The sequence below is a fragment of the Myxococcus sp. CA023 genome (genome assembly GCF_010998615.1).
Classification (GTDB): domain Bacteria; phylum Myxococcota; class Myxococcia; order Myxococcales; family Myxococcaceae; genus Myxococcus.
In genome coordinates this window covers 56,439-113,639 of the sequence record NZ_JAAEAH010000002.1, presented here as the reverse complement: position 1 = coordinate 113,639, position 57,201 = coordinate 56,439, and the positions used below count along the sequence as shown (strand labels likewise).

Here is a 57,201-nt window from a genome sequence, read left to right as displayed (position 1 = left end):
AGAAGGTCTTCCGTCCGCAGGAACTTCGGACGATGGGCGACGTGCTGGAGATGTCGCGGAAGGCGGCGCCCACGCGGCCGCACCCGATGGCGCCGGACACGCCGCCCGGCAACCTGGTCGCGGGCGCGGTGTCGGCGGTGATGGACATGGGCCGGGATGCGCTGAGGGCCGCGCGGCGCAAGGCCACCACGAAGGTGCGCTCGGTGGCGAGTCGGGGCCCCAGTCAGGTGGTGCGTGAGATGGCCGGCGCCGAAGCCGCCAGTCCGTGACATTCCGCCGGGACAAGATTCCGGCCAGTCCGGCGCTCCTTCTTCCAGGAGGGAGAAGGAGCGCCCCGGGCACGGGCACGAGGAATATGAATGTCACCCGTTGACGGCCGTTCCAAGGGGTAAGGACGTTGCAGTACGACCCGCAGCGGCCCATTCCTGAGGAGGCACCATGTTCGCTCGACCTGTTCGACCCCTGTTGCTGACAGCGATGTTGCTCACTGGCCTGACGGCCTTCGCGCAGCCCCAGCCCATCTCCGCGCCGCGTGCGCAGGCCCCGACGGGCGTGCGGACGATTCGCGTGGAAGGCACCGGTGAGGTGAAGGCGCAGCCCGACGAGGCCTTCGTCGACGTGGCGGTGGAGACGCTGGCGCCGAACGCGAAGGCGGCGGGCGAGCAGAACGCGAAGCGGATGGAGAAGGTGATTGCGGCGCTGACGTCCGCGGGCATCGCACGGCGGGACATCCAGACGCGTAACTACTCGGTGTACCCGGAGTACGCGCCGCCGCTGCCGAACCAGACGGAGCCGAAGCTGAAGGGCTACCGGGTGAGCAACCTGGTGAGCGTCCACGTGAAGGACCTGTCGCGGGTGGGGAACCTGCTGGACCAGGCCCTGGCGGCGGGCGCGAACCGGGTGGACTCGGTGCGCTTCGGGCTGAGCCGCCAGGAGGCGGTGCAGGGCGAGGCCCTGCGGCAGGCAGTGGCGCGGGCGCGCAAGTCGGCGGAGGTGCTGGCCGCGTCGCTGAACGTGAAGCTGGGCGCGGTGCTCGACGCGAGCACGGTGACGGAGCCGCCGCAGCTCTACCCGGCGCGCTTCGCGATGGCCGAGGCAGCGGATGCCCGCGGGATGTCGACGCCCATCCAGCCCGAGGAGCAGACGGTGCAGGGGAAGGTGACGCTCATCTTCGCCATCGAATAGTTCGGAGGACCGTCGGGGGCTGACCGGTGCCCCCGATGGGAGTGCGCGCGTCGAGGGGCTCCGCTCAACGAGTGGGCCCCGACTGTTCCCGGCTCACCGCCGCCCGCCGTGGCAGCGTGACGGTGAAGGTGGTCCCTTCTCCTGGCGCGGAGCTCACGTCGATGTGCCCCTGGTGCGCGTCGACGACCGCCTTCACGATGAAGAGGCCCAGCCCTACGCTGCGGCTCGCGACGTCCACGTCATCGATGCCCCGCTGGAGCGGCTGGAAGATGTTCGGAAGGCGCTCGGGCGGGATGGGGGAACCTTCGTTGTGGACGCGCAGTGTCACCTGGTCGCGGTCGCCCTCGAGCGTCACCTCGATGGGGGCCTCGGGCTGGCCGTACTTCACGGCGTTCGTCACCAGGTTCTGAATCACCTGGGAGAGCCGGACCGCGTCCCACGCGCCCTGCCCATCGCCGCTCGTCACCACCTCCACGTGGGCGGAAGGGTGGGCTTCTTCCACTTCCTGCACGGCGGTCCGGACGAGCGCATGGAGGTCGATGGGGTTGCGCTCGAGCCGGATGCCGCCGCCCAGCCGGGCCTGGGTGAAGTCGAGGAGCTCCTTCACCATCCGCACGGCACGGGAGGCCGACGCGTGGATGCGGTCCACGGTCTTGAGGGCGTTTGGGTCCAGTTCCTCTGAGCGCTTCAGCCGCTCCGTTCCCAGGAGGATGGCGCCCAGGGGATTGCGCAGGTCGTGGCTCACGATGCCGATGAGCTGCTGTTCGAACTCCGCCTGCTCCTGGAGCCTTCGCGCGTGCAGCTCCCGCTCCTGCTCCAGTTTCCGTTGCGCCGTGATGTCCTGGAGGAGCGCCACGTAGCCGGCCCCGGGTTGTCCCGGCTCACGGTGCGGGATGAAGGACACCTGCACGTCCCGTTTGCCTCCGAACCGATAGGGTACGTCATGCTGCTCGAAAGAGATGCTCTCTCCCGCCAACCCCCGCTTCACGAAGGGGCTCAGCACGGCGTAGGCCGCCTCTCCGATGATGTCTCGAATCTTCTGGTTCCGGAGTTGCTCCTGCGAATGCCCGAACCAGTCCTCATACGCTTTGTTGACGCGGCCGTAACGCTCGTCCGCGCTGACGAACGAGACCAGGACGGGGATTGCGTCGAGCAGCATGGCCTGCTCCGCCTCACTGGCGCGCAGCCGCTCCGTGAGGGCTTCGTTGCGCTGACGCACCTGGGTCTGTTCGGTGACGTCGCGGAAGATGAGCACGGCGCCCGAAAATTCATGTGGCCCCGTGCGAATCGGCGCGGCGCTGCCCTCGATGGGGACTTCTGTCCCGTCCTGACGGATGAGCAGCGTCGGCCCCGCGTGCCCCTTCTCCGCATCCAGAACGGGCGCCAGCTCAAGGGGCTTCCGGCTGGCTGCGTCGATGATGCGAAAGACCTCTGCCACCGGCCGCTGCCGGGCATCCGTGGTGCGCCAGCCGGTGATGCGCTCGGCCGCGGGATTGAGGAGGACGACACGTCCGGCGCGGTCCGTGGTGATGACGGCGTCACCAATGCTGGAGAGCGTCGTGGACAGGTATGCTTCGCGTTCTTTCAGCCGCTCGCCCTGAGCATGGATGCGCAGGAGGCTGGCGACTCGGGCGAGCAGCTCCGCGTCGTGCAAGGGCTTGGCGATGTAGTCGTTGGCTCCCGCCCGCAACCCTTCCGTGAAGTCGTCGTGAGTTCCCCAGATGGAGAGCATCAGGATGGGGAGGGTGACATCATCGTAGTGCTCGCGGACATAGCGGCACGCGTCCAGTCCCGAGATGCCCGGCAACTGCCAGTCCAAGAGGAGCACCTCGGGAGGCTGCCCTAGGGAGAGCCGCTCCAGCATCTGCTCGGCGTTGCTGAAGGTCTCAATCGCGTAGTGCTTCGACAGCAGTTCGCGGGCTTGCGCCAGTTGCGTGGGACTGTCATCGACCAGCCACACGCATGATGAAGGCGCGGGATGTGCCGGGCCCGCCTTCAAGGCTGGGAGGGAGGCTGCTGTCTTGCTCACGAGTACGAGGACCGTGGTGCTCGAGGGGTGCTGCCAGACGAGAAATTAGGCAGGGCCCGGCAGGTACGTCGAGTCCTTGAGCCAGGGGGTGTCTGCTCTCCATCTCGCTCTTCCTGGGAGCGCGAAAGGAAGAACGGATGGTCCCCATGGCGGGAGGCTCTTCACTGGCGGGCTTGATGAGGAGTTCCGCGGCGCCTGGGGCGAGCTGGGGACAACGAGGGTCCTCCATGTCATGAGGACTCAGGTCACCGGTTCGGGACGGCCGGTGGCTGCGTTCGAGGTCGGGGCATCCACGCAGGCAGAGGGGCCGTGCGACGGAGCGTTCTACCCTCTTCCTGGTCGCCATCAAGGCGCGCCTTGGGAAGCACTGGGGTCTCGGCCGCCAGGGCCATCCGCATGTTGAGGAAGAGACAGGAGCGGGCCGGGGCGGGCCGGCCGTCGCGATGAACTTCCACACGCGGGGGGCACGAGCGAATGAGGGCAACGCGCGGTTGGAGGATGATGGCATTCGGGCTGTTCGCCGTGTGGCTCGGTTGCGGCCAGCGGAGCGAGAACCGAGGGCCTCCATCCGCGAGCGAGCGAGAAGGCCGCTCGGATGTCCTTCGCGGCCTCATGGCCTCACGCGAGCGGCCCCCAGAATCCGGGGCGCCTGGCTCCGGCTCGCTTCCCGTGGGCACACAGGGAGCGGGGCAGGGCGGTTCGGGACGGCCAGCGCCCACGGACCAGCTCCATGGCCGCGTGGAGTGGGTGGGCGACAACGAGCTGCTCATCCGCGGCAATGACGGCGTGGAGTACGACGTCGGAGTGGATGAGCAGACCCGCCTCTTCATGAAGGGCGAGCCCGTCACGGGCCTGCGGGAGTATCACGAGGGAGACGAGGTTCGTGTCACCTACGGCGATGGACCCGGAGGTCTGGTGGCGCACCGCGTGGATGGGATGCCGGGGCCCGGTGCCGAACCACCGCGTCCGCAAGAGTCAGCCCCACGCGAGGACACCGCGGGCCCAGGCTCGCCGCTCGATTCACTTCGCTGAAACCGAGGCCGGAGGCGTCCTTCGCGGGAGCGGGTCAGAACGCCCGGCCATCCACGCGGAGGCCCGGGGATGAGCTGAGCCCCGGAGTAATCAGATGGTGGTAGTCGAACGCCGCGTCGGGCGTGGCATCGGGCGACCGGTTGAAGGAGATGTTGTCGAAGGTGCCTCCGTAGGACATCTCATTGACGTTGCTCCCATCGGGCGAGAGGAGCCTGACGACGTCGCCATCGTTGTTGAGGCCCAGGCCGCCCGAGGATGCGGCCACGGTAGCGGGCGTACCGGCCGGGAAGCCTCGAGCGCCACCAAAGACGACGAAGACCCGGCCGGGAGCGAGCGTGGTGCCAGGGGCGAAGACATGCCGCACGGATGCGGAGTCCGACAGGCTCCAGCCGGACAGGTCCGCGGTGGAGGTCCCCGCGTTGTACACCTCGATGAATTCGTAATGGGTGTCCGACACGGTCTGCCCGGGCGGGATGGGCTCGTTGGGCAGGACCTCGTTGATGATGAGGTTGGACAAGGGCTCTGGGTCCGTGCCGCCGCTGGAGTCTCCCAGGTCGTAGCTGCTGATGACGGGATAGTGGTCGCTGACGATGTCGCCGTAGTTGGGAATCCACGCGTCCGGGCGCAGGATTTCGACGGAGCCGGGCAGGTAGTTCGTGGCCATCTCGTTGGAGGCGAGCGTGTGGTCGATGGCGTCGCGATAGTCGACGGTGGTGCGCAAGCCGCGCAGGGACAGTGGCTCGGTGATGAAGGTGTAGCGCTGCGTGTCGGCCACGAATGGAGCGAAGGGGCTGGGCAGAGGGTTGCCGTCGCTGCCTTGGGTGATGGACTGGTCGACATCGTCATTCCAGTCGCCAATGACGAGCACTCGCTCGGTGGGCAGGGATGTGTCGAGGTACGACTTGAGCGCCGCGCTGGAGCGCTGCCGCTGTCCGTAGGCGGTCTCGTTGTCGAACGCCTTCATGTGAACGACGATGACGACCAGGTGGGTGCTCACGCCCTGGACGGTCGTGGTGAAGTCCACGCGCAGAGGGGGGCGACCACCGAAGTCCGCGTCGTTCGCGGTGAGGATGAGCTGCGCCCCCTGCAGCGTGAGGGTGCTGTCGTAGAGGATGCCGGGCTTCTGCTCGCCGTTGCTGTAGTAGGCCGTTCCGTTGGGGACGAAGGACGTGTCATTGGCGAGGAAGCCATTGAATCCGGGGAGCTGCTCCTTGAGGGTGGCGAAGTCCGCGGCGTCCACCATCTCCACGAGGCCCCACACATTGGCGCCCGAGTCGCGAATGATGTCGCGCGCATGGGCAATCTGAAGGTCGTCCGTCGTTCCGCCCTCCGAGGTGGAGTCCGGCGGGCCCTGGTTGGGGGCACCGAACCACTCGAGGTTCCAATGCGCCACTGTGAGGGGCGCGCTGGCGGTGCGCACGTGGAGGACCATCGCGTGCCAACCCTGCTGGCCCGTGGCATCCGTCACTGTGACTGTGAACGCTGAGTACCCGAGCTCCGAGAGGGTGCCGCTGAGGGTTCCTGATGTTGAGAGCGTGAGCCCCGAAGGCGGCATCCCCGACACGATGTGCCAGGAGAGCGGCGCCTTGCCGCCGGATGCTTGCAGTTGGGTGGAGTAGGGCAGGTCCTTGCGCGCATCGGGCAGCGACGTGGTGACGACGGTGGGGAGTTCGTAGACCGTGAGGGTGAAGTCCCGTGTGCCCGTCCGTCCGTTCGCGTCGGTGACGACGGCCTGTCCGCTGATGGTACCGGGAGCGGGGGGCGTGCCTGAAAGCTGCCCGGAGGCGGAGAGCTGCAGCCAGGAGGGAAGGGGGCTGGCTGGAGCGAACGAATACGGCGCCTTTCCGTAGGTGACGGAGTACGTCGCGCTGAAGGACCGCGAGACATACCCGTCGAGCTGAAGCGCCGGTCCGGCTACGGACGGAGGCCGGTACACGACAAGGTTGAGCGCTCGGGTGGCGACGCGTGCGTCGGCGTCGGTGACTTGGACGGAGAAGGAGAAGGTACCCGTCGTGGACGAGGTGCCTTCGAGCAGGCCGGTGCTGGTGAGCCGGATGCCGGCGGGAAGCGAACCCGCGCTGAGCGCCCAGGCATAAGGCGCGCGTCCACCCATCACCAACAGGCCTTGTCGATACGCGGCATCGGTATAGGCATCCGGCAGGGTGCTGGGGGTGATGGTGATGCCGCCCTGGACGGTGAGGTTGAATGTGGCGGACGCCGAACGGCCATTGGCGTCCTGGACCTCGACGGTGAAGGCGTCGGCTCCTGGTTCGCTGGGCGTCCCTCGGACAAGGCTGGCATCCAGTTGGAGGCCCGAGGGCAAGGCACCCGAGGTGATGCGGAACGTAAGCGGTGGTCGCCCGCCAACGGCGTGAAGCTCCGTGGAGTAGGCCGCTCCGAGCGAGGCGGAGGGGAGCGTGCCGCCCGCGAGATAGGGCGCGGTGAAGGCGGAGAGCGCGAGGCCACGCTGGCTCGAAAGCCCGGTGGCGTCCTGCACGTGGACGGTGACGGAGAAGGTGCCGGAGCTGGCGGGAACGCCGGAGATGTGCCCCTGTGCGTCGAGGCGCACGCCCGACGGGAGGGTGCCCTCCGCGAGCGTCCAGGTGTACGGCGCCGTGCCGCCCGAAGCGTCGAGTTGCGCGGCGTAGTTGTCGCCGACGTATGCATCGGGGAGCGTGGATGACGCGACCTGGAGGCCGGCGTTGAGCACCTCGAGCTCGAACGTGGCGCGAACAGTCCGTCCGCGGGAATCACGGACCTCCGCGTCGAAGGAAGCGGTGCCTGTCGATTGGGGCGTCCCGGTGACTTCGCCCAGGGTGGAGAGACTGAGTCCGGTGGGCAGTGCGCCCTGCGCGACGCGCCACGAATAGGCAGGTGTGCCACCCGAAGCGGTGAGGGAGCTGCGATAGGCCTGCGCGACGGATGCGGCGGGGAGCGCCTCCGTGGTGATGGCCAGTCCCGGTCCGGTGTCGTCAGTGCGGGGAGGCGCGGAGTCAGAACATGCGGTCAGCAGCAGCGCGAGGATGGGGAGCAGGGCGTGATGGGCGCGCATGAAGACTCCGGCCCGCGAAGGAGTCGGGCCCACGGATGAAGTGTCGGCACTGTAGAGGCAGCCGTGACGACGGCGCACAGGGTCCCACCGAACCCAGGGCAAAGAAAAGGGCCGCGGCTCACAAGGAGCCGCGGCCCGAAGGCTTCATGTGGAAGCCGTCAGACTAGAAGTTGGGCAGGCCCCACGAAGGAGCGCCCACCGCCCAGTCTTCCTTCATGTTGGTGTCCGTCGCGCTGATGCGGCGGACGCTGTTGCTCGTGGGCCCCGCGTTGTTCGGAATGCCCGCCCAGGATGCGGACACGTCACCAGCGGAAGGCGTGGACGTGTTGGTGCAGGGAGCACCTTCGCAGTTCACCGGCAGCCACTTGCCGGCCGCCTGGATGGCCTGCAGGTGGCCCGGGAACGCACCAGGCGGGGTGCCTGTCGACCGGAAGGGCACCGCGTCCTGAATGGCTCCGGCCGCGTCCTGCACGAGAATGACCCGGCTGGAGTAGGTGATGGAGTTGGCGCCATTGCCCTTGAAGTCCCAGGCAGTATCGAAGTGCGTCGAATTGGCACTCTGCGGGTGCTCATTCTTGGCCTGCGTTTCGACAGGGAAGTCCGCGGCTGCATTGAGATGCACCACGATGATGTCGCCGACCGCGACGTCCACGTCGGGGAAGCTGGCGAGCGTACCGGGGGTGGCGGTGACGCTGTCCTGGACCAAGATGAGGCCTGACGTGGTTCCCGCAGTGAGGACCTGAAGTTCGACCAGGTCCTTGGGGGCGGTGCCCGTGCCCCCGTTCGGCTGCACCTCGGTCAGTTGGAGAACGGCCGGCGCGCGATAGCCGCGGAACGTCTGCGTGCTGGCCTCCGAAGCCACAGAGCCTCCCGCCACGTCCGTCACGGTGTTCGCGACGGTGACGGAGTAGGTGGTGCCCGGGGTCTGCTCGCTCGTGGTCAGGACGACCCGCTTACCCTCGACGCGGAAATCGGAGATCGTCAGCCCCTCGGTGAGCGTGAACTGCTCCGGCGCGTTGGTGATGCTCGCCGCTGAGATGCTGCGGCTGAAGCTGAGCACGAGTTCCGTCAGTGACGTCGCCGAAGCCGACGCGAACGTCGGCGCGGCGCAGCCCGACAGGGTGAGCTCGGAAGCCGTGAACGCTGACGGCTGGGCGTTGGCATCGAACCGCCAGATGGGGCCCGCGTTCAGCGTGAACGTGCAGCCCTGGATGATGTCGAGATCCGTGGCGAGCGCCGCGGGCACGCGGAGCCGGAAGTTGGCGGCGCCAGCGGTGACACCCGCGGTGGTGATCTGGAATCCAGTGAAGCCGGCGCCAATGCCACTGCCGGCCGCGGCAATCGTGCCCGTCAGGTAAGTGAGCTCGGACTCCACGGAGTCCAGACCGGTCACCAGCGTGTCCGCCGTGTCCGCGGAGCGGTTCACGGCGAGGCCGGCCGGGGTGGCCGTCGACTGGGTCTGAACCGGGTGGCCCTGGCTGATGACCGTGGTCCCAGTGACGGTGGCCGCGGAGCGCAGGCTGCCGGTGGTCGCCTTCGACGACACGGAGAAGCTGACCCGGTCACCCACGGCGACCGCGGCCAGCGCCGTCGCGTCGGACACGAACAGGGCGGGGCCCTGGGCCTCGGCCTGGACGAAGAAGCCGGGGACCTCGTTGCTGCCAGTGACGGCAGGCTTGATGAACGTGACGAACGCACCCTCGATGGCCAGCGCGGGGTCGAGCGCGCCATCCGCCGCATCCCGGACCGCCTGGATCTGCGTGCTGGTCGTCGCCACCGGCGTGACAAAGCCCGAGTCTTCGCACTCGCTCGTCGTGGTGTTGCAGGTCTCGGTCAGGCCGCAGGTCGCGTTGCTGGTGCAGCCCTCCGTGCCGGCGTCCGGGTCGGTGCCCGCGTCACCTTCGCCGGCATCCGGCTCGGTGCCCGCATCTTCCTCGGTGCCCGCATCCGGGCCCTGGGTGATGTCGCGCTGCTCGCACGTGCCAGAGTTACAGGTCCACTGCTTGCCGGCGGCCGGCGGGCCCTTGTCAGTGCGGCAGTCATACAGGTCAACGCACTCGTCGCCACATCCCGTGCCCATCGTGACCATCACGGCCGTGACGACCGCCGGGAGCCAAAATCGTCTCTGCATGAGTTCCCCTCCATGGGAAGCAGGTTGCGTCCCCCTTACACCTGAACCGGAGGGCAATCCAATGTCCGCTCCTGGTGACATGGGCATTTCACACAAGAGGTGCCCGGATTTTCAGGCGTTCAGGGATTGGCCTGAGGAGACCTGGCCGGAGGGCCGGAATACAGGTCGATGACTTCGGAGATGGCGCTCTGACACACCGCGCAGAATGGGACGCGATCCCGAGTGAACATCACGCAGTCGACCTGTGGCCGGTAGTAGCCCTTCGACTCGTACATGGCCCCCTCGAAGGCCCCGACCCGGCCTGAATACTTCTGAGAGGAAAGGAACTTTTCCTCCCAGTCCCGCTGGGCCAGGAAGAGCTTGTCCATGTCTGACTCGGGCTTTCGCTGCGCCCGAATCTGGCCGCGCTGCTTCTGCACGGCGGTGGCATGCTTTTCGTATCCCTCCTTGTTCCAGGGGGTAGGCAGGGGTGTTCCTGGTGACACCAGGTGCTTCCACTTCAGGTCTTCCGGGGAGTGGAGCGCGGTGACGTTCTTCTCCCAGGGCTCCAGGCGGTCCGCGGCGGGCGCATAGACGGATTCAGAGGTGTAGTACTCGTCGGCCAGCCCGGCGAAGTGGTGGCCGAACTCGTGCACGAAGACGTAGGGCGCCCACAGGCTGTCCGAGGCGACGGTGCCGTAGAGCCCGAAGATGCCGCCGCCGCCGTAGGTGTTGCCGTTGACCAGGATCTCCACGAACTCGTAGGGCGCGAAGGCCGCTGCCTCGCGGAAGGCCTTGTTGTCGAAGGTGAGCACATAGCGCTCACTGCCAAAGGCATCGTAGGTGGCGCCGATGGGAGAGCGCCGGTGGACTCCCGTCGAAGGGCGAGAGATGCCGGACTGGGCCGCGGCGGGGACGAGCCCCCACACGTTGAAGTCCGATTTGCGCTCCTTGAAGGGAGAGAAGGTGAAGAGGATGTCCACCATGTGCCGGGCATCCTTCTCGAACTTGGCGTGCTCGGCCTTCGTGTAGCCGTCCCCCAGGATGAGCAGGTCGACCTTCTGCGCTGACGGCCCGTTCTCCAGCAGTTTCAGCAGCGGCCCGGGCGCGGGAGGAGACGACGAGTCGATGAACATGTCCTTCGGGTCGACAACCAGTGACCACACTTCGCGGAAGGCATTCTGGGCATCCCGCTTCTTGAGGAGGACCTGTACGGGGCGCTCAGGCGCGGGGAAGCGGAGCGACTCATGGAAGGTGCGGTTGCTGCTGCGCGCCTCGTTCGTGACCTCCCACTCTCCGTAGATGGACGCGAAGCCTCGCGAGAACAGGAGCCGGTTGTTCTCCCGGTCTCGGACCTCGAAGAGGTACTTGCCGAGGTTCGTCTCATCGATGGCGCGTTCCAAGTGGCCGGGCCAGGGCAGCGGCTCGACGACGACCTTGTCGAGGCTGAACCGTTCCTCGGTGGCGTTCCCGGTGTGGAAGTAGTCGACCCGGAGGGTTCGGGGGGAGGCCGCGGAGGCGCTCGTGGCCAGCAGCAGGATGAAGAGGGCTCGCATCATGGGCGGCACTCTATGCGCCGTGGTGGCTTGGCGGTGTGTGTTGACGCGTCTCTCCTATCCAGCGCTCGACGTGTCTGCTTGCCTGCTCAGGAGGTGGACTGACTCGGATGGTCCACCTCTCGCGGAATGCGTGTCCTTGGATTCATGAATAGTGCGTCAGAACGAACCAGACAGTGAGGCCGCCGCGCCGTGGCTGTCCGCGGAGAGCCCTACCGAGACGGGCGGTGCCGAGCTCGAATCTGGAGACAGGAGGTAGAGCACCGCGCCCGTGACAACCGCCGCGCCTCCGCCGATGAGCAACCCATTGAGGACATGGCTCTTCTGGACCAGCGAGTCACGAATCCCCATCGCCTCCCTGTCACTGGACAGAATCCGGCCGTTGTCGAGCCGCTTCTCCAGCGCGTTCACGTCTTTCTGGGCCAGGAGGCGGACGACGCCCGCGCCACCGAATGCGGCTACACCCGTTCCCAGCGCGACATACGAGGCCGTGCGAAGCCCGGAGGTGGAACGTGCCCCGGACGCGTCGCCCTCTGGCATGAGGTTGGGGGCCGTCAGGTCCATGCCGCCTGCTGACGCGCTCCCATTCCTGCCCACGCTTCCAGGAGAGTCCCACGGGGCCTTTCCATTGGCGTTCATCACCACGAGGTTGGAGGGCGAGCGGCCGGTGGTAACGAAGTCGACCAGCGCTGCGAGTGCCTCATCCGGAGCGTCCGCGTCCTGGGTCTTGAAGCCGCCTTCGCGGAGCTTCTGTCCTCCTTCGACATTGAGGACGGTCGCCGCGAACCACTTGGGCCCGCTGCTCGGGCGCTCGAGTCGGACGACGATGACTTCCTCCACGCCGAGCGTTCCACCCAGCCGGACCGCATGGCTCAGCGTGCGCTCGTCATTGCCGTCCGAGGTGGCGAGGCAGGGGAAGGGGCTCGCGGAGACAGAGCCCTCATAAGCCACGTCGACGAGCAGCGGCGTCTCCGTGCCCTGTACCTGGACGTGCCGTGGGAAGCTCGTGGTGGCGCCTTTGACGAGCGTGAGGTGATAGGTGCCCGGGACCGCATCGAGCGACAGCGGCGTCTGGCCCACCTTGAGCCCATCCAGGTACACGTCCGCGGCGGGCAGCGTGGACTTCACGGACAGCTTCACCTTGCGCGTCTGCGCGAGTTCTTTCCGGAGCTTGTCGAAGTTCTGCCGGACGGACGGGGCGAAGTAGTCCGGGTTGAGCTGGTACTCGGGCTGGAGCCGCAGCACGTTGCGGAACGCGAAGTCGCTCTCCTTTGGCTTACCCATGGCTCGGTAGTTGAGGCCGTGGAGGAGTTGTGCTTCGACGTAGAGCTTCCAGCGGGCGTCTCCCACGGGGAGCCGGGTGATCTGCTGCAGGGCTTCGTCGACGGCCTGGAGCGTCCTGGCGTTGCGGCCTTCGTAGAACTGGTCCTGGGCGGCTTCGAGCTGCCGCTGGAGGTCCTCGTAGCTCTTGGTGGGCTGCGGGAAGAGCCGGTCGCTGAACTGGTTGGCGGTGAGTGTGTCCTGCTCGGGGCGCGAGGCAAGGGCTCCCAGGAATGCCTTGGCCTGCCCGCTCAGCTCCGCGTCCTTGCAGTCCCCGCTGGCCACCACCGTGCGGCGGGGGGCCGCGAAGGCCTGAGTCGACAGGAAAAAGGCCACGATTGCTGGTGTGATCCTCATCTTTTAATCTCTTTGATGTAGATGGCCGACGGGGTGAGCTTGGCTACCGGTTGCGGCGATAGATGACGACGTCTCTGGTTCCGTTGGTTCCGGAGTTCACCCATGCCACAACGATGTTCTCAGTGGAGTCTACGGCCAGGCTGGGATTGCCGGATGGATACATGCCTGTTCTTCTTTCGAAGTGCTTGCTCCAGATATTCTCCCAGTGTCCCCCAGAATGGCGGTCGATACTTATCAAGACTTTCTCGGCGTCGTATTCGGTCGACAATGCGAGAAGTCCTTCCAGTGGAGTGAATTTAGTCTCTTGGATGTATCTTTCGCTTGATGCCAGTTGCCTGGGGGGCGCGCCCAGCGAATCCCAGTGGGTCTGAGACCATTCGCTAGAATGGAAGTTCCTGCGCGATGTGCCTGTTTCGGTACCGGTCCAGGAGACAATGGGACGGTTTGCTGCTGTGAGCGCTAGTTTGACACCATGGGGAGAGCGCAGGCTGGTGTTTACCTGGGTGGGGTCGCCCTGTTGCTCCCAGTCGGTTCCTGACCAACGCCAAGCGAGAGCACGGCTCTGGCTGTTGTTTGCCGCGAATGCCACGAAGGGGTTGTCGTTCGCATCCAGTACCAATGCTGGTGTGTGGGCTATGTACGGAGGCTCGTTTTGAAGTGCGGAGCCAATGCGCTGCCACTTTTCGCCAGTCCATTGATGGATATGCACAGCCCCTCCCTCGGCGTCCTCCGGATCCATTGAGAATGCGACGACTGGATGTCCTTGGGAGGTGAGCTGAAGAGCGACACCAACGGCATGAGGGCGTTCAGGGATGATGCCTTGTTCGCCGCTGTAGCGGACCCAAGCTTCCCCGTTCCATCGAGCCACGTGGATGTAATTGTTGAACTCCGCACCGAGGTCCTCTTGCCATGCGACGACAGGGGTTCCATCTGGGAGGAGTTGAATGTTGGGTGAGTTGATTGTGAATTCGATTGGACTTGTCTTCAGTCCAGGGCCAATTTGTTCCCATTGGCTGCCCGTCCAGCGATTCACAAACAGATTCACGGGGGTGCGCTCGTTCGCCGTTTCGAAGCGCTGGGTCAATACTGTGGGATGCCCATTTGTATCTAGCTGGATGTATGGCTTGATGATGTCATGAGGCCCTGTCGGGCCCGGTGGATGAGGCGGATACGGCACGAACTCAGGAACAGCCCAGCTCCACGCCTCCCCCAGGTTCACAGCGGCATTCCCAGCCAGGTCCGTCACTGTCCCAGAGAAGGCCAGCGCCACGGTGCTCGGCGCGGTCATCTGTGTCACGGGCACCACCGTCACCGTCTTCCCATCCTCCGACAGCGACACCGTGTGGGCCACGGCTACGTCGCCCACCGTCAGGTGCATGGACTCCGTCGTCACGGCGCTTCGCTTCACGGGCTCGGAGAACTCGGCGCGGATGGGGCTCTGCACCCAGACCTCCTGGGCGCCCGGTTCCGGCACGCGTGACACCACCTGCGGAGGCGTCCGGTCCACCACGACCTCGCGGCTCGCGCTCACATACGCGAGGTCTCCCAGGGCCGCGCGCGCCTCCAGCCGGTACGTCCCTTCCGCTTCTCCCGCTGTGTCCCAGGTGTACGTGTATGGCGGCGCCAGCTCCGCCATCACTTCGCCGTCCTTGAGCAGCTCCACTCGGTCCGGCGTATGGCCCGTCACATCGAGTCGGACCTCGACCACACCATTCGTGTAGGCCGTTCCCGCCGGCGCGGTGATTCGCACCTCTGCCTGTGCGGGCTCGACGGCTGGCACGTTGATGCACGCGGACGCACACAGGAGGACGACGGCCGCCGTCCAGGGCGGCGGAAGGAAGCGTTCGGAGATGTTCATGGCTCGCGGGCCGAGTGCAGGTTGCGTTCCGTTTCCTGCCCGACAGTCGCTCGCACATACCAAGCCCGCTCCGCTTCCTCCAACCTACCCGTGCTCCGCGAAAAGCCGAGCCATCTCCACCCCTTGCCCGCGTGGAACCCCGCCTCCACGTCCCGTGCGGACGCACCGCTTCGCGCCCAGCCCCCCGTCCCGGCAGTGGACTCCCATCCCCGGCGGCGGCCTGCGACGTGGACTCTCGCGCCGCTCCGCCGCCTGTCCTCCAGCCAGGTGTTCGATGACCCGGTGCGTCGCTGTGTGCAATTGCCATCTTCGCGAGGGGAACTCAGGCCATGCGCTGGGGCTCGGCCCCGTAAGGAGAACGCGGACATGAAGCGAGCCTGGAAGAACCAAGTCGTCGTCGTCACCGGCGCATCCAGTGGCATCGGTCGCGCTACCGCGCTGGCCCTGGCGAACAAGGGGGCCCACGTCGTCCTGGCCGCCCGGCGCGAGGAGCCGCTGGAGGACCTAGCTCGCGAGTGCCGGGGGCTCGGCGTCCAGGCCCACGTCGTGCCCACGGACGTGTCCGACGTGGCCGCCGTGCAGCACCTGGCGGACGAGGCGCGCAGGGTCTTCGGCCACTTCGATGCGTGGATCAACAACGCGGGCGTCTACCTCATGGGCCGTCTCGAAGAGACACCGGATGACGCCTTCCGACAGGTGATGGAGACGAACTTCTTCGGCACCGTCAGCGGCGCCCGCACCGCCGTGGCCCAGTTCCGTCGGCAGGGCTACGGCACACTGGTCAACGTCTCTTCGACCTTTGGGACGGTCGCCGCTCCGTATGTCAGCGCCTATGTGGCCTCGAAGCACGCCGTGCGCGGCTTCTCGGCGTCTGTCCGCCAGGAGTTGCTCGGCACCGGCATCGACGTGTGTACCGTGCTCCCCGCGGCCATCGACACGCCGCTGTGGCAACACACCGCCAACTACACCGGCTGGCGCATCCGTCCCGTGGAGCCCGTCTACACTCCGGAGCGCGTCGCGCGCGCCATCCTCCGGGTCCTCCGCAGCCCCAAGCACGAGGTCTTCGTCGGCCCCGCCGCTCGGACCTTCGCCGCCATGCACGGCCTGCTGCCCCGCACCTTCGAGCGCACCATGAACGGCGTCACCGAGGCCCATCACTTCGAGAAGGAGCGCCAGGGCCACACCTCTGGGACGCTCTTCCGTCCGATGGCGGAGGGAGCGGGGACCTCGGGGGGCCACCACGCGGCGGGCAAGCAATGGCTGCCCCGCCTGCTGGTCGCCGGGGGCGTGGCCGTAGCGGCGTTCTCCCTCGGAAAGAAGCGGGAGGCACGGGGGCTGAAGGCCCGTTTCGCCCATGCACTGGGAGTATGAGGGTTGTTTTTGCGTCACGACGCGTCACCGGTTGCTGCGCCGTGACCGGGCCATGACAAAGCGTGGAGAGAGTCCCGCTCGCCATGAATGACATCGCCGTCCTCGTCAACCTCCGTGCACGCCGGGGCTCCGAAGGCATGGGAGGGCTTGTCCAGCGCTTCCTGCCCCGAGCGCGCGTGGCGCTCACCCGTTCGCTCGACGAGGCCCGTGCCTGGATTTCGGACACGCTCCGGCCCAATCCGCCCTCCCTCCTCCTGGCGGGCGGTGGTGACGGGACGATTACGGGGTTGCTCAACGAGCTGCGCACCGCGGGGGTGGCCCTGCCGGCCATTGGCGTCCTCCCCATGGGTACCGGCAACGCCTGGGCCCGCGTCACCGGCGCGCCCCGGCCCGCGGAGGCCTTGAAGCAGATTGCCGCCGTGGGCGAGCGCCTTCCTCCCCTGCGCCCCTTCGCCCTGGTCCGCGTGGAGGGCAAGGTGGCCCCCTTCGCCGGCACCGGCTGGGACGCGGAGATGATTCAGGACTTCAAGAACCAGCTCGCCGCCTCCGGTCCGCTGCGCAGTACCCAGGCCGGCCTGCGTGGCTACCTGGGCGCCATGTTCACCCGGACGGTGCCTCGCCACGTCTTCGGCGAGGGCAACCCCATGGTGTCCGTCTACAACCTGGGCGACCCCGCCCTCACGGTGGACGCGCGGGGCTCCGTGCAGCCCGTGCCGCATGGGGACAAGGGCGCGCTCCTGTACCGGGGGCCCGCGGGCGTCGCCGGCGCGGCCACCACGCCCGAGTGGGGCTTCGGCTTCAAGGCCTTCCCCTTCGCGCAGGCGGTGCCCCACCGGCTGTCTGTGCGCGTCTATGGCGCCGGCGTGATGGAGGCCACCCGGAACATGTTCCGCCTCTGGCGCGGCGAGCATCCGATGCCCCACATGCATGACTGGTTCGTCCAGCGCCTGCGCATGGACTTCGACCGGGAAGTGCCCTTCCAGATGGGCGGCGACGTCATCGGCATGCGGCGCTCGCTGGAGTTCGACCTGGCCGAGGAGAGCGTTCAGCTCGTCGACTGGCGCCAGCTGTCGCGCATGGTCCGGACCTAGGCCGCGCGGGCCCGGCGGCCACTCTGTCCGCGACTTGACCCGGGTGTGTTCCGGACACTATGCCGGGACCGGTGAGCTACACCTATGAGTACCCGAGGCCGGCGCTGACGGTGGACTGTGTCGTCTTCGGTCTGGATGACGAGGACCTGAAGGTGCTGCTCATTCGCCGCGGGGTGGAGCCCTTCGCCGGGCGGTGGGCACTGCCGGGGGGCTTCGTGCGGATGGAGGAGTCGCTCGACGACGCCGCGCGCCGGGAGCTGGATGAGGAGGCGGGCATCCGGCCGAACCACTTGGAGCAGCTCTACACGTTCGGCACCCCGGGGAGAGATCCACGCGGGCGCGTCGTCACGGTGGCGTACTTCGCGCTGGTGAAGCTCAGTGACCATGTGCCGCATGCGGCGACGGACGCGCGGGACGCGGCGTGGTTCTCCGTCTGGGATACGCCGAAGCTGGCCTTCGACCACGTGGACGTGCTCGGCACGGCGCTGCAGCGGCTCAAGGGCAAGGTCCGCTATCAACCCATCGGTTTCGAGCTGCTGCCTCCCAAGTTCACGCTGACGCAGCTCCAGCGGCTGTACGAGGTCATCCTGGAGCGGGAGCTCGACAAGCGGAACTTCCGCAAGAAGATCCTCGCCATGGACCTGCTCGAGGAACTGGACGAGGTGGAGCAGGACGTCTCCCACCGGGCAGCGCGCCTCTACCGGTTCGATCACAAGAAGTACAAGCAGTTGGAGAAGGCGGGCTTCAACTTCGAACTCTGACCCGCTGCGGGCTCGAGGGAGGCCCCGGCAGCTCGTGACATTGACATCGTGTAATTTGGACACTATGTTCGTGTCATTGAGACACGAACATGGGCGCAACCCAGGTTCGTGAGAGGCCGCTGCCCGTGGGGTGTCCACTGGCTGAAGCGCGCCGCCGTATCGCCGCCTGTCTCGCCGCACGTGCCCTTTCAGGGCCACGGGAGAGCCATGTCCGCGCTGCCCTTCGACATCGCCGCTGCCTCGGTGCTGGGCCGGGAGCACGCCCGAGCGGGTCGCAACAACCAGGATGCGCTGTGCATCCGCGCCAGTGAGCATGGCCTGGTGGCCGTGGTGACGGATGGCTGTGGCAGCCAGCCCTGCAGTGAGCTGGGCGCACAGTTGGGCGCGCGCAGGTTGGCGCGGGCCGCGCTGGTGCGGCTCGCGGAGGGGGAACGCGTGGATGAGCCCACCTTCCTCCCAGGCCTTCGTGAGGACGTGTTGTGTCTGCTCAGTGAGCTCCGGGCGGACCTGGGGCGGGAGGTGATGGGGGACTTCCTCTTCACCGTGGTGGGAGCGGTTGTGACGCCCTCGCTGACGCTCGTCTTCTCCGCGGGGGACGGCGTGTGGGCGCTCAATGGCGAGGTGCATCCACTCGGGCCGTTTCCGGGGAACGCGCCTCCCTATCTCGCCTATGCGTTGATGCACGGAGAGGACGTTTCGCTGACCACGCGGGCCCTGGTGCCCACGGAGGACGTCCACGCGCTGCTGCTGGGCACCGACGGTGTGGCGGACCTGGAGCGGCTGGCCACCACGCGCATTCCGGCAGGGGACGAACTCGTCGGGCCGCTGTCACGGCTCTGGACGGAGGATCGGTACTTCGCCAACCCGGATGCCCTGCGCCGCCGGTTGGCCTTGCTCAACCGAGAAGCCGTGCGCGCGGACTTCGCCTCCCAGCAACTGTCGCGAACTCCGGGCCTGCTGCCGGATGACACCACGCTGGTGGTGCTGCGCCGCCGCATGGGGAGGGCGTGAGGCCATGGACGTCTGGCTCGAAGGCAAGAAGGTGCGGCTGAACCCCGCGCGAGCGCTGGGCAAGGGCGGCGAGGCGGACGTGTTCGACCTGGGGGATGGCCGCGCTCTCAAGGTGTTCAAGCCACCCGAGCATCCCGACTACACGGGCCTGCCCGCGGAACAGGCCGCGGCGCGCGTCCGGTTGGACGAGCACCAACGCAAGCTACGCGTCTTCCCGGCAGGATTGCCCGGCCGGGTGGTGGTGCCCCAGGCCTTGGCGACGGACAAGAAGGCGCGCGAGGTCCTGGGCTACGCCATGCGCAAGCTGGACGGCGTGGAGCCCTTGCGGCGCTTCGGAGAGCCGTCGTTCCGCAGGGCAGGCGCGGCGTCCGGGCGGGTGGTGGACCTGCTGCGCGAGCTGCATCGGACGCTCGACGCGGTGCATGCGTCGGGCGTGGTGGTGGGGGACTTCAACGACCTCAACGTGCTCGTGGCGGGGACGTCGGAGGCGTACCTCATCGACGCGGACAGCTTCCAGTTCGGTGGGTTCCTCTGTCCGGTGTTCACGGAGCGCTTCCTCGACCCGCTGCGGCTCGGGAGCACGGGCACGCAAGGGTTGGTACCCAGCCGCCCCGCTTCCATCGAGAGTGATTGGTATGCCTATGCCGTCGCGGTGATGCAGTCGCTGCTGTGCGTGGGGCCGCACGGAGGCATCTACAAGCCCAGGAGCGCGGCCGCTCGGACGACGTCCGCGGGCCGGGTGCTCCAACGCATCACCGTGTTCCATCCGGAAGTGCAGTATCCAAAGCCCGCGCTGCCGCTGACGACCTTGCCGGACGACGTGCTGCACCACCTGCACCGCGTCTTCGTGGAGGACCTTCGCGGCGTCTTTCCGTATCCGCTGCTGGAGGGGCTGCGCTTCACCCCCTGCGCGTCGTGCGGCGTGGAGCATGCGCGAGCGGCCTGCCCGACGTGTCAGCCCCACGCCACCGCGACCGCGACGCCGGTGACGTCGGTCCGAGGTCAGGTGACGGCGACGCGGTTGTTCTCCACGCGAGGCGTGCTGGTGCACGCGAGCAACGAGGCGGGCATCCTTCGCTGGCTCTACCACGCGGAAGGCGCGTACCGGCGCGAGGACGGACGCGTGGTGCTTCGCGGGGCGCTGGACCCGTCGCTGCGCTGGGCATTGCAAGGGGACGTGACGCTGGTGGGCCGGGGCGGTGAGGTGGCGGTGCTGGCGCCCGGTCGGCCCCCGGACCGCATGGGCGTGGATGCGCCGGAGGGCCAGTCCGCCTTCGCCACCAACGCGCGGCACCGGTACTGGGCCGTGGGCGGCGGGCTGTGGCGGGACGGCGCATATGGGCCGGAGCGCGTGGGCGCGGTGCTCGAAGGACAGACGCGGCTCTTCGTGGGGCCACGCTTCGGGTTGGGCTTCCATCGCGCGGGCGGCCTGCGCGGCGCCTTCGTCTTCGATGCGGAGCGCCTGGGCTTGAAGGATGGACTGTCGCTCCCCTGGCCCACGGGAAAGCTCGTGGACGTGGACTGTGTCTTCGATGGGTCCTCCGCCTGGCTGTTCCTGGTGGATGAAGCCGGTGGGCGCACGCTGCATCACTGCGTGGTGGTGGGCCACGACGGGGCCGTGCGCGCGAGCGCGGTGGCGGAGGCCGGTGACGGCTCATGGCTGGGCAGCGCGCCACGTGGACGGTGCGCGGCGGGCGACGCGTTGTTCTGCGCCACCGATACGGGGCTCACCCGTGTGGAGCTTCGGCAGGGCCGCCTGGAGGCGGTGCGCGAGTTCCCGGATGCCGAGCCCTTCGTGGACGCGGGCTGCTCGCTCTTCCTCGTGCGGCAGGGGTTGGCGGTGGTGGGGCGGCAGGACGTCACCGTGCTGCGAATGAACTGAAGGGACGTTTCTCAACCGCGTGGAGCGGGTGCCTCCACGCCTCACAGGAGGTAGGTCGATGAAGACGCAAGTGAAGGCGCTTCCGCTTCCGAGGTTCTACGACGCGGCCCATGCCGGGCAGTTCGGATACAGCCCTGACGCGGGAAAGCTCCAGGTGGAGGCCCAGCGCTGGCGCGCGGCGAACGACGTCTCCATGTCGGCGACGGACGCGTTCAACCTGCACCTGTTGCTCATCGACGTGCAGAAGGACTTCTGCTTCCCGGAGGGCTCGCTCTACGTGGCGGGACGCAGCGGGCGCGGCGCCGTGGATGACAGCCGTCGCATCGCGGAGTTCATCTACAGCAACCTCGGCGCGCTGACGAACGTGACGGCGACGCTCGACACCCACTTCGCGTACCAGATTTTCTTCCCGTCCTTCTGGGTGGACCAGGACGACCAGCCGCTGACGCCGTACCGCGAGGTGACGCGCGAGCAGATTGAGCGTGGGCAGGCGCGGCCCAACCCCGCCATGGCGAAGTGGCTGTGCGGCGGCAACTACCCCTGGCTGCTCAAGCAGGTGAAGTACTACTGCGAGGAATTGGAGCGGGCGGGCAAGTACACGCTGTACCTGTGGCCGCCGCACTGCCTGCTGGGCAGCGACGGGCACGCGCTGGCGGGTGTGGTGCAGGAGGCGCGGCTGTTCCACTCCTTCGCGCGTGGCATGCAGTCGTGGGCGGAGGTGAAGGGGGGCAATCCGCTGACGGAGAACTACTCGGTGCTGCGCCCGGAGGTGCTGGGGCGGCATGACGGCCAGCCGCTGGCGCAGCGCAATACCCAGTTCATCAAGACGCTGCTGACCGCGGACGCGGTGGTGATTGCAGGGCAGGCGGCGAGCCACTGCGTGAAGAGCTCCATCGACGACCTGCTCGGGGAGATTGTCACGCAGGACGCGGCGCTGGCTCGCAAGGTGTACCTGCTGACGGACTGCATGTCGTCGGTGACGGTGCCGGACGGCAAGGGGGGCTTCGCGGCGGACTTCACCCCGCAGGCGGAGGCATCGCTGAAGCGCTTCGCGGACGCGGGGATGCACCTGGTGAAGTCCACGGACCCGCTGGCGAGCTGGCCGGACCTGCGCATCGCCTGAGCCTCGCGGCGCGAGGCGTGACGACACACCGCAATCGCTTCGTCTGCGCTCGCGGGCGCGGGACAGGCGGAGCCCTGCCCTCGGGAGAGGGAGAAGGAGCACGGGACATGAGCAGCAAGGCGAATGGCAGTGGCATCCGGAAGCTCTTCGATGACGCACACGCGGAGGGCGTGCTGAGTCCGGCGGGATTGCAGGCGCTGACGGTGGTGGACCTGGGCGCGCAGATTCAGGCGGGGCTCGGCGTCTGCGTGGAGGACGTGCAGTCCAGCGAGGTGGTGCTGGTGACGGTGATGCCGGATGACTCGGGGAGCATCGACTACTCCGGGCATTCGAAGACGGTGTGTGACGGGCACAACCTGGTGCTGGACGCGCTGCTGGCGAGCAAGCAGAAGGACGGCGTCCTCTTCCACACGCGCTACCTCAACGGGTTCGTGTTGAACCCGTATCGGCCGGTGGAGGACGTGGTGCGGATGCATGCCAGGAACTACCGGGCTGACCATGGCACTCCGCTGTACGACCAGTCGGTGGTGCTGCTGGGCACGGTGCTGGCGAAGGCGCAGGAGTTCAGCGCCAACGGCGTGCCGGTGCGGACAGTGACACTGTTGATTACGGATGGCTCGGACCAGCACTCGACGTCGGCGAAGGCAAAGGACGTGGCGGCGCTGGTGAATGACCTGAAGCGCGCGGAGAATCACATCGTCGCGGCGATGGGCATCAACGACGGGAGCACGGACTTCCGGCGCGTGTTCCGCGAGATGGGCATCGATGACAAGTGGATTCTCACGCCAGGGCAGAGCGCACAGGAGATTCGCGCGGCGTTCCAGGTGTTCAGCCAGTCCGCCGCGCGGGTGAGTCAGGGGGCCGCGAGCTTCAGCCGTACGGCGCTAGGGGGCTTCGGGCAGTGAGGGGGCACGCCCAGGGGGAGGTGGCCGTGCTCCTGGGCGTCTCACGCAAGACACCGGCTCCTGGCCCAGGTTGCCGGTGGCGATGGCGCGTGATGGAGGTAGCGTTGCGCGGCCATGTCCGACAGCCCGCGCGTCCTCCTCATCGCTGAACGCTTTCCTCCCGACATCGGCGGCCTGGCCCGCAGTGGCGCGCGCACCGCGGGCTCGCTGGTGAAGCTGGGCGCCCGGGTGGACGTGCTGGCCTGGACGCGCACGGCGGCGCCAGGCGCGCTCCAGACGGTGGAGGACGCCGGGGACGTCTCACCCTTCGCGCGTGGTGTGACGCTCCACCGGCTGGGGTTGTTCGGCAGCACGGACCTGTCCATGCAGCACACGCTCGACGTGCTCGGCTACCTGCACGCGAAGCAACGCTATGACCTGGTGTGGGGGCACTACCTGTCTCCGCCCGGGTTCCTCGCCGTCGCCTTCGCCGAGTCCGTGGGCATTGCCTCCACCGTCAGCGCCCGGGGCAACGACGTGGACCAGCTCATGTTCCCCCCGGGCGACTTCGCGCGCCTGCTGTGGACGCTGCAACGTGCCCGCGTCCTCACCGCGGCCTCCGCGGACCTGGGCCGGAAGATGTGCATGCTCCTGGGACGGGACGAAACCGTGGAGGTCATCCCCAACGCCGTCGACACCAGCATCTTCTCCCCCGGTCCCGCGGACCCGGCGCTCCGGGAGCGGTTGGGCATCGCGCCAGACGAAGCCGTGCTCGGCTTCTCCGGTGAGCTCCGGCACAAGAAGGGGCTGCCCTTCCTGCTCTCCGCCCTCACCGAGGTGCGCCGCGTCCGGCCCGCGTGTCTGCTCGTCATCGGCGAGGTGCGGCCGCGCGACGCCGAGCATCTGGTCGCCTTCCGCGCCGAGCATCCCGAGGACGCCGCGCGCATCCTCATCTCCGGGCCGCTGGACACACCGCAGGCCATCGCCGCGCACCTGCGCCTGTGTGACGTCTACCTCCAGCCGTCGCTGTGGGAAGGCATGCCCAATGCCTTGCTGGAGGCCATGGCCTGTGCCCGGCCCGTCATCGCCAGCGACGCTGGGGGCATCCCCGAGGCCGTGGACGCCGGACGCAACGGCTTCATCGTCTCCAAGGCCCTGCTCAATCACTTGGGGCAGGCGTGCCTGGATGTACTCTCCCTGCCGCTCGAACAGCGCGCCGCGATGGGTGCCGCCGCCCGTCAGCGCATCGAGGAGCGCTTTCAGGCGCACGCGGAGGCAGAGGTGCTCCGTCGCGTGCTGGCTCGCGCCATCCCGAGCCGCTCTTCGTAGGCGCTCACCAGGGCTTCACCCGCGCGGCTCCATGGGAAGTCGCGCTCCACTCGCGCCCGTGCCTTCGCGCTCATCGCTGGGCCCAGGGTGGGGTCCGCCCGCAGGGCCTTCACCGCTTCAGCAATCGCCTTCGCCGAGCCCGGCCGTATCAGCATCACCTCGTCCGGCGCGGCCAGGGTGCTCACCACGGGGAGGTTGCTGGCCACCACGGGCGTCCCGGTGGCCATGGCCTCCAGCAGCTTCAGTGGGCAGCAGCCCTGCACGCAGTTGCGGTCGTTGACGGGCAGGGGCACCAGCACCACGTCGCAGGCATGGTGCAGCGCTGCCAGCTCCGCCTGGGGCAGGGGCTCCAGCAACTCCACGGTGCCCTCCAGCAGCAGGTCACCGCACCGGTCCATCAGCGCCCGCCGTGTGTGCCGGCGCAGCGGTCCCACCAGCGTCAGCACGGTGGGCATGTCCCGCCGCAGCAACCGGCAGGCCTCGATGGCATGGTGCACGCCCTGCCAGGACGTCATCGTCCCGCTGTACAGCAGCCGCACGGGACGCCCGGGCTCCAGAGGGCGCGGCGGCGCGTACCGGAACACCTCCAGGTCGGCGCCGTTCGGAATCACCCGCACCCGCGAGGCGTCCACGCCCCGTGTCGTCACGAGGTACTCCGCCGTCACCGTGCTCGGGGTCACCACCAGGTCCGCGCGCGAGAGACAGACGTCCTCCTGCGCCACCAGCTTGCGCAAGAGCTCCGCGTCATCCGCCACGTCCGGGTAGTGATACTTCAGCTCGATGGAAGGCAGGCCGTTCACCTCGAAGACGAGCGCATCCGTCAGCGCTTCCTTCCGGCAGGCGACGGGGTAGCCCTCGAAGATGGAGCGCACGTGCACGACGGAGGCTCGCGGTCTTTCGCGCCACCATGCCGCCAGGTGCGAGCGGAACGACAGGGCCTGGGCCATCAGGTCCTTCCCGCGTGATTCCAGCGGGTGGTACGTCACGCCCTCCACCAGCGCGAGCGGCCCGGTGGGCGCAGTGGGGTTGTCCCGGAGCGCGACCAGGTCGACTCGGCCAAAGGCCGCGCCCAGTGACTCCACGAAGGCCCGGATGTGCACCGCGGCGCCCTTGGGCGAAGGGAAGCGGTCGAACGACGCGTAGACGATGCCGGTGCCGGGATGGGGAGACACACTCGCGTTGCTAGCGCGGCTCGGCCGGGCCGGCAAACAGGAGGGTTTGACCCCTACTGCACGGGCCTTTACGCTTCCCCTTTCTTTCGTTCCGCCGAGGGGGCGCGACTCACCGTGGCATTCAACATCGACCGCTTCCGCGAGGAACGCGTCTACAGATGCACCGGCCCCATCCGGGAGTTGCGGGAAGACCTCGAGCGGCTGCGCCTCCTGGACATGGGTGTGGAGCAGTCGCGGCGGAAGTGGCGGAAGTCGGCCTGGGTGTGTCTGGCCGCCACCGTCGTCGTCTTCATCTACCGGATGACGCTGGATGAGGGGCTCGAGGACGCGCTCGCGCTGCGGCTCACCCTGTGGCCGGGCCTCGTGATGCTCGCGGGGACCGTGGGGTGCTTCGTCGTGTACCTTCGCTTCCGGCGCCTGGACCTGGAGAACCGGAGGTACACGCTGGCCTCTCAGGTCATCCATCGGCTGCGCCGTGACATCGGCCCTGATGCGTCGGTGAGGCTGGAGCTCGACTTCACGCCCGCGGACAGCTCGGAGAAGCTGCTCGGCAAGCACACCACGCCCAGCGGCTGGAAAGCGGAGAACTTCAGCGACCCGTGGTTCACCCTCCAGACGCGGCTGCTGGACGGCACGCACCTGCGCATCGCCATGGTGCAGCGGCTCATGAAGCGGTCGCGCACCCGGCGCAGCGCCAGCGGCAAGTACAAGACGAAGCACCGGCAGGACAGCTGGGCGTTGCTCCAGGTCCAATTGCGCGTGAAGGCGGCGCGTCACCAGGACCTGGCGCTGCTCGAGCCGGAGGCCCGTCAGGCGATGCGCCTGCCGGAGGACGTCGCCGTGGACAAGCTCCAGTTGGGCGAGGACCGGATGTTCCTGCGCACCCTCGTGGAGAAGGACTGGGATGCCGGGCCCAACGTCCAGGGGGACGCGGTGGATGCGCCGAAGACGGTGGTGATGATGCTGCTGAGCCTCTACCAGGTCCTCAACTCCTCCAGACAACTGCGTCAGCAGGCGAAGGCTTCGTGATGATGGGCATGGGCCGGTTCCTTCTCTGTTGTTCCCTGGTCGCGCTCACGGGCGCCGCCGGGTGCTCCAAGCCCGGTGACGTCGAGGCGCCGCAAGCCGTTCGCGCGCAGGAGGCCGCCGGCGCCCCCGTCGCCGCCGCGGACGTGAAGGGCCTCGAGGGCAAGCTCAAGTTCAAGGACGATGCCGACCGCGAGCGCTTCTCCCTCAAGCCGAAGGATGACGGCGCCAAGCTGGTGGATGGCGAGGAGCGCGAGCTGGCGCGTTACAAGTGGAAGGGCGCGTCGCTGAAGGTCTCCGGCCCGGATGACGTGGCGCTGGGATATGTCGTCGGCTCCGCGGGCGGGGCGCTCACCGTGCGGGACGGTGAGCAGCGGCAGGTGCTGTTCACGCTCGCGCGGCAGGGGCCGGGCTGGCGCCTCAACGACATGAAGGGCACGCTCCTGTACTCCGTGTGGCCGGAGGACGACGGTGCTCGCATCCAGGACGGCGCTGGCGCGGACGTGGCTCGTGTGAAGGTGCGCGAGGGAAAGGTCTCCCTGCGTGATGCGCAGGGGCGCACGTTGCTCGCCACCAAGTCGCTGCTGGCGGCGGAGGCCGCCGCGTGTCTCACTTTCGAGGCGCTGGAGCTGCCGCTGCGCATGGCGCTGCTCTTCCGCCTCCAGGCGCCGCCGTCCCAGGAGCTGGCCCAGCCATGAGTGGATTGGTCTGCCAGGAGAACGTGGGCTTCCTGTTCTCCCATGGCTGTGGGAGCCCCGCTGCCATGACGTGCATGCGGTGCGCGATGCCGCTGTGTGAGCAGCACGTGACGTCCGTGGGCGCGGAGATGCTCTGCGCGACGTGCGCGCGGCAACACGACGACTACACGGGGGACCGGAACGGCGTGGACGAGGACCACCCGAGCTACTACTACGACAACTACGGGTACTACGGCGCCGCCGCCTCGTCAGGGAGCGGCAGGGCCCACGACGCCAACGATTTCACCGAGGCTGACGGCGCGAGCCTCCGCCACGAGGACGACGCCTCCTTCGAGGAGGACATGGGCGGGAGCTGACATGGCTGGCCGCTGGCTCGTCTATGCGCTGGGAGGCGGCATGGGGCACCTGACCCGTGCCTCCGCGTTGGCTCGTGCGGCCTCGCGCCGAGGGCACGCCGTCGTCCTGCTCACCAACAGCCCGTTCGCGAGCGGGCTCCCACTGGAGGACGTGCTGGGCACCGGTGTCGAGGTGTTCCGGCTCAACCCCGCGCTGGGGCGCGAGGCCGTGGGCGAAGTGGTGGAGCAGTGCCTGGCGGACGTGCGCCCGGACCTGTTCGTCGTGGACACCTTTCCCCGGGGGCTCGGAGGCGAGCTGGTGCCGCTGCTGCCTTCCGTGCGCGCGCGCAAGGTGCTGATTCACCGCGACGTGAATCCCACGTACGTGAAGCAGTACGGCCTGGCGCGGGCGGTGGACGCGTTCGACCTGCTGCTCGTCCCAGGTGAGGCCGCGCCCTTTGCGAACCATCCTCGCGCCGTGAGGACCGCGCCCTGGCTGCTCCTGCGCGCCAGCGAGCTGCTGCCCCGTGACAAGGCCCGCGCGCGGCTGGGCGTGCCCGCGGAGGACACGCGCGCCCTGGTGGCGGTGATGGGCTGTGGCACCCCCGAGGAAGTGGGGGAGGCGGGGCACATCGCCGCCCGGCTGGACGCGATGCTGGGGCCAGAGGCCGTGGTCCGGTGGCTGGTGCCACCCGGAGTGGCGATGGATGTGCCCGCGCCGCGCGCGAAGCAGGGCAGGCGGGCTGGGGCTTCCCTGGAGGAGGGCCTGGCCCTGCGCATGTCCACGTGGCCCGCGCTGGCGGTGCTCCCCGGCGTGGACGTGCTCGTCGGCGCGGGCGGGTACAACACCGTGCAGGAGGCCCGTGTCACCGGAACGCCCTTCGTGGCGCTCGCGCGGCCCCGGCTCTACGACAGGCAGGCCCTGCGGCTGCGCCCCGAGGAGCGGGCGGGAACCGTGGAGGCGCTGGTGACGCGCGCCGCCGGGCTCGCTCGTGCCCGACCGGCTCGGAGCACGAGGCCCTACGTCAACGGGACGGACGACGCGGTGACGCTCATCGAGCGCACCGTCCTCAGTGCTTGAGGTCCTTGTGCCCCGGCGCCGGGTCGATGCCGTGCGCCATGATGAAGTGGTAGAGCGCCTGCGGGTCTTCCTTGGGCCCGCCCATGAGCTCCACCAGGAAGTGGCCCTGGGCGCCCGTGTCCGGGTCGGGGGCGACGTTCACCTCCGTCACCTCACGGCCGGGGATGACCAGCTCGCCCACCAGCACCTTTCCCTTGAGGACCTGCACGATGTGCTGGCGCTCCTCTTCCAGGAGGGCCCAGTGGAAGTCGTCGTGGTCATAGAGCATGGCGTCCACGGAGCCGCACCGCAGGATGCAGTGCGTGTGCTCCTGGAGCCAGCGCCAGAAGCCATCGAATTTCAAGGTGCGTACCGGCTGGGAGATGATGTCCATGGAGACCTCTCGCTCGTCGGCCAGGGCGCTTGCCGGCCACGTTTCGCCCCTCCCTAGCACGGCTGGCGCCATCCGGTGATGCCCCCTTTCGGGGAACGGGTCAGGCGTGCCCTCTTGCTGTCCGGTCCGCGAATCCCGTGGGCATTGGCTGTGTTGCTCCTCTCAGCAATGGGGGTGGCCCTCGTGTCTGGGAACCCCGTGAGGAGCGTGCGTGAAGGTCTCGTCGGGGCTGCCCCGTGTTCCAGATGGCCCTGGTTCCGCCCGGGGCGGCTCCATGAGTCTGCGCGCCTGGCTCGCCGCCACCATGGGGGTGCTGACGTTGATGACGTTGGCGGCCGCCGCCCTGCTCATCGCCCTGACGAGCGTGCTCGACCGCTCGGCCGCGACCTTGGGCGTCGCCGTCGAGGGCATCTGGGTGTCCGAGGAGCTGGAGGTGGGCCTGCTGGCGTACGACCGGATGGTCCGGGAAGGCCCCGTCAGGGTGCCCCGCGGCCCGGGCGGGTTGTCGCGGTTCGAGCTGGAGGCCTCGCTGTACCGGCAGATTGGGGTGCTGAGGCGCATCGCCTCGACGGATGCGGAGCGCGAGCGGCTCGACAATGTCCGCGAGGACGTGGACGTCTACTTCTCCGCTCAGCGGGACCTGGTGCGCGCGGAGCGGGAGGCGGGCCCGGCGCTGGTCGCCGCGTTGAATGGCCTGGAGGAGGTCATCTCCATCAACGTGAAGCGCGCGCGCGTGGCCCGCTTGGAAGCGGAGCGGTGGAACAACATGGCGGACTCCGTGGGCATGGTGCTCTGTGGCTTGCTGCTGTTGGGCGTGCTCGTCGTGAGCGTGCTGCTGCGGCGCGTGGCGCTCCAGCCGCTGCGGGACATCAGCCAGTCCATGCGCCGCTTCGGCGCGGGCTGCAGGCGTACCCGGGCCCCGGAGGCCGGGCCCACCGAGTTGCGGGACATGGCTCGCACGTTCAACGAGCTGGCCAACAGCCTGGCCCACCAGCAGGAGCAGCAGCTCGCGTTCCTCGCGGGCGTGGCGCACGAGCTGCGCAATCCGCTGTCCGCCCTCAAGTTGTCCACAGCCCTGTCGGACCGCAGCCGCGCCCAGCTCACGCCCGAGCGCATGGACCGCACCCTGTCCCTGGTAGGGCGGCAGGTGGAGCGGTTGGACCGCATGGTGGGCGACCTGCTCGACGCCACCCGCATCGAAGCCGGCAGGTTGGAGCTGCGCCCGGAGGTGCGGGACGCGCGTGAGCTGGCCCGCGAGGTGGTGGAGCTCTACCGCTCCGGCGACACCGGCCATGGCCTCCGTCTCAGCCTGCCGGGCGTGTCCGTGCCGGTTCTCGCGGACCCGGCCCGGCTGGAGCAGGTGCTCCACAACCTCGTCAGCAACGCGCTGAAGTACTCGCCGGCGGGCAGCACCGTGGAGGTGTCCGTGCGCCGCGAACAGGACACGGCTGTCCTGTGCGTGACGGACCAGGGCATCGGTATCTCCGAGGATGAGATGCGCCTGCTCTTCGCGCCCTTCCAGCGCGCCGGCAGCGCCCGTCAGCGCGCTCCGGGCGTGGGCCTGGGCCTGTCGGTGGCCCGGCGCATCGTCGAGGGGCATGGGGGCAGCATCGACGTGACGAGCCAGCCCGGCCATGGCTCCGTCTTCTGCGTGCGGCTGGCCGTGGCCACCGAGGCCGCCCGGCATGTCGAAGAAGACGCGGGGCTGACGTTCCCCCAGGCCCCGCCGCACTGAGGGGGCTGCCCCCAGGTTGGCGCGAAGCGTCGCATGGCGCGCGTCCGCGTGTAGACGGCGGATGCGTTCACGCAAGGCCCGACGTACCTTCGGGGTCCAACCTTCAGGAGTCGCCTGCCCTTATGAAGACCCCGCGCCGCGCCGCGCCGCTCGTCGCCCTCCTGGCCCTGGGAGGGCTGGGGGCGTGTGCCTCCCGCCAGCAGGCACCGACCGCCGCAGCGAAGCCCGAAGCCCCGCGGGCCGCCGAGCCTGTCATCCAGTCCATGGAAGGGGGCTTCTCCGTCGCGATTCCCGGGCCGGTGAGCGAGGAGCGCCGTTCGCAGGAGACGGATGTCGGCGCGGTGACACTCCACACCTTCATCGCCGTGCGGCCGGAGGCGGATACCGCCTACTACGTCTCCTATACGGACTTCCCCGCCGCCGCGGTGTCCCAGGCGGCCCCGCGTGACGTGGTGGCCCGGGCCAGTCACGGCGCGCTGGAGGCACTGGGCGCCACCGGGCTGTCCGCGAAGCCGCTGGTGCTGAGCGGCTTCCCGGGCTGGGAGGTGGAGGGCGTGTCCGGCCCCCGTCACCTGCGCGGCCGCTTCTTCCTGGTGGGGCCCCGGCTCTACCAGCAGCTCTTGCTGCACCCGGAAGGAAAGCCGCCCCAGGACGCGGACCGCTTCTTCGAGTCCTTCCAACTGGACCCGCAGGTGGCCGCGATGTTGACGGGTGAGCGGCGCTCCTGAGCGGGGCGCTGTGTCAGTGGCGGTGTTCGCCCACCGTGCTCAGCAGCACGTCCATGTCGAAGGGCTTCTTGAGGACGGTCCGCACGCCGGGCACCTGGCCGCGGCCGCTCGCCGTGACGAGGATGATGGGCAGCTCGGTCAAGCGCTGCTCCTGCTGGATTCGGCCGACGAACTCCTCGCCGTCCATGACGGGCATCATCAAGTCCAACAGGATGAGGCAGGGCCGCAGTGCGTTCGGTCCGGTCAGCAGCGCCAGGGCCTCCTGGCCGTTGGCGGCCTGGGCCACGGCGTAGCCTTCAAAGGACAGGATGTCCTGCACGGCCTCGCGGATGTCGGCGTCGTCATCCACGACCAGGACGATGTTGGTCGCGGTGCTCACGGCTTCGCGCTGCTCTTCCCCTTGCGCAGCTTTCCGAAGAGCTGGGTCATGGTGTCTTGCCGGCATGAGAGGGTGTGTTCCAGGGGGCTGTAGCCCCGGCGCGTGAGCTTCACCGTAACCGGCGCGTCTGTCACGCAGTCCAGTGAGACGGACAGCGGTGTGGTGCCTTCGGCCCGGCCATTCACGGACACGGACGCCCCGGAAGGTTCGGAATCGACCATGAGCAGGCTGGCGCCTTCCATGAACGCGCGCTGCTCACGGACCTCTCCCGGTTGGACGTCCGACGGCGGGTCGAAGTTCGGGGCCAGCGTCGTCTCGGGGCGGGTGGTGACCAGCTCCTCCTTCGTGAGGGGCGGCTGACCGGCGTCCCTCAGCGCGGGGAGCACGAGGATGCTGGCGGCGAGCAGGCCCGCGGCCGCGCCGCAGAGCCGGAGGACGGCGGCCAGCGGACTGGGCGGAGGCGGCGGTGGTGGTGGGGCGGGCACGTGCCGTCTGCGGGGCGTCTCCGCCACGTCGAGTCGGGGCTGGGCCCGGGGCGCCTCGTGAGGGTCGGCATCCCGAGGCGTCTGCGCCTGGAGGTGGGCCAGCTCCTCGGTGCGTCCCATCAGGGACTGGGACCAGGCATCGGGCTCCGTGGACGCATCTGGGAGCGTGCCGCGGGGATGGGGAGGGGTGTTCACGTGGGTCGCTTCCTTGGGAAGAGCGCTCAGCCGCCAACGACGCGGAACACTTCACGCAGGGACGTGTCGCCCGCCCGCGCGCGTTCGACGCCCGCGGCCAGCAGGGGCACCATGCCCTCCTGGACGGCAATCTCCTGGATGCGGGTGCTGGGCACCTTGGCGTTGACGGCGTCGCGGATGGCCTGGGAGATGACGAGCATCTCGTAGAGCGCGGTGCGCCCCAGGTAGCCGCTGCCCTCGCAGTGCTCGCACCCCACGGGGCCGAAGAAGTTCCCGCGCGCAATCCCGGCCGCGTCCAGCCGCACCGCCTCCTCGGGCGTCAGCGGCTGCGGCGCGCGGCAGTGCGGACAGAGGCCGCGCACCAGGCGCTGGGAGAGGGTGGCTGCCGTCGCGGAGGCGAGGAGGAAGGGCTCCACGCCCATGTCGATGAGGCGGTTGAACGCGCCCGCGGCGGAGTTGGCGTGGATGGTGCTGAGCAGCAGGTGGCCGCTGAGCCCCGCCTGGATGGCGGTGCGCGCCGTCTCCGAGTCGCGAATCTCGCCCACCATGATGACGTTGGGGTCCTGCCGCAGCACCGCGCGCAGGCCGTGCGCGAAGTTGAAGCCCTGCGCGGCGTTGACCTGCGTCTGCGCGAAGAGCGGGACGTCGAACTCGATGGGGTCCTCGATGGTGGCGATGCGCGTGAGCTCGCCGCGCGACTGCTGGATGTGGCCCAGCGAGGCATACAGCGACGTCGTCTTGCCGCTGCCAGTGGCGCCCGCCACCAGGATGAGGCCCTGTGGCAGCGCGAGCAGCTCCTGGTACTTCGTGAGCAGCGCTTCGGGGAAGCCGAGCGCCGGAAGCTGGGGCAGCCGCACGCCGGTGCGGGCGATGCGCAGCGCCACCGCGGGGCCGTGGTTGGTGGGCAGGATGGAGACGCGGATGTCCGCGGGCCCGTCCTGCGTGGTCCAGGGGAAGTGCCCGTCCTGGGGCTTGTCCAGGTCGTACAGCGGCAGCTTCGCGAGCACCTTCACGCGGTTGATGAGGCGCGAGTGGTGCTCGCGTGGGAAGGAGAGGACCTCCTCCAGCACGCCGTGCATGCGGAAGGCGATGCGCGTTCCCGCCTCCAGGGGGTGGATGTGGATGTCGCTGGCGCCCAGGCGGATGGCGCCATCCATCAACAGGTTCTTGAAGCCGATGATGTCCGGGTCTGGCTTCGCGGCGATGCGGCGCAGCCGCTGCCCCAGGTCCACGAGCAGCGTCCTGACGGCGGTGGCCGTGTCGGGGGTGAGGACCTCCAGCGGGGAGAGGCTGGGGCCCGCCGGCGGTGGCTTCGACGGCGCCGGGCGGTGCCGCGCGCGGCGGGCCACCACGCCGGAGGCGTAGCTCAGCCCGAAGGCCAGGGCCACGCTCCCGGCGAGCAGCGGCGACATCGCGGCTTGAAGGTAGCGCCCGCCTTCCTGGAGCAGCGTGGCGGCCTCCAGTGAGGAGTGCCGGTAGGCCCACACGCCCGCACCGCCGAGCACCGCGATGACGGCGAGGGTCCACAGCAGGCTCGCGACTCGATTCATCAGCGGAGTCATCAGGCGCCGCACGCTACCACTGGGGTTGGCGCACCCTCAAAACGACCTGTGAGGATGATGTCGGACCGCGGAGGTCAGGACGGGTGGGAACGTCCTGACCCCCTGGAAACCCCGTGAAGGGCTCAGCTCTCGGCTTCTTCCGAGGCCTTGTCCGTCTGCTGCTGGCCGCACGCGGGCGCGGCCTTGTCGGACGCCTTCTTGTCGCTCGCGGAGGCCTGCGGGTCGTTCTTCGCGCAGTCACCGAGGCACGGAGCGCCCGCGAGCCCACACCGGGAGGGCTGGCCGTTATCCGTGCAGACCCTGTTGCAGGGCACGTTGCAGCCGCAGGCCTCGTAGCATTCCTGCGCCTGCGCGCCAGGGGCAAAGGTGAGCGAGAACAGGAAGGCGGTGCCCGCGAGGAACTTCGTCAGCGTGTTCATGATTGCTCCTGTGGAAGACAGCCACGTCGCGGCTCTCCATGAGCCGCGAATCCAGGTGTACCGACACAGGGTGATGGGAGCGTGACAGGCCCGCGCGGGCCTCAGCGGTCCTCGAACATCGCCTGGATGACGCGCCAGGCCAGCTCGACCTCACGGCCCGAGCGCAGGGAGAGGAAGTCGCATGGGGTATCTCGGTCGCAAGTGAAGGGAGGATGTTCGGGGCTTGACCTTGCATTTGCGCCGGGCTGTTTCTCCCGCAACTTCCGTTGACTCACAGGCATCCACTCCACCGCTGCCAGGAACGCGGAGTGTGGGCGCTGGGGCTGCTCCTCCAGCAGGCGGGGAGACGCCGGCCGGGAACATGCGCACGCAGGGGCTTTCGTCTACGCTGCCGACTACATGACGCATTCGGAAGTCGGGCGGAGCGGCTGGCGGACCTGGTTCCCGGTCCTGCTCGGTGGCCTGTTGACCGCCTGTGACATCGGGTCCTCGCCTCGCGCCGCCACACCCCCTGCTTCCGCGCCAGAGGCACCGGTCGCGCGCCCCGCTGAACCGCCGCGGCCGTCCCCCGCGCCAGAGGTTCGCCGGCGGATGCCTGTCCGTCCCGAACGGGTCGCCGAGGTCCAGGCCCTGGCCGAGAAGCTGGGGGCACTCGGTGCGAAGGTGGAAGACCCCTGCGTGGCACCCCTGGGGAACGGCTGCGCGCGCACGGCGCTGGCGCCCTTTTTCACCTCGCTGGATGCGTTGTCCGCGGGCACGGAGACGCGCCCCGTGGTCATCGAGGCCTTTGGCAATTCGCTGATTGCCGGGGACCGCATCGTGGACGTCCTGCGCGACGACCTGGCCACGGCGTTCGGAAGCGCGGGCCGGGGCGTGTTGCTCGTGGACCGCATGGCTCCCTACGGCGGGCGAGGCCGCACCAGCGCCAGCAGCAGTGGCTGGCAGCCGCGCACCCTGGGCGAGCTGCGCGCGCCTCCGCACGCCTTCGGTATCACCGGCGTGTATCACGTGGCCACGAACGCCAAGGCCCGCAGCCGCTTCAAGCTGGATGGCGAGCCGCGCGGCACGCTGTGGTGGCTGGACGTGCCAGGCGCTGGCGCGGTCAGCCTCTCCAGTGGCGGCAAGGTGCTGGCACGGACCGAGCCCACGGGAAGCGGCTTGTCGCGCGCCACCCACTTCGAGCTGCCCGAGGACGCACAGACGCTGGACGTGGTGGCCGAGGGACAGGGCGCGGTGGTGCAGGGCGTGGTGTTGCAGCACTCGCGGCCCGGCATCGTCCTGGACACGCTGGGCGTGCCTTCGTCGGACGCAAGCCTCTATGCACGCATCGACGGCGCCACGCTCACGTCCCAACTCGCGGAGCGTTCGCCCCAGTTGCTCGTCTTCTTCCTGGGAGGCAACGAGTCCAAGCGCATCGAATGGAAGCGCCTGGACATGGAGAAGCTGCGCACGGACCTGCGGGCGCTGCTCCGCCGCGCGCGGGAGGCGGCGCCCGGGAGCGCGTGTCTGCTGGTGGGGCCCATGGACGCGGTGAAGGGGCCCGGCGTGAAGGCTCAGGCGCTGACGCAGCGTTCCTCGCTGGAGGCGGTCAACGCCGCCGAGCGGGAGGTCGCGCTCGCCGAAGGGTGTGCCTTCTTCGACTTCTACGCCGCCATGGGCGGAAAGGGGGCGCTCGCGCGCTTCCATGCGTCCGGTTACATGCATGACGACCTGGTGCATCCGCGCGGCGCGGGGTTGGACGTGCTGGGGCACCTGGTCACCGACGCGCTGCTGCGCGCCTATGTGGAGACGCCGCCGCCCGCGCGGGGTGTCGCGGCGGTGATGCCCACGCCTTCGGGGGCGGGAGCCGCGCCCACCGGGGTGTCCGAGCCCAGTGCGGAGGCCACGCCATGAGACTTGCGTTCGCCCGGTATGGGGCCGCGGTGCTCCTGGGGCTCGCGGGGCCCGTGTCCCTGGCGGCGCCTCGGGCCTCGCTGGGGATGGTGTGTGAGCCCGCCAGCCTCGACGCCGAGCAGTCCCCTCGGGCCTTCTCCGAGGAAGTGCGCGGCGCCCTGGACGCGGTCGTCCGCGCCGAGCTGGCACAGGGGCCCGTCGCGGGTCTGTCCGTGGGCGTGACACGCGGCGCGGAGCGCTGGGTGTGTGCCTATGGCCTTCGCGACGTGGGCCGCAAGCTGCCCGCGACGCCGCGCACCACGTACCGCATGGCGTCCGTCACCAAGTCCTTCACGGCGGTGGCGGTGCTGCAGTTGGTGGAGCAGGGGAAGCTGAGCCTGGACGCGGACATCTCCACCCTGGTGCCGACCTATCCGGCCAAGCAGTGGCCCGTCACGGTGCGGGACCTGCTGGGCCACGTGAGCGGCGTGCCCACCTATGACGGGGTGGCGTCCACCCGCAACGTGAAGGCGGTGAGCACGGAGGCGGCCATCGCCGCCTTCGCGGGCAAGCCGCTCGCCTTCGAGCCGCGCACCCGCTACCTGTACACGACGTGGGGCTACAACCTGCTGGGCGCGGCGGTGGAGACGGCCTCCGGCCAGTCCTACCGCGACTACCTGCGCGAGCACGTCTTCAAGCCCGCGGGCATGCCGAACGCGGACCTGGACATCACCGCCACGCGCGATGAGCACCAGGCCAAGGGCTACCGCATCCAGGGTGCGGCGCTGAAGCCGTCGCGCTTCCTCGACGTGTCCAGCCGCTTCGCCGGTGGTGGCACCCGCGCCACGGTGGGGGACATGCTGGGCTTCGGCCGCGCCGTGCTGTCGCACACCCTGGTGTCGCGCGAGACGATGGGCCGCATGCAGACGTCCATGTCCACCCTCGACGGGCGCCTCACCGACTACGGCATGGGCTTCGCGACGTATCCGCTGCGCGGCCACTACGTGGTGGCCCACGCGGGCGGCCAGCCCGAGACGACCACGCTGCTGATGATGCTCCCCGCCGAGGACACGGTGATTGCCCTGGCCTCCAACGTGGAGGGCGAGGCGCGGCGCATGCGCCGGCTGTCCATCCGTTTGATGGAGCAGGTGTTGGAAGAGGGCAACACCCGCCGCGATGCCTACGTGGCGGACCCGGTGGACGCGGTGGTGCACGAAGGGCTCAGCCGCGTCGCCAGCTATGGGCTGTCCTATCACCAGTGGGCCACGCGAGGCCCGGGCGTGCTGCCGGAGGAGACGGACCTGCCCGGTGCTTTCGCCCAGGTGTCCGCGATGCTGAACCGGAAGGAGATTGGCCGGGACACCCGGGCGGCGCTGGAGCGCGTCCGAAGCGGTCATGACCCACGTCTGCGCGCCCTCTTCATCCGCGTGGGCGCGCACATGGCCCGCACGTTGGAGAAGGTCCACGGTGCGGCTCGGCTGAAGGCCTACGTAGTCGAAGGACCGCTGGCGTTCTTCGAGGATTACCTGGCCGCTTGTGACGCGAAGCAGGTTCCAGAGGCGGAGCGCATCGGCGAGCCGTTGCGCGCGGACGTGCTCCGTCTGGCCGCGAGCTGGAAGCGCGCGCAGTTGCCCGGGCTCCAGCGCCTGCGCCTGGACGAGGAGAAGAACCCGGAGGCGCACTGGGCCGCGCTGCGCAAGTCCGTCACCGCGTCGCCGGGGCTCCATCCGGATTACTCAGACGAGTTGCTGCGCATCGCGGAGGGCTTCGCCTGGCGCAAGCAGCCCGCGGCGCGGCGGCGCTGGTTGGAGCGGGCCGTGGAACTGCACCCCCGGGGCCTGGATGCGCGCTGGGCCCTGGCCGAGGCGTTGCTCGCGGCGAGCCCGGAGGAGGCCGTGCTGCCGCATCTGCGTGAGGCCGCGGCCACGCCGCAGGGCACGCTGGCGCTCGCGCCTCGGAACTTCCTGAAGCGCCTCTCCAACGCGGAGTCCACCGCGGTGGCGGCGGGCCTGCTGCGCGCGGGCGTGGCGCTGCATCCGGATGCGCCCGAATTGTGGGATGCGTTGGCGAAGCGGGAGCAGTCCCTGGGCCGGAAGGCGGCGGCCACCGCGGCCCTGCGTGAGGCGAAGCGGGCGCGCGAGGCGCCCAGGCCGGAAGCCGCGCCGGCGCCCTCCGTCCCCGAGGTGCCGGGCGCCAGCGGCCCCGTGCCGGATGACCACGGGCTGGTTCCCGCGGGGAAGTGAGCGTCACTGCCGGAGCCCGTGACTCCGGCGGAGGCGGCTCAGTTCTCCGGCCGTGGCGTCAGCTTGCCGGACATGGTGCAGGTCGTCGCGATGGGCTTGTCCTTGTAGAGGGCCGGCTTGAAGCGCCACTGCTTGATGGTCTCCCGGTTCTTCGCGTCCAGGCCCACTCCGGGCTTGAGCATCTGGCAGTCGGTGGCCGTCCCGTCGAGATGGAAGGTGCACCTGATCTGATAGGTGGTCGCCTTGGTGCGGGTGAGCCGCGAGGGGGCGAACTGGAGATCCTCTCCCTTGATTCGCTCGGGGCGCATCGGCGGGTTGCCGCAGGGGATGGGCGTGCCGCGGTCCATGTTCTTCTCGACGGCCTCCAGGTTGCGCTGGAATTCGGCTTCGACTGCTGCCTTGTCCTGCGTCGCGGGCTCGGCGGCCAGGGCGGGCGCGGACAGCAGGAGGAGGGAGACGAGTCCGGGCATGTGCATGGTCTCTCCTTTAAGCGTGAGTGGGGTGGGGCGAAAGCGTGATGCCGACACCCTGACTTCCCGGCGGGCACCCATGCGAGGATGAGGGCACGTATGCGCATCCCGTGTCCCCGTTGTCAGGCCTTCGCCGTCCCAGGCGCGCAGAGCTGCGCGTGGTGCGGCGCGTCTCTTCTGCAGGAGGCCACGCCAGGCTCCGCGGACCCCGTGTGCGCCGTCCACCCGGAGCTGCTCAGCCTGCATGCGTGTGGCCGGTGCGGCAGCTTCGCGTGCGCGCAGTGCCTGCGGAAGGGGCCCTGGGACGAACTCCTGTGCGCCGCGTGTCATGACCGCGTGCCCGCGGATGCCCTGCCGTGGGACCGGCGCGATGAGCTGGGGACACTGCGGGCGTACTGGCAGACCTGTGTGGCGGTGATGCTGCGTCCCTCGGCCACCTTCGCGCGCGCGCGGCCGGAGGGTTCGGTGGGTAGCTCCCTGGGCTTCGTGGCGCTGTCCAACCTGGCCGGCTCCTTCACCACGGCGCTCTTCTACCTGGCCCTCCTCTTCGCCATCCCGCGTGAGATGATGGATGGAGACAACGTCTCCCAGAGCGGGTTCCGGCTGGCCGGGGTCGGGCTGTTCGGGGCGATGATGGTGATGGTGCCCTTCATCGGCATGCTCGTCGCGCTCTTCAACTCCGCGCTGGACCACCTCGTGTTCCGGATGGAGGGCACCGGTCAGCCCTTCGAGGTCACCCTGCGCGCCAATGCCCTGTCGCTGTCGCCCTACCTGATGGGGCTGATTCCCTTCTGTGGAATGTATGGCGCGCCCTTCTGGGCCCTGGGGCTGCGCATCTACGCGTACCGGAGCCTGCACCGCACGGGCTGGAGCACCGCGGCGGTGGCAGCCCTGGCGGTGCCGCTGCTCTCCTGTGGTCTGTTCTTCGCTGCCTACGCGGTGATTGCGGTCGTGGGCGCCAGCATCGGCAGGTAGTTCGCCGCGCGAGTGCTACGGCTCCGTCACCGTGCTGGCGGGCGCCGCCGCGGTGACGGTCCGTTGCTGGGGCCAGAAGCGCGTGCCGTGGACGTTCTCCAACGCGGCGATGCGCTTCTTCGTCTTCGCGTCGTAGACGCGGGCGGCCTGCTCGGCGGAGACCAGCAGCAGGCGTCCGCGCATCCGCAGCGCCACGGTCGACGTGGGCGCGAGCGCCAGTTGCTCAGGCTCCACCAGCCGGTCGTTCACCTCCCAGCGCAGCGGGAGCATGAGCGTGGGCAGCTCGCCCGTGGCTTCCCAGGAGTAGAGCGGACCCTGGTGCGTCTCCATGGAGACCCACATGCCGTAGGCCGTGTGGCCCCGGTCCTTCACCACCGCGTCCAGCCGGGCCGCGTCTTCGTTGCCTTCCTCCAGCTCCGACTCGGAGAGCCGGTCCGCGTCCTGGCTGAAGGTGGAGGACGTCAGCCGGCTGGCCGTGGCCAGGGCTTCCGTGCCCAGGGCACCGTCCATCTCATACAGCGTGGCCACCGTCTCCAGGTGCTTCCACTGGCCGGCCTCGTGGCGGTACGCGTGCGCCAGGCCCGGGCTGCCTTCCGCCTCCGGGAGGAGGAAGCGCTTGCCGTCGAAGAGGAAGTACTCACTGCCGCTCTCCATCTTCCGCGGCAGGTCCTCCAGCTGCGACACCAGCGCGACGACGTGGCCCGCTTCGTCGAAGCCCAGCGTGTCGGTGTGGCCGAGCTCGGGCAGCAGCAGCCGGGTGCTCTGGCCGGACTCGAAGTCCACCTGCCAGGCGCGCGGTGGCAGCTCGCCGTTGCCCCGGTCCACCATCAGGCCCTGCCGGCCACGCGGCCCCCAGGCCAGCTTGAGCCGCTCGCACCCCGCGTCCACGGTGGCGAGCGGCTTGCGTGTGCCCGACGACTCATGGCGAATCCAGGTACATCCCGAGGGCGACGCGGCTTCGAGGAATGACAGGGTGTAGCCAGGCGCGGGCTCGGTGGGCGACGGAGGCGGAGTGGCGGAGGGCTCGGGGGCGGGGTCCTCTGACTTCTTGCAGGCGCTGCCCAGAAGCAGCGTCGAGCCAAGGATGACAGCGGGGCCGAGATGGCGACTCATGTTGCGCTCCAGCGGAAAAAACGGCCCTCCACCATGGCAGATGGTTGGGCCTCAGAGGAAGCCACCATAGGAGTACCCGAAGGGCGCACCGGGGTCATTAGGACCTCGTCGCTTGCCTCCCTGGTGGGTTCGCGTTTCAAGTCGGGAAGCCCACGTTGCATTCGGGGAGCGCCTTGCGCAGGGCCTCGACTTCTTCTGGTGGAATGGAGGTCCGGTAGAGGTCCAGGCTCTTGAGGCCGAAGCGCTGATAGTCCTCCGGAAGGAGCGAGCTCAGGTCGGGCGCATGCTCGAAGGTCATGTGCATGGGTTCCAGGTCCGCCGGGTGCTGGCCCGCGGCGTTCTGTCCCAAGGTGCTCCGCAGCGTCGCTTCCAGGTTCTGCCACGCGGTCTCAATGGGGACAGGCGGCGCCTTGCCTTTCGCCGCGGAGGCTCGTGGTGGAGCGGTCTTCTTGGTCGCCATGGCGTTGCGTACCGCCTTGGAGAAATGCCGGCAAGGGACTCCGTGCCCGTGCGCATCACCGCGGCTCACGTCGCCGCGGACCACAGCTCCACTTCGTGCTCGCGAGCCCGTAGCAGCGCTTGTCCCAGCTCCACGGGATAGGGCGGCCGGGCGGGTGACAAGGCGCGAATCTCGGGCGGAAGCCGTGAGAGTTCGCTTCGCGCGAATTCGCGGATGCCCTCCAGTGTCGGTGACGCCTCGGGCAACCGCTGTCCCCCGCGCATCACCGGTTGGAGCAAGGGCCTTCCGGGCGCGGGGTCCTGCCTGCACGTGAGCACGTCGCCGCGCGCCACGCCGTCCACCTCCCGCCGGTAGATTTGCTTCGCGCCCGGGAGCAGCAGCTTCCCCGATGACAGCTTCACTCGGGGCCGCCCTGCGTACGCCACCAGCTTGTAGGCCATGTCCACCGCGGGCGCGTCCGACGAAACGCCCATGGCCGTGCCCACGCCGAAGCTGTCGATGGGCGCCCCGCGCGTCACCAGCCTCTCCACCGAGTCTTCGTCCAGTCCGCCGCTCGCGTACACGCGCACCTGCCCCAGGCCGGCCTCATCGAGCATCTCCCGCGCCGCCTTCGACAACGCGAGCAAATCGCCCGAGTCCAGGCGGATGGAGCGCACCTGGAAGTCCTCGCCCAGCTCCCGCGCCAGTCGGATGACGTGCTGCACGCCGCGCAGCGTGTCGTAGGTGTCCACCAGCAGCGTGGCGTTTGGATGGACGCGCACGAAGGCGCGGAACGCCTCCAGTTCGTCGTCGTGCGACTGCACGTAGCTGTGCGCCATGGTGCCGGCGAGCGGAATCCCATACGTCTTCCCCGCCAGCACGTTGGAGGTGGAGTCCACGCCCGCCACGTACGCCGCGCGCGCTGCCTTCAGCCCGGCGTCCGTGCCGTGGTAGCGCCGCAAGCCGAAGTCCATGACGTGGCGTCCGGCGGCGGCCGTCACCACGCGCGCGGCCTTCGAGGCCACGGTCGTCTGGAAGTGCACCTGGTTGAGGAGGTACGTCTCCACCAGCTGTGCCTCCGGCAGGGGCGCGCGGACCTCCAGCAGCGGCTCCTCGGCGAACACCGGCGTGCCCTCCGCGACAGCGTCCACGTCACCGCTGAAGCGGAAGCGTTCGAGCCACCCGAGCAGCCGGTCCGAGAAGCGGCCTCGAGATGCCAGCCAGTCCAGCGCCTCCGCGCCGAAGCGCAGCTGCTCCAGGTACCTCAGCGCATCGTCGAGCCCCGCCGCCAGCAGGTAGTTCCGCCGGGGCGGGAGCTTGCGCGCGAAGAGGCTGAACACGGCCTCGTCCCACATTCCTTCCTCGAGATAGGCCTCCGTCATGGTCAGTTGGTAGAGGTCTGTGAGCAGCGCGGTGTCTTCCGGCCAGGTCATGTCGGGGCTCCGCTCGAAGGGGCACTGGCGCCTCAAACTCAAGCTAGGCCCTGGCCTCGACGCGCGCTCCCACAAGTCCGCTGCCCGGCGAGCAGGCGCCCGCCGCTCGTGCAGCTTTTGCCGCACGCCCCCTGGCTGCGCATCCTTTGCGCGGCTGTCGAGGTCCGACGGCATGGGGCTGCATGGAGCAGGCCTTGCATTGACGCTGGTGGCACGCGGCGAGAATGACTCGCCGGGCAAGGGAGCGGGCATGCGGGTGGCTGTCTTTGACACACACCGATACGACCGGGACGCGCTGGAGGCCGCCAACGCACGTTTCGGACATGCGCTCACCTACTTCGAGCCGCGCCTGACGCTCCAGACGGCACCACTGGCGGAGGGCTTCCCCGCCGTGTGTTCCTTCGTCAACGACAAGGTGGACGCGGCCACGCTGGAGGTGCTGCACGCGGGTGGGGTGCGGCTCGTGGCGGCACGCTCCGCGGGCTACAACCACGTGGACCTCGAAGCGGCGCGGCGGCTGGACATGCGCGTCACGCGTGTGCCGGAGTACTCACCCCACGCGGTGGCCGAGCACGCGGTGGCGTTGGTGATGTCCCTCAACCGTCACATCCCGCGTGCCTTCTCACGCGTGCGTGATTGGAACTTCTCGCTCGACGGGCTGGTGGGTTTCGACCTCGCCGGCAAGACGGTGGGCGTGGTGGGAACGGGCCGCATCGGCCGCGTGGCGGCGCGCATCTTCAAGGGCTTCGGTTGCAACGTGCTCTGCTACGACGTGGCGCCGGACGCGGCCTTCGAGCGCGAGCTGGGCGTGCGCTACGCCCCGCTCGACACGCTCTTCTCCGAGTCGGACATCCTCTCGCTGCATGTCCCGCTGACGCCGGGCACGCGGCACCTGGTGGACGCGGCGGCGCTGGCGCGGATGAAGCGGGGCGTGGTGCTCGTCAACACCGGCCGCGGCGCGCTCATTGACAGCAAGGCGCTGGTCGCCGCGCTCAAGTCCGGCCACATCGGCGGCGCCGGACTGGATGTGTATGAAGAAGAGGAGGGCGTCTTCTTTCAGGACCTCTCCGGGCAGGTGCTCCAGGATGACGTGCTGGCGCGGCTGCTCACCTTTCCGAACGTGCTCGTCACGTCGCATCAGGCCTTCCTCACCCATGAGGCGCTCGCCAACATCGCCGAGACGACCCTGGCGAGCCTTCAGGCCTTTGAACGTGGCGAGCCCCTGGTGAACGAGGTGCGCGCCGAGCAGGTGCTACGCGCGCGTTGATTTCCACTCCACGCCCTTTCGAACCTGGAGCTGCCATGTCCATTGTCTGTGCCACCAACTTCTCCGACACCGCGCGGCGGGCCTCCACGCTGGCCGCGGAGCTGGCTCGCAAGGCCGGTACGTCCTTGTGGCTGGTTCATGTCCTCAACCCCGACTCCGTGCGCGCCTTCGGCAAAGCCCTGTTGGGGTCCGCCGAGGCGGTGCTGAGCGACGAGACGAAGCGCCTGGAGCAGCTGGGTGTGAAGGTGGAGCCCGTGCTCCTCACCGGCGAGCCGGCGGTGATGCTGGAGGGGTTCTGCCGGGAGCAGGGGGCCTCGCTGGTGGTGGCATCGCGAGCCGCGGACGAATCGCCCTTCGGGGGCGAGGGTGGCACGGTGGACCGGATGGCGCAGTCGCTGACGGTGCCCCTGCTCGTCATGCGCGACCCTGCACCGCTGGAGGCGTGGGTCCGGGGCGAGCGGCCCCTGAAGGTGTTCCTCGGTGTGGACCGCTCCCTGCCCTTCGAGGCGGCGCGCGACTGGGTGCTGACGTTGAGCAAGGGGGGCCGGGTGGACGTGGTGGGTGGACGCGTCTACTGGCCCGAGGAGGAAGCCCGCCGCCTGGGGCTGCGGCAGGCCTTGGCCTTCGGTGACGCCCTGCCCGAGCTGCAGCAGGTGCTGGAGCGGGAGTGCACGGAGTTGCTGGCCCCGCTGGCCCAGGGCGGAACGCCCGTGCGCACTCGCGTGGAGGTGGGCGTGGGGCGCATCGCCGACCACCTGGTGGACCTGGCCGAGCAGGAGCACGCGGACCTGCTGGTGGTGGGCACGCACCACCGCCGCGCGCTGGGTCGGCTGTGGAGCGTGTCGCGTCATGCGCTGCGGCTGGCGCGGATGTCCGTGGTGTGCGTGCCCGCGCAGGCGATGACGGTGGGCACGGACACGCCGTTGCCGGAGTACCGCGAGGTGATGGTGGCCACGGACTTCTCGGAGACAGGCAACCGCGCGGTGGCCCATGCCTTCGCGTTGACGGCCCCGGGCGGCACGGTGCATCTGGTGCACGCCACGGAATCGAAGCCGTCGCTCGAGGAGGAGGCCCAGATGCGCGAGCAACTCTCGGCGCTCGTCCCCAAGAGCGCGAACGACCGGACCGTGCGGCTGAACATCATCCCCGGCAGCAAGGACGTGGTGGCCACGCTGGCGCAGGCGGCCGAGCGGCTCGGTGTGAGCGCCATCGTCATGGGCACGCATGGGCGGTCGGGCTGGAAGCGCGCCGTGTTGGGCTCGGTGACGCAGTCCCTGCTGCTGCGCACGGACCGGCCCGTGTTGGTGGTGCGGCCCCCGGCGACGTGATGAAGCGCGTGGACGCTCCCTTCTTCTAGGAAGCGTCCACATCCACGTAGGCGCGCTTCGCCAGGATGGACACGATGCGGCCCTCCGGCATCACGTAGGCGGAGAGCTTGCCGCCGTACACGCAGCCGGAGTCCAGCCCCACCGCATGCGGGTGCCGTTGGATGCCCCGCATGGCGTCGTGGCCGAAGATGACCAGCTCCGGCCCCTGCCACAGGCTGGCCCAGGGCGCGCCCGCGTCCACGCGCTTCGACGGCGTCCCATCCGGCAGGATGCTGCGCAGGTTGAGCAGCTCGTCTTCCTTCTGCGCCTCCAGCGGCACGCCTGGCACCAGTCCGCCGTGCACGGCGACCACGTTCAGCTCGGGGAAGAAGCGGTACAGCGGCTGGGACTCCAGCCACGCCCAGTCCTCGGGCGTCAGGGTGTCCAGCACCTGCTGATGCTCGGGCTTCAGTTTCTTGCCGCGCGGCCCCCGGCCGGCGTGCCAGCGCAGCACGTGGGCGTCATGGTTGCCCCGCACCGCCAGGAAGCCCTTCTCACGCGCACGGCGCACCACACCGGCGGAGTCCGGGCCCTTCGCCACCAGGTCCCCCACCAGCACCACGCGGTCGTCCGGTCGCCAGGCGCACTGCGTCAGCAGCGCGTCCAGTTCCTCCGCGCACCCGTGCACGTCTCCAATGAAGAGCGTTCGCATCCGCCCTCCCTTTAATGCGCTTTGCATCTATCCGGAAACCCTCTGTCGGGTGTCAGGCATTCAGGGGGCTCGCGCGGCGGGAATGTGTGGGGGCCTGGGCAGGCGTGCCCGCCAGGCATCCACTTCCTCCAGCGCTTCCTGCCCTGACGTCCCCAGCGTCACCAATGACTCACGGGCTTCCTCCGCCAACTGAAGCGCGCGGGACCGGTCCCGCTTCGCGTCCCAAAGCGCTTGCGCCAGGAGGAAACGCGCGCGTGCCTGCTCGCTGGGCGCCTGTGGCGACCGGGCTCCGCTGGCCACCACCCGCTCCAGGAGTTCGGCGGCCTGAAGCGGTCGGTGCAGCGCCAGCAGCGTGCGGCCCAGGTCCATCAGCGTCCCCGTCCGGTAGCCGTAGGCATCGTCCTCGCGCGCATCGAGGATGACGCGGGCGCGCTCGAGGTAGGGCAGGGCTTCGGTGTAGCGCTGGTCCATCATCAAGAGTTTGCCCGTGGCCCGCAGCGTCTGGGCCACGTAGGGATGCTGGGCGCCCAGCCGCTGCTCCAGCGGCGCGAGCATGGTGTGGAAGCGGGTCAGGGCCTCTTCGGAGCGGCCGGCACGCGCCATCAGCGTGGCCAGGTTGCCCAGGGTGATGAGCGCGCCCGCGCCGTCCGCGCCTTCGACCTTGAGCGCGATGTCCAGCGCACGCTCCTGGAGCCGCAGCGCCTCATCGGAGCGGTTCATCCGCTGGAGGGCCGCGGCCAGGGGATTGATGGCGGAGGCGACATTCGGGTGCTCGGGGCCGAGCGCGCGCTCGAAGACCTCCAGCGCGCCGCGGGCCAGGGTTTCCACCTGTTTGACGTCAGACCTGCTCCAGTGCGCATAGGCCAGCTCCAGCTGGGCACGTGCCACGTCCGGATGGCTGGGCCCCAGGGCCGCGCGGCGCGTGCTCAGCGCCTGTTCGAAGAGCCGCATCGCCTCGTCGGCGCGCAGTTGGGCCATGCGCGTGGCACCCAGCTCGAGCCGGACGTCGGTGACCTCCAGGCTGTCAGGCCCATAGGTGGCTTCCAATCGCGAGAGGGCGGACTCCTGCTGCTCGGCCGCCTCCGTGTAGCGCCCCTGCGCGAAGAGGAGCGCGCCGACCCGGGCCTGGAGCTGCGCGCGCAGCACGCCGTCACCGCCCAGCCGTTCAATGGCGGCCTCCGCGCGCTCACGCCACCGGTGTCCCAGGGCGTGCTGGTCCAGCACATAGCCGGAGGCATGCACCAGCCGCGTCCAGGCGCGCGCGGCCGCCACGTCGTTGCGTCCTGCCTCCGCGTTCCACACGGCGTCGAAGTAGGTGGTCTCCGCGTCGCGCGGCTGACCTGTCTCCTCCCGCAGCTGTCCCATCAGCAGCAGGGCGTCCGCGCCGCCGTGGCGGTCATCCGCGTCCTTCGCCGCCTTCACCACGGGCTCCAGCAGCGCCACCGCCTCCGTGTACTTGCCCGCGGCCTTCAGGGCTCGCACCCGCACCAGCGTCCGTGCCCGTTCATGAGAGGCGCCGTCCGTGGGCTGGGGCTCACGCGCCGCCAGTGCCGCCAGGTCCGAGCACCTGCCCAGCGGCGGCAGGGCCTCCGCGGCGCGCGCGGCCAGCTCCACGGTGCCCGCGTCCGCCCGGGTGAAGAGCTGCGTGAGGGCGGCCACTTCCGCCAGCCGCCCATCCAGGCAGTGCATGCGCCGCGCGAGGACCTGCTCGGATTGCTCACCCCGCACGCGCGTGGCCTCGCAAGCGGAGGTTCGCATCGACGCCCACTCCGCGGTGTACGCATCCAGCGTGCGCCGCACGCGGAGCCATGCGGCGGGCGCGAAGGGCTTGCCCGTCGCGAGGAAGGCGGACTCGATGGTCTGCTGCGCTTCCGGCCCCCATACCGAGGTCATGGCCTCGTCGGCGCGCTGGCATGCCCGTGCCCGGCTGGCGTGCACCGCGTGGGTGAGGCCCACCGCCATCAGCAGCAGCGCCGCGCCGCCCACCGCGGGCAACCAGCGCTTCCAGCGCGAGGCCGGGTCGTGCTGAAGCGCGGCCAGCAGGGCATTCAGGTCCGTGTACCGGTCCATGGCTCTGGCGGACAGCCCCCGCAGCAGCACGCGCCGCAGCCAGGGCGGGACGTGTGTGCCCCGGGGCGCGGGCCGCACCTTGCCGGCGCGGACCTCGGTCAGCAGTTCGTGCGGGGTGGTGGCGGCGAAGGGGCGCTCGCCGTAGAGGGCTTCGAATAGCGTGACGCAGAAGGCGAACTGGTCGCTTCGGGCATCCGCGGGCGCGTGGGCCTCCATCTGCTCGGGGGCCATGTACGCGGGCGTGCCTCCCGCCAGGGGTGACACGTCGTCCAATGGATTGGCGTTGCGCGCGAGCCCGAAGTCGGTGACGCGCACGCGGCCGTCCTGGCCCACCAACAGGTTCTCCGGCTTGAAGTCCCCGTGGACCACGCCCGCCGCGTGCGCCGCCGCGAGTCCCCGGCCCGCGTCCAGGAACAGCGCCAACACCTGTCGCCACGTCCGAGGCGCGTCCTTCAGCCAGGGGCGCAGCGTCCGCGCGTCCACCAGTTCCATGGTGAGGAACACCTGCGGCCCGAAGGTGCCCACGTCGTAGACGGGCACCACGTGCGGATGGGAAACGCGTGCCATGGCCTGCGCTTCGTGCAGCAGGTGCGCGCGGCCCTGCTCCGCCTCCAGGCCCAGGGCCGCGACGCGTAGCAGCTTGAGCGCCACGCGCCGGTCCAGCTCCGGGTCGTAGGCGCTGTAGACGACGCCCATGCCTCCGGAGGCCAGCCGCTCCAACACCAGGTAGCGGCCCACCGCGGTGCCTCGCTCCAACGAGGGACCTCCTCCCGAGGGTGGCCGGGCGTTCGTCAGCGCGGTGGTGACCCCGGGCGGGTCGTCGTCGGGGGCCTGTGCCCGTAGGGCCTCGGCCACCATGCGGCGGCAGGCGGAGCAGGTGTCCAGGTGCGCATCCACCTCCGTCGCGCGCGCGGGAGGCAGGCCCCCCATCAGCAGCGCCACGAACGTGTTTTCATCCAAGCAGGCCATGGGACGCGCGCGTCAGTCGTTCATCCGCGAGCGCAGCAGGCGGCTGAGGCTCACGTCGAGCTGACTGGAGATGAGGCGCAGCACGCTGTCGAGCTGGGAGGACGTGAGGCGCAGGCGCTCGGTGAGCCGTTGCCGCGTCCGCTGGAGCAGGGTCTCCTGCGCGCCCAGCACCCAGCGCGCCGTGGTGGAGCGGTGCACGCCGTACAGCGCGGCGAGCTGGTCGATGCTCAGGCCGTCCAGGTACTTGAGGCGCAGCACGTTGCGCTGGCGCGGCTCCAGCGCGAGAAGCGCGGTGGAGAAGCAGTCGCTGAACTCGGCGCGGTACGTGCGCTTGAGGTAGGCCAGCTCGGGGTCGTCCTCGGGAGACACCAGCATCGACAGGTCGCCGTCGTCCGTGGAGGCCGCCGGTCCGCCGCGCTGCCGCTGCCAGTCCAGGGCGAGCCACAGCGCCGCCGCGCGCACCCAGCCACTCAGCGGGCCCGTGCCCGGATATGCCGCCAGCCGGGCCGGTGTCTCCGCGCTGCCCACGAGCATGCGCTGACGCAAGAGTTGGCGTACCTCGTCCAGGCCCGAGGGCGGCAGCTTCAGCCGGACCACTGCGAGATTCACCTCCGGGAGGTAGCGCGCCTCGAACGCGGAGAGCGCCGTGGGCAGCCCGTCCGCCGCCGCGCGAGCGAGGTAGACGTCCGGCAGGCTCAGGGTCTCCACCGTCACCTCCGTGTCGTCACCGGGGAGCAGCCGGGCGAGGTGACTGACGAAGCGGCGGGCTTCCAGGTCCACCCCGGGCCAGGGCGCGCGCGCCATGTCCAGGGCCCGGGCCAGCCGTGCTTGGAGTGGGGCCAGCGACTCCGGCGAAGACGCCTCCGTGCCACCGCGTGCCGCGACGAAGGCCTGGGCCAGGGATAAGTCCATGGGGGACACGCGTGAGTCGATGGCACCGCCTCCGGAAAACCGCTCCGGGCGGTTCAACCGTCGGGGGCGACAATGCATCCCCAGTGGCCCTTCCAGCAAGGAGGCGACATGGACCCGGGGCGTCGCCACCGCCGTCCGCCTGCTCCGCGCGCGGGCGGGTGTGGCGTACGGGCCGCGCCTGGCGCATGGCCCGCGCATTGCTGGTATGGCTGCGAGCGTGGTGGAGGTGAACGTGGAGTCAATCGGCAGTGGCCCAGGAGACGCAGTCCATTCCTCGTGGCTGGAGTTGAGTGCGTCCGCCCTGCGGCACAACGTCGCGGTGTTCCGGGCCCTGGAGGGGCAGGGGGCGCCGCGCGCCCTGGGGGTGGTGCTCAAGGGCAACGCGTATGGGCACGGGCTGGCGCAGGTGCTGCCCGTGGTCCACGGCGAGGTGGACCTCCTCTATGTCATCGCCCCGCAGGACGCGCTGAAGGTGCGGGAGTACGAGCGGGCACGGGGACTGGCGCCACGGCAGGTGCTCGTCCTGGGCGCGGTGGCGCCGGATGAGGCGGTGGTGCTGGCGCGCGAGGGCGTGGACGCGGTGGTGGCGGACCGTGGCTGGGCGGACGCGGCGGCGGTGTTGCGCGCGGCGAAGCTGGAGCGCCCCCTGCGGGTCCACGTCCACCTCGACACCGGCCTGGGGCGCGAGGGCTTCACGCTGGAGGGGCTGCCCACGGAGTCTCGTTTCCTCTCGGAGTCCCGAGACGTGCTGGAGGTGGTGGGCGCGCTCAGCCACTTCGCCAACACGGAGGACGTGACGGAGCAGGGCTACGCGCTGGCGCAGGTGGACGCCTTCGAGAAGGGGCTGGCGTTCCTCTCCGAGCAACTGGCGCCGGCCCGGCCGCTGCAAAGGCACATCGCCGCGAGCGCCGCGACGCTGGTGTTGCCCCGCGCCCGCTATGAGGCGCTGCGTGTGGGGATTTCGCTCTATGGGCTGTGGCCGTCGCCGGAGACGCGGCTGTCGGCGCGGCTGGTGCTGGGCGAGGTTCCGGTGCTCAAGCCGGTGCTGTCGTGGCGGTGCCGCAGCCAGGTGGTGAAGTGGCTGCCCGCGGGCAGCTACGTGGGCTACGGCTGCACGTACCGGTGTCCGGAGCCCACGCGCATCGCGGTGCTGCCGGTGGGGTACTACGACGGCTACCCGCGCCTCGTGTCAGGCAAGGCGCACGTGTTGGTGAATGGCCGCCGGTGTCCGGTGCTGGGACGGGTGATGATGAATCACCTCATCGTGGACGTGACACGCGCCACGTCCGACGAGCGCCCCGTGACGGCCACCCTGATGGGCCGCGACGGCGAGGAGTCCGTGCCCGCCGAGTCACTGGCCGGCTGGGCCCAGACGATTCACTACGAGCTCGTCACCCGGCTGGGGGCGCACCTGAAGCGGACGGTGGTGGCGTAGTCCCGGCGGGCAGGGCGGCCTCCGGTGGCGGCTGCACCTTCCAGCGGCGGTGCAGCCACATCCACTGGTCCGGGTACTTGCGGATGCAGCGCTCCAGCGCGGCCGTCACGCGCGCGGTGTGCTCCGTAATCGGGTCGGCGCACTCACCCGGCGCGGGCGGGAGGATGGGGCCTTCCACTTCCAAGCGGAGGCGCGCGCCGCCTCGGCCGTTGCGTACGCTCATCACCACGAACACCGGGGCGTCCGTGCGCGCCGCCGCCACCGCCATGGCCGGCGTGGTGGAGGCCAGCTTGCCGAAGAAGGGCACGAAGGCCGCCCCCTTCGCCGGCAGCGCCTGGTCCAGCAGCATGAAGGGGGACTCGCCGCGATTCACCGCGTCGATGATTTCCTGGATGGCACCTCGCGGATAAATGAGGCCCGCGCCGATTCTCACGCGGTTCTCCGCGATGCGCGTGTTGAGCGCGCCCTTCAGCGGACGCACCAATGCATCGAGCGGGATGCCATGGCGGATGAGCATGTCCCCCAGCAACTCCCAGTTGCCGAAGTGCGCCGTCACCATCAGCGCGCCCTTGCCCGTGGCCACGCGCGCCTTCAGCGCCTGCCAGGCCGCATCGCCTTCCACGCCCTGCTCGGCCCAGTCCAGCGGCAGCCGGTCGCCGGAGGGCAGCGACTCCAGCACCACGCGCGACATGTTGATGTAGGCGCCGCGCGCAATCTCCCGGCGCTCCGCGTCACTTTTCTCCGGCATCGCCATGGCCAGGTTTTCCAACGCCACGCGACGACGGATACCCAGCCTGTATGCGAGGTTGCCCACGAAGCGAGCGAGCGCGTCACGCGACTCCGGAGACAGCCACGTCAAGAACGCCCAGACAAAGCGCGTGAGGAATCCCACCACCCGTCCGGGTGGCGTTCCGACGATGCGGCGCAGGTGCTCTGCCGGGAGCTTCTGCGTCACGGCGGGTGAGTCAGGGGGCGGGGATGCAGGCGCAATCTGGGACACGTGACGCACTCCACCTCGAAGTGGAGATGACGGCAAGGCCACACCTGCCTGTTGCGCGCTACCTTGCTCGCTTGGCATGGGACACACTGCGCGCCATGCCCAACCTGCTCCGTCCAGCGGCACTGGCCGCTGTCGCCCTCCTTAGTGCGTGCGGTGCCCGGCAGAACCCTCCCGCCACCGCTGAACCCCCCTCGGCCCAGACGTCACAACAGCCCGTCTCCGCCACACCGCCGTCACCGAAGCTGCGCCTGCCCACGGAGGTGCGCCCCACCGGCTACAAGGTGGAGCTCACGCTGGACCCGAAGGTGTCCGCGTTCCGGGGCGTGATGGACATCGCGCTCGACGTGACGAAGCCCACGTCCGTGGTGTGGCTGCACGCGAAGAATCTCAACGTGACGAGCGCCGTGTTCGTTCAGAACGGTTCGGCTTTCATCGGGACGCCCGTGAAGGGCGAGGAGGACTTCCTCGGCTTCTCACTGAAGAATCCGTTGGCCACCGGCAGCGCGCGGGTGCACATCGTCTATGACGGCGTCGCGTCCGAGAAGGAGACGGACGGCGCCTTCCGCGTCAACGAGGGCGGGGACTGGTACATCTACACCCAGTTCGAGCCGGTGGACGCGCGCCGCGTGTTCCCCTCCTTCGACGAGCCTGGCTTCAAGGTGCCGTGGCAGCTCACCTTCCACGTGCCCGCGGGCGTCGTGGCCGTCACCAACACGCCGCAGGAGTCGGAGGAGGCGCGCCCGGACGGTGGCCGCACCTACCGCTTCGCGCGCACGCAGCCGCTGCCCAGCTACCTCATCGCCTTCGGCGTGGGGCCCTTCGACTTCCTCCCCGCCGAGGACGCGGGCCAGAAGAAGGTGAAGACGCGCATCATCACCCCGCGCGGCCGCACGGTGGAGGGCACCTACGCCGCGCAGGTGACGCCGGAAATCCTCGCCGCGTTGGAGGACTACTTCGGCATCCCGTATCCGTACGAGAAGCTGGACGTGCTGGCGGTGCCGCTGCTGCGCGGCGCCATGGAGCACCCGGGCCTGGTGACGTTCACCTCTCGCCTCATCCTCGCGAAGCCGGAGGAGGACTCGCTGAACCGCCAGCGCGCCTTCTCCGACACGCAGGTGCACGAGCTGGCGCACCAGTGGTTCGGCAACCTGGTCACCATGCAGTGGTGGGATGACCTGTGGCTCAACGAGGCCTTCGCCTCGTGGATGACCCCGCGCATCGTCGAAACGTGGCGCCCCGCCTGGGACGCGCCCGTCGAGCGCGTGCACGACCGCGCCCGGGCCCTGGACGCGGACAGCCTCCTGTCGGCGCGCCGCATCCGCCAGCCCATTGAGAGCGCCAACGACATCCACAACGCCTTTGACGGCATCACCTACGGCAAGGGCTCCGCGGTGCTCAGCATGACGGAGGAGTGGCTGGGCCGGGATGTCTTCCAGCGCGGCATCCAGCGCTACTTCCGCAAGCACGCGGGTGGAAACGCCACCGCGAACGACTTCCTGAACGCCGTGTCCGCTGAGTCCGGCAAGGACGTGACGGCCATGTTGGGGAGCTTCCTGGACCAGAGCGGGGCGCCGCTCGTCACCGCGTCGCTGGCGTGCGGCGCGGACGGCGCGAAGGTGGTGCTCACGCAGCAGCGCTACCTGCGGCTGGGGGCCGCGTCGCCGGGCCCGCAGACGTGGAAGGTGCCGGTGTGCGTGGAGTACGCGGCGGGCGGCAAGGAGGCCCGGACCTGCACGCTGCTGGAGGGCGAGCGCGCCGAGGTGGCCCTGAGCGAGGCGAAGACGTGCCCGGACTGGGTGTTCCCCAACGCGGAGGGCGCGGGCTACTTCCGGGTCCAGCTCGATGGGGACGCGGCGGCGAAGCTGGCGAAGTCCGGGATGAAGCGGCTGTCGCGCACCGAGCAGGTGACATTCCTGACGGACGTGCGCGCGCTGGCCCTGGCCGGGACGATTCCCGCCGCCGAGGCCTTGGCCCTGACGAGCCGCCTGGCGAATGAGCCGGACCGCGTCGTCACCCTGGCCTCGCTGGACCTGCTGGAGCTGGTCAGCTCGCGGCTGCTTCCGGACGAGAAGCTGAAGGACCGGGCCCGCTTCCTGCGCGAGACCTATAGCCCCCGGGCGCGGCAGCTCGGCTTCGCCCCGCGCAAGGGCGAGAGCGAGGACACGCGCCTGCTCCGGCCCCGGCTGGTGCGGCTGGCGGGACGGGACGGCAGGGACCCGAAGCTGCTCGCGGAGGCGCGTGCCCTCGCGAACAAGTGGCTGAAGGACACGCGCGCGGTGGCGCCGGAGATGGTGGACGTGGTGCTCGCCCTCGCCGCCACCGAGAACGACGCGGCCTTCCGGGAGCAGCTCGTCGTGGCGGTGCGCTCGGAGAAGGAGCGGCGCACGCGCCAGCACCTCATCGGCGCGCTGAGCAGCTTCACGGACCCGGGGCTGGTGAAGCAGAACCTGGCCCTGGTGTTCGAGAAGGGCTTGGACCCGCGTGAGACGATGTGGATGGCGTTCGCGGCCTCGCAGGGCCTGCGCACCCAGGACGTGGCCTTCGATTTCGTGAAGGAGAACTACGACCGACTGGTGGGGGACTCGCCCGAGGCGCTGCTGCCACTCGATGCCGCCGGACGCATGGCCTACATCGGCAGCAACTTCTGCGATGCGGGCAAGCGTCAGCAGGTGGAGGACTTCTTCTCCGAGCGCACCGCGAAGGCGCCGGGTGGCCCCCGGGTGCTGGCGCAGGTGCTGGAGATCGTGGACCAGTGCATCGCGCTGAAGAAGACGCAGGCGGCCAGCGTCGAGTCCTTCCTCGCGAAGGGCACCACACCGCGTCCGCCGCGGGCACCCGCGTCGCGGTAGTCGCGCGGGCGGCCGGGCCCGGCATCCCTCATGGGGTGTCCGGGCCCGGAGGTTCCGCCAGGCCCTACTTCCGGCCGCGGGACATGAAGGACATGAAGGCTTCCTGCGCCTCGGTGGACTGGAGGCGCTGGATGAACTCGCTGCCCTCGCGGGCCAGCGTCTCGCGAATCTGGGCGCGCAGGGGCTCGCGAATCAGCCGCTTCGTTACGCGCACCGCCTCCGCCGGGCGGGAGGCCAGCGTGGCGGCGCGCTCGGTGGCCACCTGCTGGAGGCTGGCGTCCGGCACCACCTTGTTGATGATGCCCGCGCGCAGCGCCGTGGCCGCGTCGAAGGGCTCGCCGAAGAGCAGCAGCTCGCTGGCCAGCGCGAAGCCCGCCGTCCTGGGGATGAGCAGGCTGCTGGCGCCCTCCGCGCACAGTCCCAACTGGACGAAGGGCATGTGGAAGCGCGCGCGCTCGCTGGCCACCACGTAGTCACAGTGCAGCAGCATCGTCGTGCCGATGCCCACCGCCGGGCCGTCCACCGCCGCCAGAATCGGCTTGTCCGCGTCCACCAGCGCTCGCAGGAAGCGGAACACGGCGCTGTCCTCGCCCGCGGGCGGGTGCTCCATGAAGTCGCCAATGTCGTTGCCGGCGGTGAAGACGTTGCCCGCACCGGTGAGCAGCACCGCGCGCACGTCGACGTTGCCCTCCGCGTCCTTCAGCGCGCGGGTGGCCGCTTCGTACATGGCATGCGTGAAGGCGTTCTTCTTCTCGGGCCGGTTGAAGGTGAGGGTGAGGACCCCCGAGTCGAGCTTCGTCAGCAGCGTGTCGGACATGGTGCCGGGGAGCCTAACCGACTCCGTGCGTTGGGGCGGGAGAATGGCACCCCACACCCTGGCTGGCGGTGCTGCCGAGGAGCCCAGGCCCCCTCGGGCGGGCAGGGCCTGGGCGCGGGAAGTGTCCGCTGGCCGTCAGGGCCGCAGGGCCCGGGCCACCAGGGGCGCGAGCGTCACCACCTGGTGGTGGAACGGCAGCCCCAGGACAGGCTCCACGCTGTCGGTGCTCACCAGCCGGGTGAGCGGCAGGTTGCGCAGGCGCTCCACGGCGGGGCCCACCAGCAGGGCGTGGGTCGTCGCCACCGTGAAGTCCTCCGTGCAGCCCGCGTCGCGCAGGGTGCCCGCGGCGGCGACCAGGGTGCCACCGGTGGACACCATGTCATCCACCAGAATCGGTCGGCGTCCCCGCACCTCGCCCATCAGCCCGCTGGCGTGGACCTCGTCTCCGCTCAGCCGCACCTTGTGAATCACCGCCCACGGCCGGTTCAGCAGCCGCGCCAGGGCCTCCGCGCGCTTCACCGCGCCCAGGTCCGGCGCCACCACCACGGAGGTGTCGGTGACATGCTCGCGCAGCGCGTCCGCCAGCAGCGGCAGCGAGGTGAGGTGCTCCAGCGGCGCGCCGAAGCAGCCTTCCAGCGCGGGGCTGTGCAGGTCCACCACCAGCACGCGCGCGAAGCGGCCCTGTGACAGCAGGTCTGCCACCAGCCGGCCGCCCAGGGGCTCCCCTGGCCTGGCGCGCCGGTCCTGCCGCGCGTAGCCCAGGTAGGGCACCACGGCTTCCAGGCGGGCGGCCCCCATGCGCCAGCACGCGTCCGCCATCAGCAACAACTCCAGCAGGTGCTCGCCCGCGGGTGGCGTCGTGGACTGCACCAGGATGACGGTGCGGCCTCGCACCTGCTCGGGCACCTCGACGTGCATTTCCCCATCGGGGAAACGCTCGAAGTGGCAGTCAGCGGGCGCTACGCCCAGGGCTTGCCCGAGCGCGCGTCCCAGGTGGGGGCTCGCCGTGCCAACAAGGAGGACAGGGTCCATGGGCCGCACCCTAGCGCGCCTGCCGGTCGGACGGTGCGTCCCCGGCGGTCCCCCCGCGAGCATCCCTCCGGGACGGCCCCCGCATGGCCCTCCGCCGCCAGTCGCGGGCCTCGTGACTTCCTTGTGGGAAGGAGGAAGGACGCAATG

General features: G+C 69.6%; 47 protein-coding genes (2 of these 47 running past the window's edge). 25 read left to right on the top strand and 22 right to left on the bottom strand.

Features of this window, described 5'->3' with window-relative positions; genetic code table 11:
* Together F8M74_RS00900 and F8M74_RS00895 are read left to right on the top strand one after the other, a co-directional pair.
* A protein-coding gene (locus F8M74_RS00900) for a hemerythrin domain-containing protein (RefSeq protein ID WP_141256579.1) crosses the window boundary here: on the top strand, positions 1-269 show its final stretch. 367 nt of this gene lie to the left of the window's left edge; the window shows 269 of its 636 coding nt (coding positions 368-636); the start codon falls outside the window, past its left edge; it ends in the stop codon at positions 267-269.
* 169 nt (positions 270-438) lie between these two features.
* Entirely contained in the window at positions 439-1,185 is a 747-nt protein-coding gene (locus F8M74_RS00895; RefSeq protein ID WP_141256580.1) for an SIMPL domain-containing protein, read from the top strand.
* A 64-nt stretch (positions 1,186-1,249) separates the two neighbouring features.
* Here F8M74_RS00895 and F8M74_RS00890 read toward each other — a convergent pair whose 3' ends face one another.
* Positions 1,250-3,145, bottom strand: a complete 1,896-nt coding sequence (locus tag F8M74_RS00890) for a PAS domain S-box protein (RefSeq protein WP_171410182.1) — start codon at positions 3,143-3,145, stop codon at positions 1,250-1,252.
* Positions 3,146-3,826: 681 nt separating this feature from the next.
* On the opposite strand from F8M74_RS00890, the gene F8M74_RS00885 reads away from it, so the two are divergent.
* Positions 3,827-4,246, top strand: coding sequence for a hypothetical protein (locus F8M74_RS00885; RefSeq protein WP_228559582.1), 420 nt, complete (start codon positions 3,827-3,829; stop codon positions 4,244-4,246).
* Positions 4,247-4,280: 34 nt separating this feature from the next.
* On the opposite strand, the gene F8M74_RS00880 is transcribed toward F8M74_RS00885, so the two are convergent.
* The 5 genes from F8M74_RS00880 to F8M74_RS00860 form a co-directional block, all read right to left on the bottom strand.
* Entirely contained in the window at positions 4,281-7,298 is a 3,018-nt protein-coding gene (locus F8M74_RS00880; RefSeq protein WP_141256581.1) for a putative Ig domain-containing protein, read from the bottom strand.
* A gap of 163 nt (positions 7,299-7,461) precedes the next feature.
* Complete coding sequence (locus F8M74_RS00875) at positions 7,462-9,429, bottom strand: Ig-like domain-containing protein (protein WP_141256582.1); 1,968 nt, start codon at positions 9,427-9,429, stop codon at positions 7,462-7,464.
* 119 nt (positions 9,430-9,548) lie between these two features.
* Positions 9,549-10,967, bottom strand: coding sequence for an IgA Peptidase M64 (locus tag F8M74_RS00870; RefSeq protein ID WP_171410183.1), 1,419 nt, complete (start codon positions 10,965-10,967; stop codon positions 9,549-9,551).
* Between the two features lie 156 nt (positions 10,968-11,123).
* Positions 11,124-12,620, bottom strand: coding sequence for a PEGA domain-containing protein (locus F8M74_RS00865; protein ID WP_171410184.1), 1,497 nt, complete (start codon positions 12,618-12,620; stop codon positions 11,124-11,126).
* Positions 12,621-12,684: 64 nt separating this feature from the next.
* The gene (locus F8M74_RS00860) at positions 12,685-14,499 is read right to left on the bottom strand and encodes an Ig-like domain-containing protein (RefSeq protein ID WP_228559580.1); all 1,815 of its coding nucleotides are present in this window, start codon (positions 14,497-14,499) and stop codon (positions 12,685-12,687) included.
* Between the two features lie 366 nt (positions 14,500-14,865).
* On the opposite strand from F8M74_RS00860, the gene F8M74_RS00855 reads away from it, so the two are divergent.
* The 8 genes from F8M74_RS00855 to F8M74_RS00820 all read left to right on the top strand — a co-directional run bounded on the left by F8M74_RS00855 (position 14,866) and on the right by F8M74_RS00820 (position 23,951).
* Positions 14,866-15,870, top strand: a complete 1,005-nt coding sequence (locus F8M74_RS00855) for an SDR family oxidoreductase (RefSeq protein WP_141256585.1) — start codon at positions 14,866-14,868, stop codon at positions 15,868-15,870.
* An 83-nt stretch (positions 15,871-15,953) separates the two neighbouring features.
* Entirely contained in the window at positions 15,954-16,961 is a 1,008-nt protein-coding gene (locus F8M74_RS00850) for a diacylglycerol kinase family protein (protein WP_140869566.1), read from the top strand.
* A 71-nt stretch (positions 16,962-17,032) separates the two neighbouring features.
* Positions 17,033-17,722 carry an NUDIX domain-containing protein gene (locus tag F8M74_RS00845; RefSeq protein WP_141256586.1) on the top strand — a complete coding sequence of 230 codons (690 nt, stop codon included), beginning with the start codon at positions 17,033-17,035 and terminating at the stop codon, positions 17,720-17,722.
* Positions 17,723-17,929: 207 nt separating this feature from the next.
* Positions 17,930-18,733 (top strand): protein phosphatase 2C domain-containing protein, encoded by an 804-nt coding sequence (locus F8M74_RS00840; protein ID WP_141256587.1) that lies wholly within the window; start codon positions 17,930-17,932, stop codon positions 18,731-18,733.
* Between the two features lie 4 nt (positions 18,734-18,737).
* On the top strand, positions 18,738-20,615 hold the full coding sequence (locus F8M74_RS00835) for a hypothetical protein (protein WP_171410185.1): 1,878 nt from the start codon (positions 18,738-18,740) through the stop codon (positions 20,613-20,615).
* A gap of 58 nt (positions 20,616-20,673) precedes the next feature.
* Positions 20,674-21,738: a nicotinamidase gene (locus tag F8M74_RS00830; RefSeq protein WP_141256589.1), complete on the top strand. Its 1,065-nt coding sequence runs from the start codon at positions 20,674-20,676 to the stop codon at positions 21,736-21,738.
* A gap of 107 nt (positions 21,739-21,845) precedes the next feature.
* Positions 21,846-22,643, top strand: coding sequence for a hypothetical protein (locus tag F8M74_RS00825; RefSeq protein ID WP_171410186.1), 798 nt, complete (start codon positions 21,846-21,848; stop codon positions 22,641-22,643).
* Between the two features lie 114 nt (positions 22,644-22,757).
* Entirely contained in the window at positions 22,758-23,951 is a 1,194-nt protein-coding gene (locus F8M74_RS00820) for a glycosyltransferase (RefSeq protein WP_141256591.1), read from the top strand.
* On the opposite strand, the gene F8M74_RS00815 is transcribed toward F8M74_RS00820, so the two are convergent.
* Positions 23,882-25,123 carry a glycosyltransferase family 4 protein gene (locus F8M74_RS00815; protein ID WP_141256592.1) on the bottom strand — a complete coding sequence of 414 codons (1,242 nt, stop codon included), beginning with the start codon at positions 25,121-25,123 and terminating at the stop codon, positions 23,882-23,884. The two genes, F8M74_RS00820 and F8M74_RS00815, sit on opposite strands and share 70 nt — an antisense overlap.
* Positions 25,124-25,237: 114 nt before the next feature.
* Between F8M74_RS00815 and F8M74_RS00810 the strand changes: the two genes are divergently transcribed.
* The 4 genes from F8M74_RS00810 to F8M74_RS00795 are packed head-to-tail and all read left to right on the top strand — an operon-like array spanning position 25,238 to position 28,263.
* The gene (locus F8M74_RS00810) at positions 25,238-26,152 is read left to right on the top strand and encodes a hypothetical protein (RefSeq protein WP_228559578.1); all 915 of its coding nucleotides are present in this window, start codon (positions 25,238-25,240) and stop codon (positions 26,150-26,152) included.
* Entirely contained in the window at positions 26,149-26,847 is a 699-nt protein-coding gene (locus F8M74_RS00805; protein ID WP_141256594.1) for a hypothetical protein, read from the top strand. The genes F8M74_RS00810 and F8M74_RS00805 overlap by 4 nt, the downstream gene beginning before the upstream one ends.
* The gene (locus F8M74_RS00800; RefSeq protein ID WP_141256595.1) at positions 26,844-27,203 is read left to right on the top strand and encodes a hypothetical protein; all 360 of its coding nucleotides are present in this window, start codon (positions 26,844-26,846) and stop codon (positions 27,201-27,203) included. The genes F8M74_RS00805 and F8M74_RS00800 overlap by 4 nt, the downstream gene beginning before the upstream one ends.
* Position 27,204: 1 nt before the next feature.
* The gene (locus tag F8M74_RS00795; protein ID WP_141256596.1) at positions 27,205-28,263 is read left to right on the top strand and encodes a hypothetical protein; all 1,059 of its coding nucleotides are present in this window, start codon (positions 27,205-27,207) and stop codon (positions 28,261-28,263) included.
* On the opposite strand, the gene F8M74_RS00790 is transcribed toward F8M74_RS00795, so the two are convergent.
* On the bottom strand, positions 28,253-28,636 hold the full coding sequence (locus F8M74_RS00790; protein WP_163783216.1) for a serine/threonine protein kinase: 384 nt from the start codon (positions 28,634-28,636) through the stop codon (positions 28,253-28,255). The genes F8M74_RS00795 and F8M74_RS00790 overlap by 11 nt on opposite strands.
* Positions 28,637-28,910: 274 nt before the next feature.
* Between F8M74_RS00790 and F8M74_RS00785 the strand changes: the two genes are divergently transcribed.
* Positions 28,911-30,371 carry a HAMP domain-containing sensor histidine kinase gene (locus tag F8M74_RS00785; RefSeq protein WP_141256605.1) on the top strand — a complete coding sequence of 487 codons (1,461 nt, stop codon included), beginning with the start codon at positions 28,911-28,913 and terminating at the stop codon, positions 30,369-30,371.
* 122 nt (positions 30,372-30,493) lie between these two features.
* A complete protein-coding gene (locus F8M74_RS00780; RefSeq protein ID WP_141256598.1) occupies positions 30,494-31,099 on the top strand; it encodes a hypothetical protein in 606 nt (201 codons plus the stop codon).
* A gap of 13 nt (positions 31,100-31,112) precedes the next feature.
* On the opposite strand, the gene F8M74_RS00775 is transcribed toward F8M74_RS00780, so the two are convergent.
* The 4 genes from F8M74_RS00775 to F8M74_RS00760 all read right to left on the bottom strand — a co-directional run bounded on the left by F8M74_RS00775 (position 31,113) and on the right by F8M74_RS00760 (position 34,139).
* Positions 31,113-31,478 (bottom strand): response regulator, encoded by a 366-nt coding sequence (locus F8M74_RS00775; RefSeq protein WP_141256599.1) that lies wholly within the window; start codon positions 31,476-31,478, stop codon positions 31,113-31,115.
* Entirely contained in the window at positions 31,475-32,158 is a 684-nt protein-coding gene (locus F8M74_RS00770) for a PEGA domain-containing protein (protein WP_163884308.1), read from the bottom strand. The genes F8M74_RS00775 and F8M74_RS00770 overlap by 4 nt, the downstream gene beginning before the upstream one ends.
* 26 nt (positions 32,159-32,184) lie before the next feature.
* Complete coding sequence (locus F8M74_RS00765) at positions 32,185-33,708, bottom strand: GspE/PulE family protein (RefSeq protein ID WP_225909631.1); 1,524 nt, start codon at positions 33,706-33,708, stop codon at positions 32,185-32,187.
* Positions 33,709-33,842: 134 nt separating this feature from the next.
* A complete protein-coding gene (locus F8M74_RS00760; RefSeq protein WP_011557094.1) occupies positions 33,843-34,139 on the bottom strand; it encodes a hypothetical protein in 297 nt (98 codons plus the stop codon).
* Between the two features lie 399 nt (positions 34,140-34,538).
* Here F8M74_RS00760 and F8M74_RS00750 point away from each other — a divergent pair, with 399 nt between their 5' ends.
* Both F8M74_RS00750 and F8M74_RS00745 read left to right on the top strand, forming a co-directional pair.
* On the top strand, positions 34,539-36,032 hold the full coding sequence (locus tag F8M74_RS00750) for an SGNH/GDSL hydrolase family protein (protein ID WP_141253660.1): 1,494 nt from the start codon (positions 34,539-34,541) through the stop codon (positions 36,030-36,032).
* Entirely contained in the window at positions 36,029-38,254 is a 2,226-nt protein-coding gene (locus F8M74_RS00745) for a serine hydrolase (RefSeq protein WP_141253661.1), read from the top strand. Before F8M74_RS00750 ends, F8M74_RS00745 begins: the two co-directional genes overlap by 4 nt.
* A 38-nt stretch (positions 38,255-38,292) precedes the next feature.
* Here the strand turns inward: F8M74_RS00745 and F8M74_RS00740 are convergent, their stop codons facing one another.
* Entirely contained in the window at positions 38,293-38,730 is a 438-nt protein-coding gene (locus tag F8M74_RS00740; RefSeq protein WP_141253662.1) for an energy transducer TonB, read from the bottom strand.
* Positions 38,731-38,823: 93 nt separating this feature from the next.
* On the opposite strand from F8M74_RS00740, the gene F8M74_RS00735 reads away from it, so the two are divergent.
* The gene (locus F8M74_RS00735; protein ID WP_141253663.1) at positions 38,824-39,699 is read left to right on the top strand and encodes a YIP1 family protein; all 876 of its coding nucleotides are present in this window, start codon (positions 38,824-38,826) and stop codon (positions 39,697-39,699) included.
* Positions 39,700-39,714: 15 nt separating this feature from the next.
* Here the strand turns inward: F8M74_RS00735 and F8M74_RS00730 are convergent, their stop codons facing one another.
* From F8M74_RS00730 to F8M74_RS00720, 3 genes are all read right to left on the bottom strand, one after another.
* On the bottom strand, positions 39,715-40,812 hold the full coding sequence (locus tag F8M74_RS00730; protein ID WP_163884307.1) for a hypothetical protein: 1,098 nt from the start codon (positions 40,810-40,812) through the stop codon (positions 39,715-39,717).
* A gap of 136 nt (positions 40,813-40,948) precedes the next feature.
* Positions 40,949-41,272, bottom strand: a complete 324-nt coding sequence (locus tag F8M74_RS00725; protein ID WP_141253664.1) for a hypothetical protein — start codon at positions 41,270-41,272, stop codon at positions 40,949-40,951.
* 65 nt (positions 41,273-41,337) lie between these two features.
* Complete coding sequence (locus F8M74_RS00720) at positions 41,338-42,684, bottom strand: nicotinate phosphoribosyltransferase (RefSeq protein ID WP_141253665.1); 1,347 nt, start codon at positions 42,682-42,684, stop codon at positions 41,338-41,340.
* A gap of 172 nt (positions 42,685-42,856) precedes the next feature.
* Between F8M74_RS00720 and F8M74_RS00715 the strand changes: the two genes are divergently transcribed.
* Together F8M74_RS00715 and F8M74_RS00710 are read left to right on the top strand one after the other, a co-directional pair.
* Positions 42,857-43,951 carry a 2-hydroxyacid dehydrogenase gene (locus tag F8M74_RS00715; RefSeq protein ID WP_301340585.1) on the top strand — a complete coding sequence of 365 codons (1,095 nt, stop codon included), beginning with the start codon at positions 42,857-42,859 and terminating at the stop codon, positions 43,949-43,951.
* Positions 43,952-43,986: 35 nt separating this feature from the next.
* The gene (locus tag F8M74_RS00710) at positions 43,987-45,279 is read left to right on the top strand and encodes a universal stress protein (RefSeq protein WP_171410222.1); all 1,293 of its coding nucleotides are present in this window, start codon (positions 43,987-43,989) and stop codon (positions 45,277-45,279) included.
* A gap of 25 nt (positions 45,280-45,304) precedes the next feature.
* On the opposite strand, the gene F8M74_RS00705 is transcribed toward F8M74_RS00710, so the two are convergent.
* From F8M74_RS00705 to F8M74_RS00695, 3 genes are read right to left on the bottom strand one after another with little or no spacing between them, the layout of a single operon-like run.
* Positions 45,305-45,970 carry a metallophosphoesterase gene (locus F8M74_RS00705; RefSeq protein ID WP_141253667.1) on the bottom strand — a complete coding sequence of 222 codons (666 nt, stop codon included), beginning with the start codon at positions 45,968-45,970 and terminating at the stop codon, positions 45,305-45,307.
* A 60-nt stretch (positions 45,971-46,030) separates the two neighbouring features.
* Positions 46,031-49,009, bottom strand: coding sequence for a tetratricopeptide repeat protein (locus F8M74_RS00700; protein ID WP_141253668.1), 2,979 nt, complete (start codon positions 49,007-49,009; stop codon positions 46,031-46,033).
* 12 nt (positions 49,010-49,021) lie between these two features.
* The gene (locus F8M74_RS00695) at positions 49,022-49,921 is read right to left on the bottom strand and encodes a sigma-70 family RNA polymerase sigma factor (protein ID WP_141253669.1); all 900 of its coding nucleotides are present in this window, start codon (positions 49,919-49,921) and stop codon (positions 49,022-49,024) included.
* A gap of 205 nt (positions 49,922-50,126) precedes the next feature.
* Between F8M74_RS00695 and alr the strand changes: the two genes are divergently transcribed.
* Entirely contained in the window at positions 50,127-51,356 is a 1,230-nt protein-coding gene (gene alr / locus F8M74_RS00690) for an alanine racemase (protein WP_141253670.1), read from the top strand.
* Here alr and F8M74_RS00685 read toward each other — a convergent pair.
* A complete protein-coding gene (locus F8M74_RS00685) occupies positions 51,313-52,356 on the bottom strand; it encodes a lysophospholipid acyltransferase family protein (protein WP_171410221.1) in 1,044 nt (347 codons plus the stop codon). The genes alr and F8M74_RS00685 overlap by 44 nt on opposite strands.
* 95 nt (positions 52,357-52,451) lie before the next feature.
* On the opposite strand from F8M74_RS00685, the gene F8M74_RS00680 reads away from it, so the two are divergent.
* A complete protein-coding gene (locus tag F8M74_RS00680) occupies positions 52,452-55,205 on the top strand; it encodes a M1 family metallopeptidase (protein WP_141253672.1) in 2,754 nt (917 codons plus the stop codon).
* Positions 55,206-55,269: 64 nt separating this feature from the next.
* Here F8M74_RS00680 and F8M74_RS00675 read toward each other — a convergent pair whose 3' ends face one another.
* Both F8M74_RS00675 and F8M74_RS00670 read right to left on the bottom strand, forming a co-directional pair.
* A complete protein-coding gene (locus tag F8M74_RS00675; protein WP_141253673.1) occupies positions 55,270-56,022 on the bottom strand; it encodes an enoyl-CoA hydratase in 753 nt (250 codons plus the stop codon).
* A gap of 135 nt (positions 56,023-56,157) precedes the next feature.
* Positions 56,158-57,063, bottom strand: a complete 906-nt coding sequence (locus F8M74_RS00670) for a ribose-phosphate pyrophosphokinase (protein ID WP_141253674.1) — start codon at positions 57,061-57,063, stop codon at positions 56,158-56,160.
* A gap of 135 nt (positions 57,064-57,198) precedes the next feature.
* On the opposite strand from F8M74_RS00670, the gene F8M74_RS00665 reads away from it, so the two are divergent.
* Positions 57,199-57,201, top strand: partial view of a phosphoribosyltransferase gene (locus F8M74_RS00665; protein WP_141253675.1) — the 5' portion only. The gene runs 681 nt beyond the window's last position; the window shows 3 of its 684 coding nt (coding positions 1-3); the start codon lies at positions 57,199-57,201; its stop codon lies off the right edge, out of view.

Bases quoted from the DNA above. Each gene is read 5' to 3' on its own strand.
- F8M74_RS00750 (WP_141253660.1), top strand. From the start codon at position 34,539: ATGACGCATTCGGAAGTCGGGCGGAGCGGCTGGCGGACCTGGTTCCCG.
- F8M74_RS00840 (WP_141256587.1), top strand. From the start codon at position 17,930: ATGTCCGCGCTGCCCTTCGACATCGCCGCTGCCTCGGTGCTGGGCCGG.
- alr (WP_141253670.1), top strand. From the start codon at position 50,127: ATGGCTGCGAGCGTGGTGGAGGTGAACGTGGAGTCAATCGGCAGTGGC.
- F8M74_RS00895 (WP_141256580.1), top strand. From the start codon at position 439: ATGTTCGCTCGACCTGTTCGACCCCTGTTGCTGACAGCGATGTTGCTC.
- F8M74_RS00825 (WP_171410186.1), top strand. From the start codon at position 21,846: ATGAGCAGCAAGGCGAATGGCAGTGGCATCCGGAAGCTCTTCGATGAC.
- F8M74_RS00730 (WP_163884307.1), bottom strand. From the start codon at position 40,812: ATGAGTCGCCATCTCGGCCCCGCTGTCATCCTTGGCTCGACGCTGCTT.
- F8M74_RS00725 (WP_141253664.1), bottom strand. From the start codon at position 41,272: ATGGCGACCAAGAAGACCGCTCCACCACGAGCCTCCGCGGCGAAAGGC.
- F8M74_RS00695 (WP_141253669.1), bottom strand. From the start codon at position 49,921: ATGGACTTATCCCTGGCCCAGGCCTTCGTCGCGGCACGCGGTGGCACG.
- F8M74_RS00875 (WP_141256582.1), bottom strand. From the start codon at position 9,429: ATGCAGAGACGATTTTGGCTCCCGGCGGTCGTCACGGCCGTGATGGTC.
- F8M74_RS00680 (WP_141253672.1), top strand. From the start codon at position 52,452: ATGCCCAACCTGCTCCGTCCAGCGGCACTGGCCGCTGTCGCCCTCCTT.
- F8M74_RS00740 (WP_141253662.1), bottom strand. From the start codon at position 38,730: ATGCACATGCCCGGACTCGTCTCCCTCCTCCTGCTGTCCGCGCCCGCC.
- F8M74_RS00870 (WP_171410183.1), bottom strand. From the start codon at position 10,967: ATGATGCGAGCCCTCTTCATCCTGCTGCTGGCCACGAGCGCCTCCGCG.
- F8M74_RS00780 (WP_141256598.1), top strand. From the start codon at position 30,494: ATGAAGACCCCGCGCCGCGCCGCGCCGCTCGTCGCCCTCCTGGCCCTG.
- F8M74_RS00720 (WP_141253665.1), bottom strand. From the start codon at position 42,684: ATGACCTGGCCGGAAGACACCGCGCTGCTCACAGACCTCTACCAACTG.
- F8M74_RS00795 (WP_141256596.1), top strand. From the start codon at position 27,205: ATGGCTGGCCGCTGGCTCGTCTATGCGCTGGGAGGCGGCATGGGGCAC.
- F8M74_RS00675 (WP_141253673.1), bottom strand. From the start codon at position 56,022: ATGTCCGACACGCTGCTGACGAAGCTCGACTCGGGGGTCCTCACCCTC.
- F8M74_RS00835 (WP_171410185.1), top strand. From the start codon at position 18,738: ATGGACGTCTGGCTCGAAGGCAAGAAGGTGCGGCTGAACCCCGCGCGA.
- F8M74_RS00700 (WP_141253668.1), bottom strand. From the start codon at position 49,009: ATGGCCTGCTTGGATGAAAACACGTTCGTGGCGCTGCTGATGGGGGGC.
- F8M74_RS00785 (WP_141256605.1), top strand. From the start codon at position 28,911: ATGAGTCTGCGCGCCTGGCTCGCCGCCACCATGGGGGTGCTGACGTTG.
- F8M74_RS00735 (WP_141253663.1), top strand. From the start codon at position 38,824: ATGCGCATCCCGTGTCCCCGTTGTCAGGCCTTCGCCGTCCCAGGCGCG.
- F8M74_RS00705 (WP_141253667.1), bottom strand. From the start codon at position 45,970: ATGCGAACGCTCTTCATTGGAGACGTGCACGGGTGCGCGGAGGAACTG.
- F8M74_RS00710 (WP_171410222.1), top strand. From the start codon at position 43,987: ATGTCCATTGTCTGTGCCACCAACTTCTCCGACACCGCGCGGCGGGCC.
- F8M74_RS00715 (WP_301340585.1), top strand. From the start codon at position 42,857: ATGGGGCTGCATGGAGCAGGCCTTGCATTGACGCTGGTGGCACGCGGC.
- F8M74_RS00820 (WP_141256591.1), top strand. From the start codon at position 22,758: ATGTCCGACAGCCCGCGCGTCCTCCTCATCGCTGAACGCTTTCCTCCC.
- F8M74_RS00860 (WP_228559580.1), bottom strand. From the start codon at position 14,499: ATGAACATCTCCGAACGCTTCCTTCCGCCGCCCTGGACGGCGGCCGTC.
- F8M74_RS00765 (WP_225909631.1), bottom strand. From the start codon at position 33,708: ATGAATCGAGTCGCGAGCCTGCTGTGGACCCTCGCCGTCATCGCGGTG.
- F8M74_RS00790 (WP_163783216.1), bottom strand. From the start codon at position 28,636: ATGGACATCATCTCCCAGCCGGTACGCACCTTGAAATTCGATGGCTTC.
- F8M74_RS00885 (WP_228559582.1), top strand. From the start codon at position 3,827: ATGGCCTCACGCGAGCGGCCCCCAGAATCCGGGGCGCCTGGCTCCGGC.
- F8M74_RS00745 (WP_141253661.1), top strand. From the start codon at position 36,029: ATGAGACTTGCGTTCGCCCGGTATGGGGCCGCGGTGCTCCTGGGGCTC.
- F8M74_RS00800 (WP_141256595.1), top strand. From the start codon at position 26,844: ATGAGTGGATTGGTCTGCCAGGAGAACGTGGGCTTCCTGTTCTCCCAT.
- F8M74_RS00880 (WP_141256581.1), bottom strand. From the start codon at position 7,298: ATGCGCGCCCATCACGCCCTGCTCCCCATCCTCGCGCTGCTGCTGACC.
- F8M74_RS00760 (WP_011557094.1), bottom strand. From the start codon at position 34,139: ATGAACACGCTGACGAAGTTCCTCGCGGGCACCGCCTTCCTGTTCTCG.
- F8M74_RS00855 (WP_141256585.1), top strand. From the start codon at position 14,866: ATGAAGCGAGCCTGGAAGAACCAAGTCGTCGTCGTCACCGGCGCATCC.
- F8M74_RS00830 (WP_141256589.1), top strand. From the start codon at position 20,674: ATGAAGACGCAAGTGAAGGCGCTTCCGCTTCCGAGGTTCTACGACGCG.
- F8M74_RS00850 (WP_140869566.1), top strand. From the start codon at position 15,954: ATGAATGACATCGCCGTCCTCGTCAACCTCCGTGCACGCCGGGGCTCC.